We start from the raw sequence: 57,032 nt of genomic DNA, 5'->3' as shown, positions 1-57,032 counted from the left end.
GCCCGTTGACCTCGGCCTCGGTGACGGGGCTGCCGTTGAGCCGTACGGTCGCGAAGTCGGACGAGAAGGTGTGCGCGAGCACGCCCGGGGTGGCCGCCGCCGCATGGTAGCCGACGAACAGCGCGACGCCGTGGTTCGGGCCGAGCCCGTGCGCCATGCACTGCGCCTTGGGGCTGCCTTGGATCACCCGTGCGCGCCGGTCCAGGCTGCGCGCGAGCAGGTTGTCCATGGTGCCGTGGCTGTCGTTGATCAGGACGTTGTCCGCACCCGCCGCGAACGCGCCTTCGATGGCCGCGTTGGCCTCGCCGGTCATCATCTCCTGCGCGTTGGCGTAGCCGCCGCCTCCGGGCACGATCTGGTCGATGGTGGCGATGCCCGCCACACCTTCCAAGTCGATCGAGATGTATACGTCCATGGGTGTGCTCCCGTTCGTCGCCCTGTTCGGCCGCTCCCGCGCGGCGTGCGATGCCCTGCCGAGCATCACGCACGGTCCCCTCGCCGGTCGTTGGCGATTCGGACAGGGCCGGCGACGGTTCTTCGTCGACGACGACGAGTCAGGGGTCCGGGCCGCTGCCTACCGTGATCGACCACCGCGGTACACCCGCCGCTCTTCGAGGAGGTGCCCGTTCATGGCACGATCCATCCCGCCGCAGGCCGCCGCGACCCCGGCGTCCGGCCGGTCGGACGTACCGAGCCCGGCCGAGTCCATGCCGACCCCCGAATACCTCGAGGCCCGTCTCGCGGAACTCGCCGAGCAGGCGGGAATTCCGGGTGCGAGCATCGCCGTTCGGGTGGGCGATCGGACCGTCGCGGCGGCGGTGGGCGTGCTCGACACCGAGTTCGACCACCCCGCGACCACCGACTCGCTGTTCCAGGTCGGCTCGATCACCAAGGTGTGGACCACGACCCTGGTGATGCAGCTCGTCGACGAGGGCCTGATCGACCTGGACGCACCCGTCCGCACCTACCTCCCCGACCTGCGCCTGGTCGACGAGGACGCGAGTGCTCTGGTGACGATTCGTCATCTCCTGTGCCACACCGGCGGTTTCGAGGGCGAGCTGTACGACGACTTCGGTCCCGGACACGACGCGCTCGAGCTGATGACCGCCGGCCTGGCGACCCGGGGCGAACAGTTGTTCCCGCCGGGTTCGACCTTCTCCTACTGCAACAGCGGTTTCGACCTGCTCGGTCGGGTCGTCGAGGTGCTGACGGGCCGGACCTGGGAGACGGCGCTGCGCGAACGCATCGTGGCACCGCTGGGACTCACCCACGTGGCCAACGACGCGGCCGAATCGATCCTGCACCGTACCGCGATCGGCCACCTGGGTGGAGCAGACGGCCCGGTCAAGGCGCCGATCCACCACATGTCCCGCGCCGGCGGCCCCTCCGGGGGCATGCTCGCGATGAGCGCGAGCGACCTGTTGGAATTCGCCGCCGCGCACGTCCGCCGAGGACTGCTCCCGGACGGGACGCGCCTGCTCTCGGAGGCGTCCGCGCTGGCGATGCGCGAGCCGCAGGTCGAGATCATCGGCGACGGCCGGCTCGGCAGGTCGTGGGGGCTGGGCTGGAATCTGTACGACTGGCCGGGCGAGGCGGTCATCGGCCACGACGGCGGCACGATCGGCCACAGCGCGATGTTGCGGGTGGTGCCCTCGCGCGAGTTCTCCATCGCGCTGCTGACCAACGGCGGTGCCCTGTATCTCGCCTACGACCTGGTCCGCGAACTGCTCGGTTCGCTCGGCGGCGTCGAGGTGCCGGACCTGCCGGCGCCGCCCGCCGAACCGGTCTCGATCGACGCCGACTACGTCGTCGGCACCTACGCGTCGCCCGCGCTGATCGTCGACGTCGCCGAGACCGAGGACGGCCTGACCGTGACCTCGCGCGTGCACGGGCCCATCGCCGAGATCGTCGGCGAGGGTTCCGGTACCTCGCGAGTGGTGGCCGCGGACGCGCGCACCCTGATCACGGCCGAGCGCGAAGGCGGCCGGCACCCGATGTACGTCTTCCTCGGGGACGGTGCACAGGCCGAGTTCCTGCACGTGGGCCGGGCAATGCGCCGGGTCCGGGGCACCGACGCCGAGCGGGGGGCCGCCGCCTCCGCCTGATCGTGCTGCGGAAACGACGTGGATCTCGACCGTCGGCGGTGCGCCGACGGTCGAGACGCTTACGGGATGTCCTGCTCGGCCCAGACGATCTTGCCCTCCGGGGTCCGGCACGAACCCCAGCCTCGGCAGAGCATGTTGATCAGTTGCAGGCCGCGGCCGCCCTCGTCGCTGAGCGAGGAGTGCTGGATCTGCGGGAGGTCGGGCCCGGTGTCGGACACCTCCACCACCAGCCGGTCGTGGCGCAGCAGGCGTAGTTGGCCCGGGGCGATCCCGTAGCGCAGGGCGTTCCCGACCAGCTCGCTGACCACCAGCTCGGTGACGTCCGAGAGGTCCTCGAGTTGCCAGGCCGCGAGCCGCTCCCGGACCAGCTTGCGGGCCACACCCGCGGCCGAGCCGTTGCCGGGCAGGTCCCACGTGTACAAGTCCGTGCCCAGGAGCGGTGGTTGGGTCGCCGCGACGAGGACGACGGCCTCGTCGAAGCGGGCGCCGCCGCCGGTGACGAGGTCGCCGAGCGCGCCCGAGTCCAGTTCGGTAGGGCTCATCGAGGCGGCCCGGGTCCGCAGCCGGGCCAGTTGTACGTCGATGTCCTCGGTGCGCGACTTGACCAGCCCGTCGGTGTAGAGCACGAGCCGACTGCCCGGCGGGACGGTCAGCCGCAGCGGGTCGTACGGGATCACCCCGGAGCCGATCGGCGCGCCGATCGGCACGTCCACGAAGGACGCCTTGCCGTCCGGGGCGACCAGCAGGGGTGGCGGGTGGCCGGCGCTGACCAGGGTGTAGGTCGACTCGGCCGGATCGTAGACGGCACACAGGCAGGTGGCGACCTGGTCGTCCTCCAGGTCGCGGGCGGCCAGGTCCAGCCGGGCGAGCATGCGCTCCGGCGTCAGGTCCAGGGCCATCAGGGTGCGGGCGACGGCGCGCAGCACGCCGGTGGTGGCTGCGGCGGACAGGCCGTGGCTCATCACGTCGCCGACCACGAGGGCGGTGCGCCCGCCCGGCAGCGGGGCCACGTCGTACCAGTCGCCGCCGACGCCGAGCGGGTCGGCGGTCGGGATGTACCGGGAGGACGCCGCCAGACCGGGGGTGCGCGGGGTGACCCGGGGGAGCAGGTTGCGCTGGAGTCGGGCCACGTGCTCGCGCTCGCGGCTGTACAGCCGCGCGTTGTCCACGTCCACCGCGGCCTTGGAGGCGAGTTGCAGGGCCAGCGCGAGGTCGGCCTCGGAGAAGCCGGGCCGGCCGCCCGCGCGGATGAAGTCGGCGGAGCCCAGGAGCACGCCGCGGGCGATCAGCGGCACCATCATGTAGGTGTGCACGCCCGCCTGGCGCAGCTTGGCGGCGGCGCTGGGGGTGGGCGCCAATTCCTCGTAGTCGTCCGGCCCGAAGCTGGAGATCAGCAGCGGCCGGCCGTCGGCCAGGGCTCGGGTGAAGCGCGAGTCCCGGTCCGGGGAGGACGTGGACAACTCGCCCACCTCGTCGGGTTCCAGATCGGCGACTCGGTCTATCGCCGCCACGGCCATCGCCCGCCGGACCGGTCGGCCTCGGCCGCTGGGGCGGTGTCCCTCCTCACCCTGGATCACCGATTCCAGCAGATCCACCGCGGCACCATCGGCCAATCGGGGGACGGCGAAGTCGGCGAACTCCTGTGCGGTGGTCTTCAGATCCAGCGTGGTGCCGATCCGCAGTCCCGCCTCGTTGAGCCAGTTGAGCTGATCGCGGGTGGCGCGGGTGCGAGTGCCCGCGGCCGGCGCCGCGCTGCGTCGACGCACGTGTCTCCGGCCGCGTCCGCCATCCACTCTCCCGCTCACCCGCACCTCTTTCCGTCGGCACCGGATCGTCGCATGCGACTCTGCCGCCCGTCGTACCCCCGAACCCACCCCACAAGTGATTCGGTCGGCCGACGCGTGGGTTGCGACTGTACCCGCGCCGACTTGCGATTGCATGGAATCGATCGAGGTCGAGGGCGCGGTCGAGTCGTTCCGTGACCTGCGCGGCGATCACCGGCCGCTCCGGATCCGGCCCATCGGGCTGGGCGCGGGGGCCGTCGAGGTGTCGAGCCCGGCGCGTCGGGGCGTGGCGGATGCGACCGCTCGGGCCCTCGCGCGCGCCGCGAAGCCGGTGGTCGGCTCGCCGAAACGTGTCGGCCGATCGGGTAACACAACGGCAGTATGGGCGAGTTCGAGTCACCAAGAGGCTCTGCGGCGGTGGCCGGTCGGTGCGTTCCAGGGGCGATTTCGGGTCGGAATCGGTGTTCGGGTTGCCGGGCCCGGAGCGGGTTTCCCACACTGGCCGGATGGTCCGTTCGGGTCGGGCCCTCACGGAAGGGAATCGATGGCACGGCACGGGGTGGGGAACGGTTCGGGCGTGGCGGCCGGGCGGACGGGGGTGACGGGGTGGGTACGGGGCTGATCGTGGCGGCGCTCGTGTTGTCGGTGGTGGCGCTGGGCGTGGTGGCGGCCGCGGTGGTCAAGGCCGGACGCCGCGAGCGCGACGGCGAACGGGCGCGGGTGGCCGACGAGCAAAGGCTGGACCGGGAGAGGTCGTTGACGTCGGTGGACGCGATGAGCGGGACCGGGTTCGAGGACCACGTCGCGGCCCTGTGTCGGCGCGACGGTTGTACCGAGGTGGCCCGGGTGGGCGGCGGCGGGGATTTGGGCGCCGATGTGGTGGGCCGACTGCCGGACGGCCGCCGCCTGGTGATCCAGTGCAAGCGGTACGCGACGCATCGATCGGTCGGCAGCGGCGACGTGCAGCGCTTCAACGGCACCGCCCGCCTCGAACACGGCGCGGACGTGCCGGTGATCGTGACCGCGACCGTGTTCACCACGCCGGCCCGCGAGTTCGCCGCGAAGCACGCGCTGACCCTGATCGACCGCGACCTGCTGGGGTTCTGGCAGAACGGCACGCCGTTGAGTTCCTTCCTGGCCCTGGACATCAAACGTTCCGGCCGCGCACGACCGCGCCGCCCCTCGAAGCAATAACGCGGATCGCCCGACCACGCGGCGGACGGCGAGCGCGGGCCGGGCGGCGGACGGCAGTGCGAGTCGGGCCGAGGGATTCGACCGACTCGACGCGCCGGTCGACCCGCCGACGCCTCGGCGGGTGCTCACCCGGGGACCCGGGACGGGGCGAAGGCCAGGCCCTAGGATCGTGGACCATGTCGCTTTGGGGTCGTTTCACGTCTTCGCGCTTGCCCACGCCCGTGCTCGTGACCGATGCCGCGCTCGACGACGTCGAGATTCGCGAGATCGGGCAAAACCTCACCCTCGGCGGTGACTTCGCACCCGCGGCGGAATTGCTGAGTCGAATAGGACCGGACTGGGCTCGGCGCGCGGTCGCGGTGACCGCACTGGGCGAGGTCGCCGCCGCGCGGCCCGAGTGGCTGCGGACGTGGCGGGCCGAGCAACCCGAGTCGGCGGACCCGCTGGTGGTCACGGCCGCGGCGATGGTGCGCACGGCCTGGGACGCACGCGGCGCGGCGCGAGCCAGTCTCACCAGTGGCCAACGGTTCGCCGACTTCCGGGAATTGCTGGTCGAGGCGGACCACGCGTGCCTGCTCGCGACCGAGGCCGCCCGGGACGATCCCACCCCATGGGTGTCCTGGCTGCGCGTGTGCCGTGGACTCGGCGTTCCCCGGGACGTGTTCGAGGCCCGCTGGCAGGCGTTGTGCGAGCGCGACCCGCAACACCGCGCGGGGCACGACGCGGCATTGCAGTACCTGTGCGAGAAATGGCACGGATCGCACGACGACATGTACGCCTTCGCCCGCAAGGCCGCGGCCGAGGCGCCGGACGGCTCACCGCTGGTGGTGTTGGTCGTCGAGGCGCACATCGAGTACGCGCTGCGGATGAATTGGAACGGCGACACCGAGGACACCGCCTTCTGGCTGGCCGCCGCACAGCAGACGGACCTGGACACGGCGTTGGACCGCTACCCCGTCGACGCCGCGCCGCGCCATCCGAGCGCCCTGTCCGACCACAGCGCGCTCGCCTACGCCCTGGACAAGGCCCAACGCTGGGCCGAACTGGGCGTGCGCTTCGAGGCAACCGCCCATCAGGGCTCCCACCTGCCATGGTCCTACGGCGGAGGCCGCGTCTACTTCGAACAGGCCCACGCCCGCGCGATGCGCGCGCGCCCACGCGGTTGAGGCGGCGGGGATCTGGGGTTTGCCCGGTCCGGAGGTGATGCGTGCCCGACGGGGACGGTCGTCGACCGCCGCCCCGCGATCGCGGGACGGCGGTCGGTGCACTCGGCGGAGTGCGAGGGGTTGGTCAGGCGGTCGCCGGGCGGCGGCGACGGATCACGAAAGTGCCGACGCCGAGGACGAGTACGCCGGCGGCGCCTACCGGGAGGGCGAGGTCCGAGGCGGAGTAGCCGTCCTCGTGAGCGGCCGGAGCCGAGGCGGGGTTCGAGGTGAAGCCGCCGATCTTGCCGGACCGCTGGTAGTCCGACCCGGGGAGCTTGTCCGCGTACCGGTCGTGCACGAGTCGGCGGTAGGCGGCCACGGTGACGCCGCTCTCGCCGACCGAGTCCCGCGCGGCCGGGTTCAGGGGCAACACGCGGCCGTCGCGCACGTGGTACCACGCGGCGATCTGGGGTTCGGTGAACACCGTGTCTCCGCCCGCCCGGCGGGAGTAGCCGATCTCGTCGGTGCCGGAGAGCACGTTGCCCACCCGCCACTCGTGCGTGGCGCGATCGCGGACCGTCCACACCGTCGCCTCGACTCCGGCGGCCGAGCGGGCCTCGGTCGCCAGATAGGCGAAGTCGGCCACCGGGGCCGACGTCTTCCCCCGGACGAAGTCCGCGCTGAGCGAGTACACCGCGACCGGGTCGCCGACGAGGCGCGGGGCCTGCGCGGCGGCGGCCTCCGGGGCGACCCTCGACTGCACCACCCCGCCCGAGGGGGCCGCGGTGCGCTGGTCGAGGTGGACGAAGAACGCGGCCAGCCGGTTCGTGGTCGCCGGTGTGCCCAACGTCTGCTGGGCCAGCCCTCGGTCGGCGTCGGTCGGTGCGTCGGCGACGACCGGTGCGCCGCCGTCGGCGGCCGACGCACTGCCCACGATCGGGGTCAGGAATAGCACCGTGCCGATGCCGACGGCGGCGAGCGCGCCACCGCGACGGCGCGTGCGGGAGCGCACGGGAGAAGAGCCGAGAACGGAACTCGCGTCGTGCGCACGGCGGTTGTCTTCGGTCATCGCGCTCACGCCTCTCCGTACACGGACTCGGCCCACCGGAACTGGTAGTTGCTGACATATGAGTCGTAGTCCATCTCGCCGTAGCGCGGGCTGCTCGGCCACGGGTCCGCGTACATGACCGTCCCGTTGTCGGTGTCGTAGCCGTACAGGACGTTGGCGTGCCCGCCGCCCGAGGTCCAGTAGATGCCGACCACGATCGGCGAGTCGGCGTCGATCGAGGAGGCCACCGTGGCCAGGGGCAACGTCCCGGCGAGCCGACCGCGGCTCATCCCCAGGGCGACCCAGGCCCTTTGGATGTCGGTGAGTTCGGCGGGCCGGTTGGGACACGGGTAGCCGGCGGGCAACCCTCGGGCGTAGTCGCAGAAGTTGTTCTGACTGGTGCTCCGGCCGCGACCGAGGTAGCGCGCCACGGACAGGCCGGTGGCGGCCCAGCACCACTGGTTCTGTACCTGGGTCAGCTCGGTGAAGGGCAACTGTGCGGAGCCGTAGGCGGTGTTCGAGTCCGCCGGGGCGCTCAGGGGCGCGGCGACGGAGGGCTTCGCGGGGGTCGCCGACGCGGTACCGGCCGGCGCCGCGAGGCACACCGCGGCGGTCAGGGTCGCGCAGACGGCCCGCCAACGCCGAGGTGGGGAGGCGGGTACGGCCTCGGTGCTCCGGGACGTACCGCGATTCCGCGGAATCATCGGGTCTCCTTCTCGCCCGGCATGCGGGACACCGGGCGGAGATCGAGGGGGACGCGACCGGCGAGGGCACACCGCGAGTGGAACGGGACACGCGGTGTCGGACAACCGGGACGGCGGAGCGGGCGACATGGCGGGCGCACGCACCGACGTCCGGGATGTCGAGGAAGACCCTCACCGGTCGGCGGAGGAGGAACACCTGCAACGCTGATCCACCGCGGGTGCGGCCCGGAACCCCCGACCCGAAAGCAGGGGGTTCCCCCGTGTCCCCCTCGGCGGTCGCCCCCGCCGGGTTGACTCAGGGCGTGACGCGCAGTGCGGGCAGACGCTTCGGGGTGCCCCGGCCGGTCGAGTCCGGCTCCTCGGAGGGGTCGAGGGAGAGCCTGATCAGTTCCGCGCGGGAGCGGATGCCGAGTTTGCGGTACACCCGGGTCAGTGTCGACTCGACCGTCTTGGCGGACAGGAACAGGCGGCCGGCGATCTCGCGGTTGGTCGCACCGTCGCCGACCAACTCCGCGACGCGGTGCTCGGCGGCGGTCAGTGCCCGCGACGGTGTGCGGAGCGGGCCGTCTGCCGACTCCGGATCGTCCACGCTGGTGAGCCGGGCGAGTTCGACGCGGGTCTGCTCGAGCCAGGGGCGGGCCGCCGTCTTGTCGAAGGTGGACTCCGCGGCGCGCCAGGACGCCAGCGCGGCGGCCGGATGACGCCGCCGCAGTTCCACCGAGCCCAGCGCCAGCAGGTCGCGGCCATGTTCGATCGGCAGACCGAGCTCCAGATGTCGCGCGGCACTCTCGCGCAGGCTCGTGGCCGCGCCCGCCAGGTCCCCGGACTCGCCCCGGACCAGCGCGTGTGCCCGGGCCAACGACGCGAGCACACCGGACCGCCCCAACCGGCCCGCCGTGTCCCGGACTTCGGCCACGATCGCGCGCGCCTGGTCGTGATCGCCCACCGCGACGAGCGCCTCGGCCAGGTCGGCCGACCACGGGATCGCCGCCGGATCGACGATCCCGCGCCGGGCGGCGATCGCCCGGGCCCGACTCAGACAGCCCACCGCGCCCACCGGATCCCGCAGGCGCCCCTGGGCCTGTCCCAGGACGCACAACGCGAGCGGCAGGTACACCAGGTCCCGGTCGGCCCGTGCGGCGCGCACCCCCTCGCGCGCCAGCGCCGCCGCGCGTGCGAGATCCCCGCCCGCGGCCTCCGCGACCGCCGCCGAGTAGTAGGCCAGCCCGAGATGGGCGCCGATGTCGCGGCCCAGGCGCAATGCCTCGTGCGCGACCGTCATCGCCTCCGCGCATCGCCCCGCCCGGACGTCGACGTCCACCTTGCCGCACAGGCCGAACAGTCGCTCCTCCGCGTCGTCGGACTCCTCGGCCCGACGCAACATCCGGTCGAGCTCGGCACCGGCGTCGACGAGGCGGTCGGCGAAGAAGTCGAGCCGGGCCTTGACCCCCCGGGGTCCGGCGTGTCGACCGGTGGGCCCCGCGTCCTGCGGGCGGGCCAGCGCGCGGGCGAGCGGCACGCACGCGTCCGGGCGGCCCTGGAGGGTGCCCACGAACGCCTGGAGCGCCAGCGCCACCTGCTCGGTGCCGCGATCGTCGGCCTGCCGGGCGATCGCGGCGGCACGGGCCGCCTCCGCCCACGCGATCGCCGAGTCACCGTCGCTGATGTGCGCCTTGCAGGCGCGCAGGTAGTGCAGTCGAGCGCGACCGCCCGGGTCGTCGCCGACCTGGGCGAAAGCCTCGGCGAACACCTCGTCCAGGTCGTGCAGGGCCTGGTTGGCGGCGTTGATGATCACGATGCAGGCCCGTACGCGTTGCCCGGGGCTCGGCCCCGACGCGAAGACCTGGTGGGCCAGTTCGCGTGCGAGTTCGAAGTCGGCCGCCGCGTACGCGTGCCCGGCGCCGTCGAGGCAACGTTCGCAGCGACGGTCGGCGTGTTCGTCGGGGGTTCGGGCGACGGCCAGTCGGGCCAGGGCCGCGGCGTCCTCGGACATACCGCGTCGACGGGCCTGTTCGGCGGCGGACATCAAGGTCGCCGCGACCCGTTCGTTCGGCGCGGGCGCGGCCAGCGCCAGGTGCCGGGCCCGATCGATCGGCTCACCCGACAACGCGGCGAGTGCCGCGTGCGCGGCCCGACGCTGCTCCGGCGAGCCGTCCGCGTACAGCGCGGCGGCGAACAGCGGGTGGGTGAACCGGAGTCGACCGTCGTCCCGGTGGGGGTCGAGGATGCCGGCGGAGGTCGCGTCGGCGAGGGTACGCCGGACCAGGTCCTCGCCCGCCCGATCCGCGGCGGCGACCCGCGCGTCGCGGGAGTCGTAGGAGAGCCCGACTGCGGTGCGCAGCAGCCCGACCGTGGGGCGGGCGGCGGCGCCTGCCAGCAGGAGCAGCCGGCGGGCCTCGGGAGCCAGACCCTCCAGCCGGGCGATCAGCAGCCGGCGCAGCCGGTCGGGCACCGGCAACGGCTGGTCGCGGTCCGGCAATCGGGCCGACCTGCGTACTGATCCGGCGAGTTCGAGCGCGTACATCGGGTTGCCGGCGCTCGCCTCGTACACCTGCCTGCTCAGCCAGTGCGGCAGGGACCGGTCGGGGAGTCGATCCGGGTCGAGGTCGTGGTCGAGGTCGTGGTGGTCCAGGAGGTCGCGGGTCTCCGACAGGCCGAGCGGCGGGAGTTCGAGTTCGGAGGGTGTGCCGGGACAGAACCGCGTCCCGTGGATCGGGCCGGCGGGTGGGTCGGTGGTCTCGGCGACGATCACGCGTACCCGGGTCGGATCCAGGCGTCGGGCGGCGAACGCGAGCACTTCGGCGCCGGCCGCGTCCATCCACTGCGCACCGTCGATCGCGACGTGCACCGGAGTGGCGGCGGACAACGCGCGCAACACGGTGAGCACGCCCCGCCGCAGCGCGAGCGGGTCGGGGCCGTCGGGTCCGGGCGGTTCGCGGCACAACACGACGCGAATCGCGGATCGTTGCGGGCAGGGCAACGCCTCGATCACCTCGTCCGCGACCGGATCCAGCAGGTCGGCGAGCGAGGAGAAGGCCAACTCCGCTTCGGCGGAAGTCGGTTCGGTGTGGAGTATGGGGATGCCGCGGGCGGCGGTGGGGAGCAGCGAACGCAGCACGAACGTCTTGCCGATGCCGGCCGGCCCGTGCAGGACGACACCGCCCTGGGTGAGTCGGCGGCGGGCCAGCACCATCAGATCGTGCCGCGTGGGATCGGTGTGCGCCAAGAGCCGTCCTCCCCATGCCGAATCCGGATGCGGGTCCACCGAGTCTACGCGGGGCCGACGCACCGCTCACCGACGATGGCCGACGAGTGGAGCGCGAGGCGGGAGTTCGCGCGATCGGCTCGATGCGACACCCCAATCGGTTCGGCAACGGCGGTACGAACCGCGCCGGTTCGCGCGTGCCGGCTCGCGCGGGTTCGCGTGCCGGCTCCCGTGCATCCGCCGGCGCGTGCCGGTCGTCGCGTCGGCTGCCACGCACCCGCCGGCCCGTACCGGCCCCGGCTGCCCCGCCCCGCCGGCCGGCCCCGCCTCCCGCCGCCCCCGCGCCGGCGATCCCGCTTCCGTGATGCCGCTTCGGCATCGTTTTGCCGCGCGTGGCATGTGCAATCCATGGGTTGCGCCTCACGAGACGATGTGCAACCCTGGGGTTGCATTCCATGATGGTGATCAACGATGGAGGAGTACCTCATGAGCGAGGACCGGATCGAGCGCGAGACCCTGATCGAGGCTTCCCTGGAGCGGGTCTGGGCGTTGGTTGCCGAGCCCGGGTTCTGGGTGGCGGACAAGGCGAGTCTGCCCGGGACCGTGGCCAGGGAGGGCGAGTCGCTGGTGGCGAAGAACCCCGAGTACGGCGACTTCCCGGTACGGGTGGAGAAGGTCCGGCCGCCGACCTATCTGGCGTACCGGTGGGCCAGTGCCTTCCCCGGCGAGGAACTGCGCGAGGACAACAGCACCCTCGTGGAGTTCACGCTGAGCACGGAGGGCGACAAGACGCGGCTGCGCGTGGTCGAGAGCGGGTTCGCGTCGCTGGGTGGTTCCGAGGAACTGCGGGGCAAGGCGCTGCGGGACAACAGCGGCGGCTGGCCCCAGGAACTCGACGCCCTCAAGTCGCGCGCCGAACAGCCATCCGCGTGACCGAGGAACGCCACGGCGGCGACCGGGCGGTGGACGGCGTACTGGTCGCGCTGGCCGACCCGACGCGCCGCCTGTTGCTCGACCTGCTTGCGGCGCGGGGTGAGGCCACCGCGACCACGCTCGCCGAACGACTGCCCGTCTCGCGGCAGGCGGTGGTCAAGCACCTGGCCGTGCTGGACGCGGCCGGGCTGGTCTCCGGCGGCCGAGTGGGCCGCGAGGTGCGGTACACGGTGCGGCCCGAGGCGTTGGACGCGACGGCGCGCTGGATGGCCTCGCTCGCGGCCGACTGGGATCTGCGCCTGGCGACCATCAAGCGGATCGCCGAGGCGGCGGAACGGGACGAGGGATAGCCCGTCCACGCACGCGACGTCGGCGGCGGCCTTGTCCACCACGGGGGCGGACAAGGCCACCGCCGAGTTGTTCGGGGTGACGGTCACCCGTGCGGACACCTGCATCGCGCGTTGTGTGGCCGGCAGCGGCGTCACATTGGCGAGCACCTTCGCGAAGCTGCCCCGCCCGCTTCGGTAGGGCCGCAGCAGGTTGTGCATCTCCTGTTCGCCGTCGAGGCTGACGGTGAACCGCGAATCCGTGCCGCTCGAAGAATGTGCCGTCGTCGGACGTGCGCGCGTAACGACCACCTCCCGCGCGAGGGCCGTGCGGGCCACGGTGACGCGGGAGGTGGTCGTACGGTGTGGCCGCGGCGGTTCAGCCGCGGAGTTCGGACCGGACCTTGTCGATCTGGCCCTGGACGAGGTGGTCGGCGAACGCCGGCACGGTGGTGGTGTTGTCCTCGCCGGTCGCGCGCAGCTGCACCACGGTGGTGCCGACCCGGGCGACGGCCTGGGTCATCGGCGCGGCGTCCGGCCCGAGCCGCAACATCGAGGAGATCTCGATGCTGCCGGGGCCGTAGGCGTCCGGCCGCACACCGAGCACCGAGTACTCGGCCGTGCCGCCGTCGACCTGGAAGGTGAACCGCTTACAGGTCTTCGCGGCGGTGAGGTAGGTCGACCACTGGCGGTCGAGCTGCTCGTTCGGGTAGCTGCTCAGCACGATGTCGGTGTCGGGTTGCACGACTCCCCGTGGCCCGGTGCCACCGATGAGCTTGCGTTCGATCGTGGCGACGCTGGTCCTTCCCTGACCCAGCAGCGGTTGGCACTTGGGGTCCGAGACGGTCGGCACGTCGCGGTTCTGCGGCTCGGCCGTGCCCTTGACGCTCATTCCCGCCGGGAGTTCCTGGGCGTCGAGGAGCGCGGCCACCAGTTGGGCCTTGGTCGCCGGGGTGTTGCCCGCTGGTGGCCCGGTCCGCGGGGGCTTCGGGGCGACGGACTTGTCGTCGACCGGCTTGGGATCCGCTGAGCCGCCGGCACCCGGTGTGGCGTCGCCGGGCTTGCCCGGCTGGGTCGAAGCGGCTTTCGGCTCGGCCGTCTTGGCGTCGTCGGATCCGAACTCGCAGGCGCCGAGGCCCGCGACCAAGACGAGCGTGGACAGCGGCAGCGCCGCCCGGCGTACGTATCGACGGACCGCGTGCCTGGACATGACGGAGTTTCGCACCGTGTTCCCCCCGGATTCGGTGTTGTGGCGGAGACGAGCCGCGGACCCCGTCCCCCCGGAGCGGTCCACGTACGAAACGCCTGTGGCGGCCCGTCGTCACTGGAAGCTAGCCGTCGTCGGCGGTCATCCGCCTCGCTGTTACCGGTTCCGCACACGGCCGAGACGGCTTCGGAAACTGTCGTCGCGGCATTCACCCTGGTCCGCGTGCCGCAGCGCGGCAAAAGCAGCGGACGTCCACGACCGGCGGTGTCATGATGCTCGATCATGGACGACTTCACACCGAGTCACGAGACGCTCGCCGCCATTGCCGCTCGGCACGGAGTCAGCGTCGGGGCGGTGGGGTCGATCCTCCCCGGGGCGGCCAATCACGTCTACGCGCTCGGTGACGACCTGGTCCTGCGCGTGCCGCGTACAAGGCGGTTCCTCGTCGATCTGGTCAAGGAGGCCGCCGTCATCCCTGCCGCGCGACGTGCCGGCGTGCGCACGCCCGACGTCGTCGCCTTCGACGACACCTGTTCGTGGGTGGACGTGCCCTACATGGTGCTCGAACGCGCGGCCGGCGAGGACCTTGCCGGGCTGCAACCGTCCGCCGCGGACACGGAGCGTGTGCTGCGCGAGGTGGGCCGGGAACTGGCCAGGCTGCACCGGGTGTCGCCGGACTCGGCCGGCGCGCCGGCCGGGGTTCCGGTGGATGACGACGCCGGGGATCCCCGGGTGTTGGTGCGCCGCCTGCGCTCCGGTGGCTGGATTGATTCCGGGACGGCCGACTGGCTCACCGGCTGGTTCGAGCGGCTGTCGGTACACCTGCCGGCGGACCCACCCCGTGTCCTGGTCCACGGGGATATCGCCGCCCAGAACCTGCTCGTGCGTGCGCGAGCGGCGGCCCTGACCGGCATCGTGGACTGGGGCGACGCCCAATGGGCGGACCCGGCAACGGAGTTCGCCAAGATTCCGTTGACCGGAGTCGCGGCGATGCTGGACGGATATCGGCAGGAGACGGGTGAGCAGGCTCCGGCGGGCTCCGGCCCGCGGTCCTGGGAGGCCCGGGTACTCCGGGTGCACCTCACCTGGGCCCTGTACCGCGTGCCGGACCGCACACCACAACCGGGTCGACGGCACTGGAGCGCGCCTCCGGCCGGTCGACTGCTCGGCCTCCTGCGCTTCTTCGCCTCGGGACCGCCGAGCCCGTGGGCGGAACTCGCCTGACACACCCACGGCGTCGACCTCGGCATCGACGGCGAAGGTCGAGCGGTGAGCACCCCTCGACGACCTCGATCTCGCCGGACCTGTCCTCGGCCACTGCCGACGGGCGGTGGGTGGCTACCGTTCGTCCCTGGCACGCGGTGACATGCCGAACGCGGCCATGACGGTGTCGATGTAGGTGTGCGTGTCGTCGTCGGGAGCCGCGTCGACGCGCCGCAGTGCCGCCGTGCCGAGGTAGACGGCGTAGGCAGCGGCGGCGGCGTGCCGGGCCTGCTCGGGGGATCGACCGAGTTCGACGAGGCTCGGCAGCCCGGACGACGGGCTCTTTCCCCACGAATGGGGAAGCGTTCGGGCACCGGAGGGAATCCGCGGCGGCGCACCGTTCCATCACCGCGGCATGCTCTGCCGGATCGAGGCCGCCGAGCCCGGCCGCCGCCTGTGGATCGCCTTCCCACCCGACCACGGCGGTGAGCACGGCTTCACCCTCACCCGGGCGTCCGGCGGCGGCACCGTGGTCACCCACACCCTGCGCGTGCGCCAACGGGGCGCCGAATGGTTGTCCTGGCTCCTGGCCGTGCGCTCCATCCATAACGCGGTGATCGAGGCCACCCTCGACAACCTCGAACGCGCCGTCGGCGACGGCACCCTCGCCCATCCCGTCCGCCACCGGCACCGATACGCCCACCTGCTGCGCGCGGTGGCCGTGCGCGCCCGCCGTGATCGCACGCACACCGCCGCCGTGAACCCGGGCGCCGCACCGGACTCGGCCCTGGACCGTCTGTTTCCCGCCCACGACTTCCACAGCGCGTACCGCCGTCGCGTCGCCGCCCGCCCGGCCGAGGTCTGGGCCGCACTGGAGTCGCTCACTCCACGCGAACTCCCGATCACCGGCGTGCTGTTCCGGGTGCGCTCGGCCGGGCGTTCCCGACCGTCGGCCGACCTGCTCGCGGGGAACGGGCCGATTCCCGTTCTCGTCCTCGACGAGGGACACGAGGTGGTCCTCGGCAAGGTCACCCAACCCTGGCACGTGCGCCCGGTCACCGCGCCGATCCCCGCCGGCGACCCGGACGCGTTCACCGCGTTCGCCGATCCCGGCTGGGTCAAGGCGGCGATGGGCATCCGTCTCGACCCCGACGGCGACGCCACCGTGTTGTCCGCGGAGACCCGGGTCCGGGCCACCGACCCCGCCGCGCGCCGCAGGTTCGCGCCCTACTGGCAGGTCATCCGGGTCGGCGGCGCCGGATTCATCCGCGTGGAACTGCTCCGTGCCATCGCCCGGCGTGCGGAGCGCCTCGCCGCGAGCCGCTGAGGGCGGGGGGCCGGCCGACGGAGGGGCTACTTGCCGACGGGCACCAGCAGAATGGGCGCCTTGGCGTGGTGGAGCACGGCGTGCGTGACCCGGCCCAGGTTGGGGCCGAAGCGGCCGGTGTTGCGATGGGCGGCCAGTACCACCAGCTCGGCGTCGGAGCTCGCGTTGGTCAGGGCGTGCGCGGGGCTGTCGATCACGACCTCCTCGGTCACGACGACGTCGGGGTACTTCGCGCGCACGGGCTCCAGCGCGGCGGTCAGGGTGGTTTGCGCGACCTCGCGCCAGTCGTACATGGCCGGGGCGTAGCCCGCGCTGCCGGCCGCCATCGCCGGGTAGCGCCACGCGTGCAGGGCGTGCAGCGGGAGTGCCCGGGCCTGCGCCTGGTGGAAGGCGGCCTCCAGGGCGGGGGTGCAGTCGACGTCGGAGATGCCGACCAGCACGGGCTTCGGGGTATCGCCGCCGGCCGTGTCCTGGTCGGGGTGCACGACCAGGAGCGGGCAGCGGGTGGTGGCGGACACCGGGAGGCTGACCGAGCCCATCAGCAGGCCGGCGAAGCCGCCGAGGCCCCGGCTGCCGACGGCGAGCAGGGCGGCGCGGTCGCTCGCGAACTCCAACGCGTCGATGGCGTTGGCGAGTTCGACGGTGGCCAGGACCGACAGGCCGGGCCGGCGCAGGCGGGCGCGTTCCGCGCCCCGGTCGACGACGTCGCGGGCGTCCGCGCGCAACTGCTGCCCGAAGCGGTCGTCGGCGCCGCCGAGTTCGACCCATTCGAGCGCGTACAGCACTTCCAGGGTGGTGTTCCGGCGGACGGCCTCGTCGGCGGCCAGGTCGACGGCGCGTTCCGCACCGGGCGAGCCGTCGAAGCCGACGACGACATGCCCGTGCAAGGGAGTGGGTTCAAAGGTCGAACCGGTGGATGTCGGAGCCTGGTTCACGGCGGATCCCTTCGGTACGCGCGGGTGGGCCCGGGTGGGCCGACCTGGGGCCAGTCTCGGGTGTCGAGGGGACGGAACACAGGGCCGTAGGTCCCGTTTCGGGTGAGCCGGTGGGCCCTGCGGACGCCGTTCGGCGGCGGGGTGGTCATCCGCCGGGTGCGTCAAGTGCCACGATCCAGCGGGCGGCGCGCCGGCGCGAGCGGGACACGAGGTCACCGATGGGTCGCGGAGGCGTCGGTGCCGCCGAGCGGGTGATGCGCTTGCCGCCGGCGTACGCCCACCGGCCGCCCGCGGGCTGCTGCGCACATTCGCGATGGGGACGGGGTGTACGGGTCAGGCTTCGCGCCGCGGCGGCGGAGGCGATGGCGGGGCCGCGTCGGCCTCCGCGTGGGGACGCGGGCCCGGGGACTCCTGGATGAGGTGTCCGGTGACCAGTTCCGTGGTGATGCGGAACCACGCCTGCCCCTCGTCCTGCGCGCCGATGGTCGGCACCAGGTCGTCCAGGCGGGCGACGGCCGACGGGTCGCGGACCAGGGAGGCCTGACCGGTGACCGTCGCGGTCCAGCCGGTTCGGGCGGACGGGTCCACGCGGTCGGCCTGGAACGCCACCACGGAATCGCGCGCCGCCCTGGCCAGCCGCGAGTCGAGCGGGGCCCGGAATACGACGTACTCGCGGTCCAGCGCGAAGGGCACCAGGTAGACGGCGGGAAGCGCGCCCTCGCTGACGACGACGCGTCCCAGGGGCGCACTCGCCATCAGGTCCAGCGTCTCGCGGCGGCCGAGGGGACGTCGCGTCCCGGCGTGTTCGTTCATTGCTCAACCCTGGAGTCCGGGCACTAGCGGAAACAGGGCCGAACGGCCCTGATTCCGCCGATCGTGCCGAAACCGCCGGATCCGACGACGGGCACCGCGCCGAGCGTCCCCGGGACCGGTGCCGGATGTCCCGATCCGTTGGCCCGCTCCGACCTTCCGCGCGACCACCGGTTCACCCGCTACATGCACCATTGGTCACCGTGCAGGGACTCACCGTGCCGTACGGCCGGGGCCGGGCAAAGGCCGGGGCCCCGTGAGCGCAGGTGCGCTCGCGGGGCCCCGGGTGTCGGACGCGGAGGAGCGGCCGAGATCGGTGAGCGTGTGCGGTCAGCCGTGGTGGCCGCCACCACCGTGCTGCGGAGCCTCGTGGTGCCGGTCGCCGTGCTCGTCGTCGCCGTCGATGTTGGCGCAGAAGTTCCCGAACGTGGGGTTCACGAAGCCGACAAGGTTGAGGCTGTTCCCGCAGATGTTCACCGGGATGTGCACCGGCACCTGGACGTTGTTGCCCGACAGGACGCCGGGGGAGCCGACCGCGGCGCCGTCCGCCTCGGAGCCCGCGCTCGCCGCGCCGGCGCCGGCCATCACCAGCGCGGCGCTGCCCGCGACCATCACACCGGTCTTCTTGAACGTGTTCACTGCATTCTCCGTATCACCCACCCGCGCCACCCGATTGCGACGCACGACGAGTTCAACGACGTACCTCCACGATGGCAACCATCCAGTGGGTGAGTTCATCCGATCCGGTGAACCCGGCCTCGCGCCCCGACGGCCTCGGAACGCCGACCCCGGGGCTTGGATCGTATGGCCGCGGTGCGCGATCCTCGCCGGAACCGCCGTTGTTCCGGCTCTGCCGCACTCCGCACTCCGCACGCCGAAGGCCGAACGCCGGAGCACGAATGCAGTGGCGCGCACCCGGAGCGCGGGGGCCGGAGAGCGGACGGTCCGGCGCCCACGGACAGCCGGGAGCGGGTGCGAAACCCGCCCCCGCTGCCGGCTACGGACGGGCGTACGGCCGGGTCATGATCTCCATGTTGTGGCCGTTCGGGTCCTCGAAGTACGCGCCGCGCCCGCCGAACCAGTCGTTGGTCTCGTCGGCTCGGGAGTGGCTGGGGTCGGCGTAGTAGGTGACCCCGAGCGCCTCCAGTCGCGCGATCATGGCGTCGAACCGGTCGTCGGGGACCAGGAACGCGTAGTGCTGGGACTGGATCGGTTCGTCGTTCTTCTCGTAGTAGTCGAGCGTCACGCCGTTGCCGAGGTCGACGGGCAGGAACGGCCCGAGTGGGGGGCCGACTTCCAGGCCCAGGATCGAGGCGAGGAACTCGGCCGCCTGCTGCCGATCCTTGGCGTAGACGGCGGTGTGGTTCAACAGGACCGTGTTCACCGGAAGTCGATCCCGGTCCTGTTCGTGTTCCTGCCGCCGTTGTTCCCGCTGTTCTTGCTTCCGGTCGTGCGACATCCGTGGAGCCTCTCCAGGTCTCGATTTTCCGCTGGGATTCGGCGCGCGCGGGCGCCGGAGGGGAAGAAAAGGAGAGGAGAAGGCGGGGCTCTGGCCCGCCTCGGACTCACGCCGAGGCCGGGTGCCCTACTCGTGTATGGCCCATGGCCGACCCGGCAGTCACCCGACCGACGTTAGTGCCCGAGCCGGACCGAGGCAACCATCGGGACCGCGGGCGCACGCTGTGTGGTCCGGCGGCGAGGTGCTTCCGGGCGAAGGCGACGGCCCTTGTGTGGGTGTGAACCGACGCGCCACGCCGACTGATTCATCCTGATATGTCGCAGCCTCGACTACATTGACCTCGAGGAGGCGGATCTTGACGTCGGACACGCCATGAAGCACATGTTGTCGGCCGGCACGGACCCGGCCGGTCGGCGGATGGTGTTGTGGGGGCTGCTCCGCGGCGCGCTGATGTCGGCCCTGATGCTGGTGGTGTACTACCTCATCCCACTGGATCGTCGGCTCGACATCCAGGCCGCCATCGGACTCGTCGTCGGACTCGTCGCGTTCGTCGCGCTGGTGGTCCGGCAGGTCGACGCGATCGAGCGCTCGGAGCGGCCGCGCCTGCGTGCCTACGAGGCGGTGGCCGTCTCGCTGCCCTTCCTGCTGGTGCTCTTCGCCGCGACCTACTTCCTGATCGACTCCGACCAGGCGGACTCCTTCACCGAACGGATGTCCCGCACCGACGCGCTGTACTTCACCGTCACCGTCTTCGCCACCGTCGGCTTCGGCGACATCGCGCCGCAGACCGAGACCGCGCGTGTGGTCACGACGATCCAGATGCTGGTGGACCTGGTCGCGCTGGGCGTGATCGCACGAGTCATCCTGGGCGCGGTCCGGGTGGGCCTGCGCAGGCAGTCGGGTGGATCGGACGGCGACGCCGTTTCCGACCTCGACCCGGACCGGGACGACCTCCCGGAGATGCCTCCCGACCCGCCCCCACCCGGCGCGTAGGGCACCTCGGACGACCGGGCTCGAGGAAGCCGCCCGATCAGGGTTTACGACCATAAACTCATCTGTAAAAACGCCTTGCGATCATCACATCCACCCGGCCTGCTTCCGTGTGTCGACCATTCCCGAAAGGGCTCGACCGGCACAGGATGGTGCCCGTCGTTTCCGGCTGGTCGGAACGGTGGAAAAGCCCGCAAGGAGAGGAAACGACGATGAGCGACGCCCCGGTCGTCACGTACGGAAGCTATCTGCGCCTGGACACGCTGCTGTCCTGCCAGGAGCCGCGGACCGAAGCGCACGACGAGATGTTGTTCGTGGTCATCCACCAGGTCTACGAACTGTGGTTCAAGCAGATCCTGCACGAGGTCGCGTTGCTCCAGCGCCAGTTGGAGGGCGGCAACGGCGCCGGCGCCCTGCACACGGCACGTCGGGTCGCCAAGATCCTGAAGACGGTCGTCGGCCAACTCGACGTCCTCGAGACCATGACGCCCCGGCAGTTCGCGTCCTTCCGCGACGCGCTCGGCACCTCGAGCGGGTTCCAGTCGGCGCAGTTCCGCGAGTTGGAAGCCGTGCTCGGACGCCGGGAGTTCGGGTCCTTCGAAACCGGTCACGAAGAGCGGCTCAAGGCCGCCGCGCACCGCCCGTCGGTGTTCGACTCGCTGCTGCGCCACCTCGCCGGCCTGGGCTACGCGGTCCCCCAACGGGTCCTGGAACGGGACACGAGCCTCGCGTGGCGACCGGACCCGGAGGTCCAGGAGGTCCTCACGGCCGTGTACCGCGACGAGACCGCGCACGCGGCACAGGTCTGCGAGGCCCTCGTCGACATCGACGAGGGCCTCCAGGAATGGCGCTACCGGCACATGAAGATGGTCGAGCGCACCATCGGCGCCAAGATCGGCACGGGCGGCTCCGCCGGCGCCGAGTACCTGCGTGCGACGTTGTTCTCGCCGGTCTTCCCCGACCTGTGGGAGGTCAGGTCCCAGGCCTGAGCCGCACCCCGCGGTGCAGCCCGGGGCCGGCCCCGGGCCCGGCCCCGGCCCGACTCTGCCCGCCCCATCCGCGGATCGGCGGCGCGCCCTACTCCGTCCGCAGCGCCGTCGCCGTGCGCGCCTTGGCCGCCCAACTCGCGGGCAGGGCCGCGCCCAGGACCGCGATCAGCACGCCCGCGAGACCGAGCAGGACCAGTTGCCACGCGTCGTACACCTCGAGGATGCTCGGCGGCAGGTTGGTGCCCGCCGCGTGCCCCATCACCGGCACCACATAGGCGTGCAGCGCGAACCCGGCCGGCACACCGACCAGGCCGCCGAGCAGGCCGATGCCCGCGACCGAGGCGAGGACCAGGCTCAGCGTCTGCCTCGGCGTCATGCCCAGGGCCTTGCACACACCGATGTCGTGCACGCGCTCCCTGGTGTCCAACACGACCGAGTTGAGCACGCCGAGCGCCGCCACGGCGACCAGCATGAGGGTGAGCAGGACGGCCATCGTGTTCAGGATCAGGATCATGCCCTCCGACTCGGTGGGGGAGTTGACCAGCACATCGCCGCCCAACGGCCGTACCACCGCCTCGAGTTGCCGGGCGTACTCGGCGGGTGACAGGCCCGAGCCGACCTCGACCAGGAAGATGTCGGGACGGGCGGCGGCGAAGGCGGCGAGGTCCGCGTGCAGGCGCATGCCGTCGTCCGAGGTGTCGAAGGCCTCGCCGACAATCCGCAGGGTCTGCGTGTCGCCCCGGTAGGTCACCCGGACCGGGTCGCCGATCCTGGTTCCGGTGCGCTCCAGGAAACGGGTGGGCACCACGACCTCGCCGGGGCCGGCGATCCAGTGCCCGGAGATCATCTCGTAGCTGCCGGGCCGGGAATCGCCCTGGTACAGCGTCGCCCGAACCGAGCCGGCCACCCCGGTCACGGTGACGTCCGCCTGGGCCAGGCCGTAGTACGACGCGGTGCCCCGCTGCGCCTCGATCGCGGCGCGCACCCGTGCCGTGTCGACGGCGGCCTCGGCGGTGTCGCCCTTCCCGGGCTGCGGTCCGCCCGGCCCGCCCGGTCCGCCCGGCCCCTCGGACAGCCCGCCGCCGATGACCGTGATCGCGGCGCGGTTCTCCGGGTCCTGCGCCTCGCCGACCGCGTTCAGAGACGAGGTCAGCCCCACCGCGAAGGTCGCCGCGACCGTACCGAAGGCCACCGCGAGCAACATCGCGAGCATCCGCACCGGGTGCGCGAACGGACTCGCGAGGCCGTACGTCAGCGCACGCGGCAGCGGCAGCCGGCCCGCCGCGCGGTGCGCCCACTGGCCCCGTCCGGTACGCGGCGCGCGGCCGATCGCGATGGCCTCGACCGTACGCAGCCGCCCGGCCCGCAGCGCGGGCACCAGCGCCGCGAGCACGACCACCAGCAGGGCCGCCGCCGGCACCAGGACGTCCACCCACCAGGCCACCGCCAGCGACGTGTCGCCGTAGACCTCCTCGGTGTCCGACAGCAGCGGCAGCGCCATCAGGTTGCCCAGTACGACACCCGCCCCGATGCCGACGGCGGCCGGGATCAAGGCTTGGGCCACATAGGCCCGGACCACCTCGCGCGGGGTGAAGCCGATGGCCTTGAGGATGCCGATCCGGCGCAGCCCGGTGCCGACCGCGCCACTGACGACGCTGCCGACGATGATCACCGACATCGCGATGCCCAGCGCGCCGAACGCCATCAGGAACGGGATGGTCGGCGCGGCGTTCTGATCGGCGGCGCGTTTGGTGTCCAGGTACGACTGGCTGCCCAACAGCGCGTCGGGCGGTACGGCCGCGGCGAGTCGGGCCCGGGCGGTGGTGATGTCGTCGTTGCCGCCCGCCGCGGCGAAGCGGTAGAGCATCTGGGTGGTGAGCGGCCCGGTCGACGCCGCGATCGCGGTGACCTGCCCGGGCGTGGCCCACACGTCGGCGGTCTTGCTCGCCGACATGGCGATGCCCACGATGGTCAGGGTCGGGGCGTCCGCGGCATCGGACGCGCGCAGGATGGAGCCGAGCCGGATGTCGGGGCCGCCGAAGGAGGCGGACACGACGATCTCGCCCGGGCCGGCCGCCCATCGGCCGGACCTCAGGTCCAAGTCGTCCACGTCGGCATCGGGACCGGGCCGCCCGACCAGGGTCAGCGGTGGCAGGTGCCCGCCGCCGCCGGTCACCGGGCGCAACGTCGTGGACGGGAACGGCCCCGCGGTCGCGGTGACGCCGGACTGCCTTCGGGTGGCGTCCAGTTGTGCCGCGCTCGCCGCGGCCGGGTCGTACTGCACGCTCAGGTGTGCGCCGTGCTGCTGTGCGAAGGCGTGGTCGAACGGCGCGTTCGCGGCGACCATGAGCGACCCGGCGACCACGGCCGAGGCCACCGCCATCATCGTGGCCAGCGCGATCACCAGGGTCTGCACCCGCCGTCGACCCACACCGGAACGCACCACCCGGCCCAGTGCGGAGCCGCCGAGGCCGATCATCGGACGGCCTCCGCGCGCGTGTCGAGCGCGAGGTGCCCGTCGACCAGATGGATCGTGCGGCTCGCGCACGCCTGGGCCAGCGCCAGGTCGTGGGTGACCAGCACGATGGTCTGCCCGTCCCGGTGCAGGTCCACCAGCAGCTCCCGTACGTCGTGCCCAGACGCGGTGTCCAACGCGCCGGTCGGCTCGTCCGCGAGCAGCAGGGCGGGCCGATTGACCAGCGCCCGGGCCACCGCGACGCGCTGGCGTTCGCCGCCGGAGAGCCGGCCCGGGTAGGCGTGGGCGTGCCGTTGGATGCCCAGCACCTCCATCAACTCGGCGGCGCGGGCCGCCGAGTTGCGTCGGGAGGAACCGGTGAGTTGGGCCGGAAGCCGGATGTTGTCGGCGACGGTGAGGTCGTCGAGCAGGTTGAAGAACTGGAAGACCATGCCGATGTGTTCGCGGCGAAAGCGGGCCAGCGCGTGCTCGCTCAGCCCGTCGATCCGCCGGCCGGCCACGGTCACCGCGCCCTCGGTCGGCTTGTCCAGCCCGGCGATCAGGTTCAGCAGCGTGGACTTGCCGCTGCCCGAGGGACCGGTCACCGCGAGCGCCTCGCCCTGGGCGACGCCGAGGTCGAGCGGTCCGAGCGCGGGTGCGCCGGCGCTGTCGTAGCGCTTGGCCACGCCCGCCAGTTCGATCACGTGAGTCATGGGGATCGTCCGTCCTTGACGTCGAGAGGGAGGTGTCGTTGCCGGCTCAGCGAACGTAGGGGCGGGTGCCGATCCGGCGCGTCGGCCGCCCAACCGACATTCGGCCCTCCGCGCGGAGGACCCGGGCGCGGGGTCATCCCTGCGAAGTACGTCGCACGGAGCGCGGCTTGGTCGCGCGGGCGGATGCGGCCCCGCGTGGGCGGACCGCACAATGAGCCGGTGGATACCGAAGACGAGCCGGGGGTCCGGCGTGGATGGCGGGCGCAACTGGCGTTCACGCTGCGCTCGGAGGCGGGTACGGCCCCGCTCTCGCGGCGGGCGATATTCGTCGATGTGGTGTTGGCCGTCGTGCTGACCGTGCTCGCGCTGGTGGTGGCGGCTCGGTATCCCGACAGCGGTCCGGTCCAGGACGCGCGGCAGGTCCCGTACGAGTCCGCCGAGCATCCGGCCCCACGGATACCGCCGGTTCAGCCGGTCCCGCCGGTTCAGCCGGTCCAGCCGGTCCAGCCGGTTCAGCCGGTGCCGCCGGGGGTCCGGCCACCCGAGGAACGGAGGCCGTCCTCCGTCAGCGGTCCGGTCCAGGACGCGTGGCAGGTCCCGTACGAGTCCGCCGAGCATCCCTCCCCACCGCGACCGCCGATACCGCCGGAGGGCTGGCCGCCCGAGGAACGGGGACCGTCCGCCGTGCCCTGGCCGTTCCTGGTGCTCTCCGCGCTGCCGCTGGCCGTGCGACGCCGGTACCCGCTGGCCGCGTTCGCCGCGGTGCTGAGTGCGGGGGTGGCCATCGGCGAGGACGACGCGTCCTGGATCAACGTGCTGACCTGCGTGATCGGCGCCTACAGCGCCGTCGTCTACAGCCGCTACCGGGTGCGTGCGGTGTCCGTGCTGGTGGGTGCCGCGGTGTTGGCCGGCGCGGCGTTCCGGGACTCGGCGCCGATCCTGCCGGGCTGGTCGAGCCCGGGAGTGGTGCTGCTGGTCGCGGGCGGGATGGCCGGCCTGGTGCTCTTCTGGCGACGGCAGTTGGCGGCGAGCCGGGATCGGTACACCCGGCTCCAGCAGGACCAACAGGAGGCCACCCGCCGGGCGGTCGAGGAGGAGCGGTCCCGGATCGCCGCCGAACTGCACGATGTGGTGACGCACAATGTCAGCGTGATGGTGATCCAGGCGGGGGCCGCGCGCAAGGTGATGGACGCGGCGCCGGAACGCTCGAAGGAGGCACTGCTCGCGGTCGAGGCCGGCGGGCGGGCCGCGATGGCCGAACTGCGCCATGTGATGGGACTGCTCGCCGCCGCGGACCACGAGCGCCCCGACGACCTCGAACCCCAACCCGGACTCGACCGACTGGACGAGCTGATCGAGCGGGTGCGCGCGTCCGGTACGCCGGTGCGCGTGGCGATGTCGCTGCCGCCGGACCCGCTGCCGCCCGGGGTGGATCTCGCGTCGTATCGGGTGGTCCAGGAGGCGCTGACCAATACGATCAAGCACGCGCCCGGCGCGGCGGCCAGTGTCGTCATCGGCTATACGGGGGACTGCTTGGAGATCGAGGTCATCGACACCGGAGGCACGCACGGCGGCCGGTCGATGGACGGCAACGGCCGGGGGCTGATCGGGCTGCGCGAGCGGTTGGCGGTCTACGGCGGCGAGTTGACCGCCGGGCCGACCCTGGTCGGCGGGTACCGGATCCGGGCCGCGGTCCCGTGGCGGACGGCGTGAATCGACCGGCGCTGCGGGTGGTCATCGCCGACGACCAGGCACTGGTGCGTACCGGCTTCGGGATGATCCTGGCCTCGGACGGCATCGAGGTGGCGGCCGAGGCGGCCAACGGGGTCGAGGCGATCGCCGCGGTGCGGCGCACCCGACCCGACGTGGTGCTCATGGACATCCGCATGCCGCAGATGGACGGCATCGAGGCCACCCGCCGGATCCTCGCCGACGGCGGCTCGGCCGGCACCCGGGTGATCATCCTGACCACGTACGACCTGGACCATTATGTCTACGCCGCGCTCACCGCCGGGGCCAGCGGTTTCCTGCTCAAGGACGTCACCCCCGAGCAACTGGTCGCCGCCGTGTGCCTGGTCCAGGCCGGCGACGCGCTGCTCGCGCCGACCATCACCCGCCGGCTGATCGAGCGTTTCGCGCATCGCGACGAACCGCGTGGCACGCCGCATCGCGATCTGTCCGAGCTGACCCCGCGCGAGTTGGAGGTGCTCCGGCTGCTGGCGACGGGTCTGAGCAACGCCGAACTCGCCGAGCGGTTGTCGCTGAGCCCGACCACGGTCAAGACCCACATCGGCCGCATCCTGTCGAAGCTGAACCTCCGGGACCGGGTGCAGGCGGTGGTGCTGGCGTACGAGACCGGGCTGATCGCACCGGGCGGCGCGGCCTAGCGGCGGCATCCGGTATCGCTCGGCGTCGCCTGCCCGGTCGGGCGAAGGCCGACGCCCGCATCCCGCTCCTGCGCCGGCGGCACGCGTCCGCGACCCGTGCGCCTGGCCGCAGCGCGGCCGGCCACCGAGTCCGGTATCCCGCGCTCGCGCCGGATGCGGCGCTCGCGGGCGGGTGCCGTGCGCGGGCTGCCCCTATGCTGCCGATCATGGGGAGTCTTTCGCGCATATCGGTGTGGGTGCCGCGCGGTCCGGCCATGGGGATGGTGTGCACGGCGGCCGTCGGCGTGCTCGTGGTGGCGTTCACGATCGTGGACATGGTGCCGATGGACGGTACGGACACGCTGGGCCTGGTACCGGTCTTCGCCGCGTGTGCCGCGTTGTTCGCCCGCCGGGATCACCCCATCACAGTGCTGCTGCTGACCCTGCTGGCGTCGGCGGTGTACTACCCGTTCGTGGTGGCGGACGGACCGCTGTTCCTGACCTTCGCCGTGGCCCTGTACAGCGCGGCGGCGCACGGGCACCTGGTGATCACCATGGTCGTCGGCGCCGGATTCGCGACCGCCGTCGGCGTCTCCGAACACCGCGCCGGCGCGAACCATCTCGCGGACGCCGCGCTGTTCCTGATGTTCGGCTGGATCGTCGCGGTGATCGCGATCGGCGGGATGCTGCACAACCGCAACGCGTACCTGGCCGAGGCGCATCGCCGCGCGGAGGAGGCGGAGCACGCCCTGGAGGCGGAGGCCCGGCGCCGTGCGGTGGAGGAACGGCTGCGAATCGCACGGGAGTTGCATGACGTGCTGGGCCACCACCTGTCACTGATCAACGTGCAGTCCGGGGCCGCGTTGCACGGTTTCGCGCGTGCCCCGGACCGGGCCGAGCAGGCGCTCGACGCGATCAAGCGGACCAGCCGCGACGCGCTGCGCGAACTGCGCGAGACGCTCGGCGTGTTGCGGCAGGTGGACGAGGAGGCGCCGACGGCGCCCGCGCCCGGCTTGGCCGCGCTCGACGAGCTGATCGCGCACATGGGTCGGGCCGGTATCGAGGTGCGCCTGGAACTACCCGGCGACTCACGGCCCTTGCCGCCGGCAGTGGATCTGGCCGCGTATCGGATCGTGCAGGAGGCGCTGACGAACGTGACCCGGCACTCGGGGGCGGCGTCGGCCGTGGTGCGGATCGAGTTCGAGGAGAGGCGGGTACGAGTGCGGATCGACGACGACGGGCGGGCCGGCGCGGGGGGTTCCCCGGACGGCCGCGACGCGGTGCGTCCGGAGGATGCCCACGGTGCGGCGGGTGGACCGGGCGGCGGGAGCGGGGTCGCGGGCATGGGTGAACGGGCCCGGGCGTTGGGCGGCGAGTTCGAGGCCGGCGCGCGGCCGGGTGGCGGGTACCGGGTCAGCGCGTCGTTGCCGCTGCGCCGGGAGGGCGCCGCGTGATCCGGGTGTTGCTCGCGGACGACCAGGCCCTGGTCCGGGCCGGCCTGCGCTGGATCCTGGACAACGAGGACGACATCACGGTGGTCGGCGAGGCCGTCGACGGCACGGAGGCGGTCGCGCTCGCGGGCGAACTGCGGCCGGACATCGTGTTGATGGACATCCGGATGCCGCGACTGGACGGCCTGGAGGCGGCCCGACGAATCATCGCCGACGAACTCCTCGCCGAGGTGCGGGTGGTCATCCTGACCACCTTCGACCTGGACGAATACGTGTACGGTGCGCTGCGCGCGGGCGCGAGCGGCTTCCTGGTCAAGGACACCGAACCGGTCGAACTGATCCACGGCGTACGGGTGGTCGCGCGCGGTGACGCGCTGATCTCGCCGACGATCACCCGCCGGCTGATCGCCGAGTTCGCCGGCCGGGTCGCGCCGCCGGAACCGGACCCGCGGGTCCGGGCGTTGACCGATCGAGAACGCGAGGTGATGGCCCTGGTCGCGGCCGGGTTGTCCAACGACGAGATCGCGGCCCGGCTGGTGCTGAGCCCCGCTACGGCCAAGACGCACGTGAGTCGGATCATGACCAAGGCCGCGGTCCGCGACCGGGCCCAACTCGTGGTGCTGGCCTACGAATCGGGGATGGTGACGCCCGGCTGGCTGGGCTGACCGGATTTGGGCCGGTGCGGGAATGGCCGGGGCCGGTCGGGGGCGGCTCCGGGACCACCCGCAACCGGGGGTGTACACCGGACGCAACCGTGGGGGTATCCGCCGGCGCGGCGGGCCCACCGGGGGCGTCCGGCCGTACCGTGCCTGCGCAGGACGCCCGGCGGCCGTCCTGCCGAGAGGCTTGTGGACAAGTGACACCACGTCCCCAAGCCCCTCCTGCGGATCGAGGAAGCAATGTCCGAGACCCCGGTTTCCTACCCCCCGCCCGGCGTCGACCCCGGCCCGCCGGCCCGGCGACGCACCGACCGCCCGAGCGTGTTCGAGCGCATCGCGGGCTGGGCGCACCGGCGCCGCAAGGCGGCCCTGCTGGCATGGGTCGCGGTGCTGATCGCGGTCAGCGGCATCGCGATGGCGATCGGCAGCGATTACCACAACGACTTCTCGCTCCCGGGCACCGAGTCGCAGCAGGCCGCCGACACGCTGAAGCAACACGGCGCAACCCAAGCCGGCGACAGCGTACAGATCGTCCTGCACGACAAGGCGCCGGTGTCGGTACCCGCGACCCGGGAACGGGTCGAGCGCATGCTCGGCGCGGTACGCGACCTCCCACACGTGGCCGAGGTGCGCAGTCCGTACGACGACGCGAACGCCGTCTCGCGGGACGGACTGACCGCGTACGCCACGGTCACCCTGGACGGCGTCGGCACGGACGTGCCCAAGGACGCGGTGACCAGGATCATCGATACCGCGCAGGCCGCCGAGACGCGCGAGGCGACGCTGCGGGTCGAACTCGGCGGTGACCAGATCCGCGGCGCCCAGGAGGGCGGCGGCGGTGCGGCCGAGGGCGCGGGCATGCTCGGCGCGCTGGTCGTCCTGGTGTTCCTGTTCGGTTCGCTCGTGGCCGCCGCCGTACCGCTGCTGACCGCCATCTTCGCGGTGGGCAGCACCCTCGGCCTGGTCGTGCTCGCCTCGCACCTGGCCAACATCGCCGACTTCACGCCGCCGGTGATGATGCTGGTGGGCCTGGGCGTCGGGGTGGACTACGCACTGCTCATCTTCTCCCGCTACCGCGCCGAACTGCTGCGTGGCGCGGACGCCGAACAGGCCACCCGACGCGCCCTGGACACCGCGGGTCGCACCGTGTTCTTCGCCGCCTGCACGGTGATCATCGCGCTGCTGGGCCTGGTCACGCTGGGCTTGGGCTCGCTGCGCGGCGTGGCGCTCGCCGTCGCGCTGACCGTACTGATGACCATGCTCGCGTCGCTGACCCTGCTGCCCGCGTTGCTCGGCCTGTTCGGCAAGCGCATCCGGCGCAACGTCGAGCGCCGCGCGGCCAAGAGCAAGGTTGTCGAGGGCACCCGCTGGCGCTCCTGGGCCGCCCTGGTACAGCGCCGTCCGTGGCTCGCGCTGATCGTCCCGGTCGTCGCGCTGGTCGGCCTGGCCGCACCCGCGGTCGACATGCGCCTCGGCTTCGCCGACGCCGGCAACGACGCGGCGACCAAGACCAGTCGGCAGGCGTACGACCTGCTCGCGGACGGGTTCGGGCCCGGCTTCAACGGGCCGCTGTTCGTGGTCGTCGAGGGTGACGCCGGCGCGGCGGAGCAGACCAGGAGCACGCTCGAAGGCACTCCCGGGATCGCCGCGGTGAGCCCGATCCTGCCGTCCGGTGACCCGCGGGTGTCCACGGTGATCGCCTACCCGAAGTCCGCACCCCAGGACGAGGCGACCACCAGGCTGGTCGAGCACCTGCGCGAGGACGTCATGCCGGGCGTGGAACGCGGCACCGGCGCCACCGTCCTGGTCGGCGGCGGTACGGCCGCCGTCGAGGACTTCGCGGCCAAGGTCGCCGACCGACTGCCGCTGTTCGTGGCGATCGTGGTGGGTCTGTCGTTCGTGCTGCTCCTGCTGGTGTTCCGGTCGATCCTGGTGCCGCTGAAGGCCGCGCTGCTCAACCTGCTCAGCATCGGTGCCGCGATGGGCGTGATCACGCTGGTGTTCCAACACGGCATGTTCGGTGTGCAGGAGGGCCCGATCGAGGCGTTCATCCCGGTGATGATCTTCGCGATCGTGTTCGGGCTCTCGATGGACTACGAGGTCTTCCTGCTCGCCCGTGTCCACGAGGAGTGGCAGCGCACTCGGGACGCCGGGCACGCGGTCCGCGAGGGTCTGGCGACCACCGGCAAGGTGATCACCGCGGCGGCGGCCATCATGATCGTGGTCTTCGGCGCCTTCGTACTGAGCGAGGACCGCATGTTGCAGCAGTTCGGCCTCGGCCTGGCGGTCGCGATCCTGCTCGACGCGCTGGTGATCCGCTGCCTGATCGTGCCCGCGGTGATGCGTCTGTTCGGTGCCCGGGCCTGGTGGCTCCCGCGCCCGCTGGAGCGCGCACTGCCGCGGATCGCTCTCGAGCACGACTGACCCGCGAGGCGTCGAGCACACCGGTCGGCCGGCGGTGGCGGCGAAGGACTCACGTCCTTCATCGCCACCGCCCTCGCGCGTTCGACGTGCGGTACGCGGTCGGCCGCGAGTGAGCAGCCTCGGGCACGCCTTCAGGTGGGTGTGCGCGGGGCCGTCGACGCGAGCAGTAGGAGCAGCTCGATCACGAGGGCGACCAGGCAGGCCAGGAGGCCGAGGGCCAACACCGCGCCCTGGACCACCGGATAGTCGCGGTCGAGGATCGCCTCGACCAGGCACGAGCCGAGCCCGGGCCACGCGAATACGCTCTCCGCGATCACCGCACCGCCCGACAACGCGATGGTGGCGGTGAAGGCGCGGTCCAGGCCGCGTCGGTGCCCACCCCGGCGGCTGACCGCCACCGCGATCCCGAGCGGGACGGCGACGAAGGGCAGTACCGACACCACGGACAGCGCCGACTCGACGGCACGCGGCAGCCGTTGCGCGAGCACGTCGGTCACCGGCTCGCCGCTGCGGAACGAGGTGCCCAGATCGCCGGACGGCAGCCCGGACACGTAGTCGCCGAACTGTGCGACCCGCGACCTGTCCAACCCCAGTTCGTGCCGCACCTGTTGGGTTCGCGCGGAATCCGCGTTCCGGCCGGCGACGACAGCGGCCGGGTCCCCCGGTATCAACCGCACGATCGTGAACGTGCCCACGACCAGGACGCCCAACACGAGGACGACCCCCACGAGGCGACCCAACAGACGGCGCACGCCATGCGTGGGCGGGTCCTCATCCGGCGCGCACGGATCGACCGGTGGCACGTCGACGCCGATGCTGGTGCCGACACCGTCGGCTCGGTGGACGCGAGTGCCCGGGATGGTCATGAACGCTCCTTGGCCGGGGGAGAGGAACGGACGGGCGGAGCAGCACGGTTGGGACGGATCCGGGGGCGAATGGGTTCCGTGGGAAATGGGATGCCGCAAGCGGGCCGTGGCGCGGACGCGGTGCGCCTGTCACCCGCGGCGGCGGGTCACCGGTGACGGGTCGAGGGCTGCGATATGCGCGCTCCGGCGGCCCGGTTCGGTCTCTCGCTCGGGATCGCCGGCCTCCTCTCGCAGGCCCCGGGCGTCGCCGACGGGCATCACGCGTGCGGCTCGGAGCGCGGGGGCGTCCACGTGAGGAGTCCGGTTGCCGGTCGTGCCCGCGCCGAGGCGGCCGGCTTCCCACCGGTGGACGGCTTTCGGCCCTTCGTCCCGGTGGTGGACGCGGCAAGCGGCGCGCCGGCGGTGTTTCGTGCGCCTCGGTCTCGTGGGCGGTGGTGTTTCCGCGGTGTTGTCCGAGGGGTCGGCCGGGCGTTTCTCGGGTCAGGTCGGGTTGCTTCGGTGGATGTGATCGAGGACCAGGCGGCCGCGTGGGGAGAGCCGGTAGCCGACGTCCAGGCTTTCGGTGAGGCCGCGTTCCTTGAGTTTGCGGACATCCACCTTGAAGGGGAGCTTCTCCCGGTCGACGCCGGCGGCCAGGTCGGCGGCGCGCACCGCGGGATTCGCGTCGATCAGTTCCAACATCGCGGTGGTCCACGGCCCGTGACCGCTTCGTGCGTCCAGGCGGCGCAGTCCCGCGACGATCTCGTCGAGCTCCTTCGCCGACAGGTCGGTGTCCGAGCGCAGGCTCACCCGTGGGTCGGCGCCGACGAAGCGCAGGCCGATCCGGTACAACTGCCGGTCTTCGCCGGGGCGCTGATGGGCAAGCACTTCCGCTCTGGTGGCGTAGCCGGCCCGTTGTGCGTCCCGGTCGGTCACACTCGCCTCCGATACGGCCGCGACCTCGTCCACCTCCAGCACGCCGACCTCCGTGCGCAGTGTGCTGCCGAGGCGGACGGCGGGCGTGCGCCAGCGGCGGAAGGCGAGGTCGACGTCGCCGGACGCGATCTTGACCAGTACGTCGTGTGTGAACAACAACGGCAACTCCGTGTCCTGGATCCCGGCCGGCGCATGGCCCCGCCGACGCCGGTGTGCTGCCGGTGTGGTGCCCACGCGGCACGGACGACACACCGGGTCGATCCCCGAATACCGACGATACGGGCCCGGATGCGGGGCGGACGACTCAGGCCCGGGGTTCCCGGAGGGTGGGGGCGAGGAGCGTGGCGACGATTTTGTGGACGGCTTCGGGTGTCGGTGGGGTGCCGTTCCGGTCGGCGAAGAGCATGTGGCCGGTGCCGATCAGGGTGGGGGCGAGCGTGTCGATGTCGGCGTCGGCGGCGATGCGGCCGAGGTCGCGTTCGGCGGTGAGGTAGGAGGCGAGCATGGCGGTGGCCTCCGTCAGGACCGGGATGCCGGTCGGCGTGCTGCGGCGGAGGCGGGTGCGCAGGTCGTCGCGGGAGGTGACGAGGCCGACGATCGCGACGGCCTCCGATTCGAACAGGCCGGTCAGCGCGCCGGTGACGTTGTCGGCGACGGTCCCGGTGCCGGCCTCCTCGCGCAGGACGTCGGCTCGGCGGTCGATGCGGGCGATGCGGTCCAGCACGAGGTCGGCCAGGAAGGCGTCGAAGTCGGTGAAGTGCCGGTGCAGTACGCCCTTGGCGCAGCCCGCCTCGGTGGTGACCGCCCGGCTGGTCAGCGCGCTGGGGCCGGCGCGGAGCAGGACGCGCTCGGCTGCGTCGAACAACTGCTCGCGCGCGTCGCGGATGGCCGTTCCGGTGGGCACCGTGCATCGCCTCTTTCTGTCGCCGTCTCTTCGTGCCGTCGCGGTCCGATCGCGCGATCCCCTCGCGCGGGCTTTCGCGCCGTCCCATCGTGCCGTCTCTTCACGTCGTCTCGTCGTGCCGTGTCGATTCCGTCGATTCTCGCGCGTGCGGGTGGCCCTCGTTGACGAGTGGGCATCTGCCCATTCATAGTGGGCGCATGCCCACTATGCCGCCGGGGCCCGAGCGCGTACCCGGTTCCGAAGCCCCGCCCCACCTGCACCGCCGAATGGCCGAGTCGTTCGGCATGGATCCCGAACGCTACGACCGGGCCCGGCCCCGCTACCCGGACGCCCTCGTGGCGCGGATCGTGGCCGCCGCGCCCGGGCCCGCCGTTCTCGATGTCGGCATCGGTACCGGCATCGCGGCCCGGCAGTTCCGGGCGGCCGGCTGCGATGTGCTCGGTGTCGAGGTCGACGCGCGTATGGCCGCGTGGGCGCGCGGGCGTGGACTCGACGTCGAGGTGGCCGCGTTCGAGGAGTGGGACCCGGCCGGCCGAGCGTTCGACGCGGTCGTCGCCGCGCAGACCTGGCACTGGGTGGACCCGGTCGCGGGGGCGGTGAAGGCGGCCGAGGCGTTGCGGCCCGGCGGGCGGCTCGCCCTGTTCTGGAACGTGGAGCTACCGCCCTCCGAGATCGCGGAAGCCTTCGCCGAGGTCTACCGGCGGATGTTGCCCGACTCGCTCGCGGCACGGCGATGGGCGAGCGGCTCGGTCGGACACGCGGCGCTGTGCGCCGGGGCCGAGGACGGGATACGCGCCGCGGGCGGGTTCGACGAGCCGGAGCGGTGGCACTTCGACTGGGAACGGCACTACACCCGGGACGAGTGGCTGGACCAACTGCCCACCACCGGCGACCACACCCGACTCCCGGCGGCCGAGACGGCAGCGTTGTCGGCGGCTGTCGGAGCCGTCGTCGACGCGTCGGGAGGCGGCTTCACGATGCGCTACACCGCGGTGGCGGTGAGCGCGTCGCGCACCGAGGTCCGCTGACCGGGCGACCCGGTCGCGGGCGCCGGGCCGGGTGCTCGCCTTCGTCGCGCCGGGGCTCGCCGTCGCCGCGCCGGGCGAAATCGCGTGTCGGGCGGCACGTACGGATGCCGCCGCCTCGCTATCTTGGGCCGTCTCGGGGGAGCGCACTGGGCGATCCTCCCCGGACCGAGGAGCCGCCTGTGTCCAGGGAACCCGCTTTCGAGGAAGCCGAGGTGATCGTGTTCCGTGATGTCGCGGAGTTCGAGACCTGGTTGGACACGCACGTCGAACTGGCGGTCGGGGTGTGGCTGAAGATGGCGAAGAAGGGTTCCGGCATCGCGTCGCTGACCAGTGACGAGGCGGTCGACGTCGGCCTTTGCTACGGCTGGATCTCGGGACAGCGCAAGTCGTACGACGACGACTACTACCTGCAGAAGTATGTACCGCGCCGCCCGCGCAGCCGGTGGTCGCAGGTCAATGTGGCCAAGGTCGAGGAACTGAGCGCGGCCGGGCGGATGCGGCCCGCCGGGCTGGCCGAGGTCGAGGCGGCGAAGGCCGACGGGCGGTGGGAGGCGGCGTACGAGTCGCAGCGCGACGCCTCGGTCCCGCCCGATCTGGCCGCCGCCCTGGCGGAGAACCCGCGGGCCGCTCGGGCGTTCGAGGAACTCGGCCGGACGCAGCGGTACGCGGTGATCCTTAAGCTGATCACCGCGCGCACCGCCGCGACCCGCGAGAGTCGGCTGCACAAGGCGATCACCGAACTCGCGACGACCGACGCCGCCGGCTGACGGACGCCCGCGCCCCGCATTCCGCACGTGCTCGGGCGCGCCATATCGCCGAGGTGACCGGCTACGTGCTCGCCGCGCGCAGTTCGTCGCGCAGCCGCAGGAGCCGTCGGCCTCGCGCTCGGGCCGGCCGCAGCGCCGACGTGACGACCGGGGTGGCGCCCGTCAGCGCTGTCGTGGTGGTCGCGGTCGTGGTGCCGCGCGCGGCGGCGACCGCGGTGCCGAGGGCGGTGGTCGCGGCGAGGGCGATTCGTCCGCGACCGGCGCCGATTCGAGCGTGCCTCGCGGATATCGGCACCGCGGGCGTGCCATGTATCCACCAGTTCGGTGAATGCCTCTCGCTCCCCGAGTCGGCATCGCACCACCGGCGGTTCGCTGTGCTTGTCCCCGGCCACCACACCTCCTTGCCGAGTGTGTGTGCCGGGTAAGTCGGTGGTGCGGGCGAAAGGGTTCACGACCCGAGGAGTCGACGGGAGCCGTCACACGTCCGTGACTCCCCGGATCCGGCTGATCCCGGCGGTGCTCGTGACCACGACGAACGGGTTGGCGATGGCCGCGCGTTGGGCGTCGAGGTACAGCAGGCCGCGCTCGCCGACGGTGAGCTGCGGACCCTCGGCGATGGTCGCGGTCCACCCGCGCGGGAGCACGTCGTCGGTGAGCGGTGGGTCGTACAGGTCGAGGGTGACCTCGATCTCGCCTCGGCCCGGCAGCGACACCGAACCACGCGTCCGCAGGATGTCCATGTGTCGAGTGTCGGTCGGGCGACTCCCGTGCGCCGGCCCGGAAGCGAACGCGCCACCCGGGGTGTGGGGGCGCGGGGGCGCGGTCAGCCCTCGCTCCGGGTGAGGATGACGGCGTAGCGGCACTCGGTGGTGCCGGTGTTGGCGAAGACGCACGGGGTGGGCTCACCCAGTTCGAGCGTGTCGCCCGCGTCGAGTTCGTGGACCGTATCGCCCTCATGGAAGGTCAGTCGGCCGTCGAGCACCCAGACGACTTGGCGGATGAAGGCGAAGGCCGCGGCCGGATAGGGCACCCGGGCGCCGGCGGGGAGGCGGATCTCGGCGATCTCCGCGGGGAAGTGTGGCCGGGTGATCTGTCGGCGGCGATACCCGGTGGCGGGATCGCGCCACTGCGTGGCGTCGGCCAGGCGCCGCACGCGACCGGCATCCTCCCGGTCTTCGTCGTTCCCGGGCACGCCGCTGTCTCCTCCCTGCTCGCCCTCCCCGGCGGTGCCTTCGGCGAGGGCGAGCAGGGAGGAGACGCTGAGTCGGAAGGCGGCGGACAGCCTGCCGAGGATGACGGCGGTCGGGTTGCTCTCGCCGCGTTCGATCCGGTTGATCATGGCGCGAGAGACGCCGGAGGCGTCGGCGAGTTGCGCGAGCGTCCAGTGGCGCCTTTCCCGTTCGGTGCGGACGCGGGCTGCGATCTGCCCCACCAGAGGATCTACTATGTTGGACATGAATCCAATATACGAGAAATCCGAATCGGCGAGGACCCACCCCGAGATCCCGGGACCACCGATGGCGAGCCGGGAGAACCGCGTCGCGGCACCGACGGCGGGTAGAGAGGGCGTCGGATCGCTCATCCGCCCGGCTCACTCCGGCGACGTGGACGCCGTGCTCGCCATTCGCAACCACGCGATCGAGCATTCGACGGCGCTGTGGACCGAGACGCAGCAGTCCCGCGCCGAGGGGGTCGCGTGGCTGGACGCGCACCTGGATCGCGGCTCGGCGTTCGTGGCCGAGGACGAGGGGGAGGTCGCGGGCTTCGCGGTCTACGGTCCGTGGCGAGGACTGGACGGGTATCGCCATACGGTGGAGAACTCGGTTTACGTCCGCGAAGGTCGGCACGGGCGCGGCATCGGTTCCGCGCTGATGACCACCCTCGTCCGCTCGGCAGGTTGCGCCGGCCATCACGTGATGATCGCGGACATCGAGGCCGGCAACGCCGCGTCGATCCGGCTGCACGAACGGTTCGGCTTTTACCACGTGGGCACGGTGCGCGAGGTCGGCACCAAGTTCGGCCGGTGGCTCGACCTGACGATCATGCGCCTGCCACTGACCTGAGCCGCCGAGGTGGTGCCGCCCCGGTCGATCAGGCTCCGCGGGAAAGGCGGGAAGGGACTTTTTCCCAGGCGAGCGAGCGGGGGCGGCACCATGCACGGCGAGGACAGGGTCGGGCGGGCGGCCGTCACCACCGGGCCGGTACGCAGCCCCAGTGGTCGGCCGGGAAGCCGCCGAGGAGCGAGCGCCCGCGTCGAACCCACCGCCTGCGAAGCCGGCTACGGACCCATCCTCGACGCGTCGGGCGACGGCGTGCCGCTGATGCGTGTGCAACAGCGAAGACGACGTCCGGGAAGCCTTCAGGGGCACTCGTGGAACGAGCGGGCCTCAGGGGTGAGAGGTGCGCAGAAGTCGTCGATTTGGTCGTTGACTTGGCCTGCGACGTAGCTGAGACCGGCTAGCAGGATCGCGTAGGTCACGATCGCGACGACGACTCGACCGTAGGAGGCGGCGGACGCGGCTTGGGCACGGTGCGGCCTGCGGGGAGGGTGGATCAGCGGAACCGGCGAGCCGTGGCGGTGCCGGCCCTCGACCGTACAGCGGTGCGGAACGCCGTTGTGGTCGGTGTAGGCGACGGTGGTCACGTACACGTAGTGGACGTCGTGGCCGGTGCGGTCGGGGTCGGAGCTTGCCCGGGTGCGGCGCTCGAGCCGGGTGGATACGGCGGTGCCGGTCGTACGGATGCCCGACCTGCGCAGGTAGCGGACCCGCAGGGCGATCAGGATGATGACGAACGGGCCGACGAACAGGACGAGTTGCCTCGCCGCGAGGAAGTAGTGCGGGTGCTCGCGCATGACGGGTGTCCTTCGGTGTCTACCGATGTACACCAGTACACACCGATCTGTGTCGGTGCGGGCCGGTGTGCGACCACCGGGTGTGGCCGCTCACCGGGGATGTGGTCGGGGGCGGCGAGATCTCTCCATTTTTCGAGCGCCGATTGCGTGTGCTGCGCTGTGATGCGCGATTTCCCGGACCAACGCTCTTCCGTTGCCGGATAATCGGTCGCGCGAAAGTGGAGAGATCCGCGCCCCTCGGGCCACGTTCCGGGTGACAGAGCCGCGTTGCCATAGCGGAGGGTGCCATGACACAGACCCGACCGGACCTGCCCGGAGACCTGCCGTCGGATCGGCGGCCGTCGGAGCTTCCCCAGGTCCCCGACGAACCGGCCGTGCCGCCGGCCGAGCACACCGAGTCGCCGGGCACTGAGCCTGGTTCGGCCGGGAGTTCGGTCTCGGGCTCGGGTCCGAAACCGGATCCGAGCCCGGGGTCGGACGTGGATTCGGGCGGGGATTCGGAGTTGGACCCGGGTTCCGATGGGGACCCAGGCGCGGATGCGGATGCGGACACGGAAGTGGGTTCGGATCCAGGTGCGGACGACACGTGGCAGCGGTTGCGGGACGGTGACGAGGCCGCCCGGATCGCGTTGTACGAGCGTCACCACGACGTGTTGGTCCGCTGGTTCCGGGCGAATCTGCCCTCGGCGGCCGAGGCCGACGACTTCGTCAGCGAGGTGTTCGTCCGCGCGCTCGACGGCATCGCCCGCGACCTGAAGCCGCAGCGGGGCGTCGACCGGTGGTTGTGGGGCATCGCCAGAAACCTGTGGAAGGCGGAGTTGACGGCGCGGCGGCGTGCCGCCGGCCGGCCCGTCGAGGAGGATGCCGCGCCGGACGTGCAGAACGCGGTCGCCTCGGGGACGGTCACGGTCGGCACCGATCTCGGCCACGCGTACGGCAAGACCCAGGCGTTCGCCGCGCTCTACACCGCCACCGACGCGTTGTCGAAGACCCAACGCGCGGTGGTGAGCGCACACTTGGACCACACGCTCGCCGAGATGCGGTTGGTCAGGGGCGCCGAGCTCGCCGCCCATCTGGGGTGGCCACGCGTCAAAGTCGACCGCGAACTCAGCCGCGGCCTGAAGAAGGTGCGCGAGCGGGTGGGGCTGTTGGCGGCGGCGCGCTCGGTGCGCTCCTGCTCCGAGGCCGCCCAAGTGCCGGGGCTCGCACGGTTGTTCGTTGCCGAGGAGGCCGGATCCGCGCTGGTTCCGACCCGCGCGGAGTATCGCGCGCTCGGGACGCACGCGAAGACGTGTGGGCGCTGCTCCGCCGTGGCCAGGGACGCCGTCCTGCAACGCACCTGGGTGCTCGGCCCGGGCCTGGCGTTGGCGGCGGCCCGACAGGGCACGGACGAGGACGAGCGGCGCCGTGCGGCGGTGGCCTGGTGGACGGGTCGTCCCGCCGCGGCCGAAGCCGCGCCCGCGACCACTGCCGAGACGGCCACTGCCGAGGCCGCATCGATGGCACCCGGCGTGACCCCCGAGGTGGTCGCTTCCGCCGCCGCCGCGGCGCCCGCACCGGCCGATCCGGGCCGGTTCGGTGAGATCGGGCGGATCGTACGCCCGGCCCTGGAGGCCGTCGCCCGGCCGCTGGTCACCGGCACGCGCGCCGTACGCGACGCGGTCCTGCAGCAGTTGTTGCGTGTTCCCGGCGTCGCCCCGGCGGTGAGCACCGCCTCCCGGCTCGCCACCGACAACCCCATGGCGGTCCGCGTCGGCGGCACGGTCGTCGCCCTGGTCGCGGCGGCCGCCCTGACGTTGTTGGCCGTCGCGCCCGACGCCGCGCACACGCCGTCCGCCCGGCCGTCCCCCGGCTCTTCGGCGACCCCCGGCGGAGCGGGTCCGGATCCGGCGGCGAGCCCGGCGGCGGACGGCATTCCACCAGCGAGTCCCGCCCCGACGGATGCCTCCGCGCCACCGCTTCCCGGCGACACCTCAGCGCCCGGCGGCGCGACGCCCCCCGGCGATGCGGACACCGGCGCCGGTCGGCCGGGCGCGGTTCCCGGCGAAACCGGTTCCGGCCCCGGCCCCGACCAAGGCCGTGCGGGCAACACGCCGGGGACGGGCGGCCGAGCCGGCACCGGCGGCAGCACACCGGGCGGCGGTGGCGACGGCGCGAGCAGCGGTCCGGTTCCGGCGGCCTGGGGCTTTTGGCAGGTTCGCTACGCCGACGATCCGATCGGCAGCACGCGCGAACTGTCGCCGTCCCCGCAACGCCCGGACAGCCACGAGCCGAACTGGACCTACGGCGCGTGGCGGCTTGGCAACCCGCCCGTCGTCAAGACGGTACGGGTCACGCACACCGCCGTCGGCCGGCATGTGGTGATCCTCCCGGACAGCGGCGCGCCCGGCGGCATCGCCCAGGTCGGGGTGTCCGACTACGCCGCGAACGGCGTGTCCTGCCAGCCCGTCCGATGGTGGCCGGACGGTACCGACGAGAGGATCGAGGTCGCCTGCTTCAACCGCGCCGGCAATCCCGCCGACGTCCCGTTCACCGGCCTGTTCCTCGCCGGCGACCGCAACGGCCCGTACGGCCAGACGGGTTCGCGCGGCTACGTGCACGCCGGCGACCCGACCGCCGCGCGCCAACTCCCCGCCGCGGCGTCCCGGCAGAACACCGGCCCGGTGGCCCGTACCGGCACCGGGCGCTACGCGGTGGCGGTCGCGGCGGACACGGAGTCCGTGCAGGTCTCGCCGATCGGGACGGCGCCCCGGCACTGCGCGGTCGCCGGCCTGTCCGCCGGCACCGCGTCGGTGGCCTGCACCACGCACACCGGCGCGCCGGCCGACACCGCCTTCGTCCTGAGCCACACCGGCCGACAGAGCATGCTCGACGACGGTCGGGTCCCGCACGCGGTGCAACTGACCGTCGCCGACGCACCCGGCGCCGGCGCGCCGACGATCACCCGGTCGTGGATGTCCCGGCCGGGTTCGGCGACCGTGACGCGCACCGCGACCGGCCGCTACACGCTGCGCCTGTCGGTCGGCTACCTGACCAGCTACGCCCACCTGACGGCCACCGGCGGCGGGTACTGCACCACGGTGCTGCGCAACGACTACGGCGCCAAGGACGACGTCCTCATGTACCTGGCCTGCTACACCCCGACCGGCGCACCGGCCGACAACGGATTCCAGCTCGCCTACACGACCGCGTCGCCGCACTACCCGTAGCGTGGCGATCCCGTTCGCCCGGACGGGATCGCCACGCCCGACCGCGCGGAGCCGCTACGCGTCGGGCACGACGCGCAGGGTGCAGCTCAGCAGTGTGGGTGCCGCCGGATCGCTCACCAGGGGCCGGGAGACGCGGGCGGTCTCCACGCAGACGAACTCCCGATGGCCGTTGTCGGGTACGTCGGCCATGGAGCGCGCGAGGTCGGCGCCGGGGTTCCACACGACCACGTCGCTGTGTCCGTCGTGGCGCACCTCGACGACGCGCTTGCCCGCCGGGTCCTGGACCAGGCTCACGTCGCCGGGTCGGGTGTAGACGCGGTCGACGCGTTCGTGGAAGGCGATCCCGTCCGGTTCCGGAGCCGGGTTCGAGTCCACCGGCGGCTCGGGGACCTTGTCGACGTACGGGCCGTCCACGCCGGTGACCCGCGCCTCGTCGAGCTCGCCGACCCGCAGGTAGGTGTGCAGTGCGGCGGTGCTCTCGAAGTCGCCCCGGGCCTCCAGTTCGATCCGGCACTCGCGACCCAGCGTGAACCGGGCGAACACCTCGAACTCGTGCGGCCAGTACGCCCGCGACTGCTCGCTCGCGCGCAGCACCAGGCTCAGCCGCACCGTGTCGTCGTCCTCGCGCGCGTCGAGCAGCGTCCACGGCAGCACCCGGGCGAAGCCGTGGTTCGGCCGACCGGCCGGGCCGAACCACGGCCAGCAGATCGGCACCCCGCCGCGCACGGCACGCCCCTCCGCGAACTCGGTGGCCCCGCTCAGCCACAACACCGGTTCCTCGCCCGTCGGCTGCCAGGACAGGAGTTGGGCGCCCTGGAGGGTGACCGCGGCGCGTACCCGCGGGTGGGTCACCACGACCACCGGTAGCGCACCGACCCGACGCAGCGTGATGTGGGCGTCCAGCCGCCGGACGACGGGAAGGGCGAATACGTCTTCGGGCACGTCAAGGCCTCTCGCGTTCGTCGGGGCGCCGTCGCGCACTGAACCCGCCACGATGCCACAACCGCGTACGCGCGACGGAATCACCCACGACATCCGCGGGTTCACCGCGCCGCCGGCCGCGCGAGCCGGGACGGGGCACGATTTTCGTGGCAGCCGACCACAGGCCGCCGCACGCCCGCGCTTCATCTCGCGCGGCACGCTTCTCGTGGCAGCCCGCCACAGGCCGCCCCACGTCCACGCTCCATCTCCCGCCGGGCTGCGCGAGCAGCGACCGTGTGCTGGACTCCTCGGCATGGAGGACCGCTACCGGTCGCCGGTGGACGCGGCAACGAGTGACGTGACGAACGGGGTTCGTGGTTCGCGACATGTGCGAGTCGGCGTTCTGCGGGCAGATGACCATCGGACGAGGGAAGAAGGGGGACGGCGGAGCGTGTGGACGAAACGTCGAGGGGCGGGGAGCACCACCGTCGAGGGGCGCGGCTTTCGTGGTGCGGCGGTCGCGGTCGGGGTCGTCGCGGTGGCGGTGGTCGCGTGCCTCCTGTCGGCCGCGTGCTCGACGCGGGAGCGCATCTGTAGGTCGGGCGAGTATCCGGTGAAGGCGGTCGGCAACAGCACCGGCCGAACCTGCGTGCCCAACGGTCGGGAGCCGGAGCCGGGCTGGGTCCGTTACCCCGAGGGCAAGGTGCCCCGATATCTCGACGACAAGTGGGACAAGCACTGGTCCACGACCGTCTTCGACGCCGACGGCAATATCGTCGCGGGCTGACCCGCGTCGGCGCCGTTCCGGCGTGGGCGCGTCGTTGCGGGGTCGAGGTCGCGCGGAGCGGTGACCGGTCGAGCGGCTTGTGCCCCCGGTGTTTTCCCGGCGGTTGCCCCGCGCGGACGCGGTGAGCGCTTGTCCCGAAGGCGACCGACCCTGCGGGACCTCATGGCCCTCGCCGGCCTGCTCGCCTCGGACGCACCGTTCGACAGGCGACGAAGGCGCGACCGGCGGGGAGCGGGCCAACGGGACCGGGCCGGGCCGAACCGCTCACCCGACCTCGGCGGACTCTCGAACGGTCGTGCCTTCGAGCCTCGCGAACACCCCCGCGAGAGCGACGTCGAGGCGACGGAGCCAATCCCGCGCACTGCCGCGCACGCGGGGGTGCTCCGCGCGAAACGCCGCCCAGTCGGTCTCCGCGACCTTGACCGCGCGCGACCCGAACGCACTGCTCGCGGTCGCGGTACGCAACGTGTGGGTGCGCAGCACCTGTCGCAGGAGCGGTACGGAGAGCGCGGTGCGGGTGTCCTCGGCCAGGAGCACGGCATCGTGGAGGTCCTTGCCGCGAGAACCGGCGCCGTCGGCGCCGTCGGCGTACAGCCACAACAGCTTCCAGGCCAGGGACAACTCCCGACTCGCCGTGCGCATCAGAGTGGGCGCGGCACCGTCGGCGCGCGGCACCAGGGTCCACACCGGAGGTCGGTGGAGCGTTTCGTCGAAGGCGAAGTCCAACTGTGCCGCACCGGAGCCCAGTCCCGCCGCGCGCCACGGGACCAGGACGCGGATCCCGCCGGACTCGGATCCGTCATAGGCGTACGACCAGGTGCTGTCGCGGTGCACGCCGCTCGCGTCCAGGGCGATTCCCGGTGCCGCCATCGGGCGGCTCCGCACCCGGTCGACCAGGTCGTGGTAGTCGGGGACGAGTTCCGGCGGGTCCGGGTCCGGGTCCCAGCGCAGCCCGTCGGGGGGAACCCTCGGCCGCAGTCCGCGCATCTCGAACTCTTCCTCACCGTCCGTCCAGATCTCGTACCGGGCCGCGCCGTTCGCCGCCTCGGGCCACTGCTGGACGACCTCGGTGCGCGCCACGAAGGGGTACGGATCCAACGCGTCCACTCGGGCGGGCGGCGCCGTCATCACGACGAAATCCAAGTCGGCCGGCTCACGCGCCCGGTCGCCCACCCACGCGGGCATCACCATGCTGCCGCGCAGGACCAGGCTCTCGCTCCACGGGGCGTCCGCGATCAGACTCAGCAGGTGGTCCAGGACGGCACGCCGGGCCACGCTCTTCCGGTTTGCCCGCACGGCTCCTCCGTTCACCGTCGTCCCGACCTCGACAGACCGCCGAGACGTGCACGGCCGAGGCCGGGAGGCCCTGCCTACCACGCTCCTCGGACACCCGCGCGCGGCCCCCGGCAGGCCGTCGGACCGGACGAGGAACCGCCCGCGTCGCCGACGCGGGGCCACCGGGCCGGCGACGTGCCTGTCGGAGATCGTTAGTACCTTCATCTCCGTCCCGCCGACCTCTCGGCGCGGAATCCCCCTCGGTGTAAAGGAGATGGTGTGTCCTCAGCCACGGAAGTGTGGGAGGGCGCGAGCGCGGCCCGGGTGATACCACCCGCCCGGCCGCGCAGGCTCGCCAAGGTCCCGTTCGTCGAACTGGCCGACGGACGCCTGCAAGGCGTGGTGTCCAGCGGCTCGGACATCGGACGCGTCTACGTCTCGTCGGTCGCGGCCGGCACGTACGCCTTCGCGTGCAGTACCAACAACAACCGGGCGTGCGGAGGCGCCCGGGGCTCGTTCTGCAAGCACATCGAGGCACTGGTCGTCGAGTCGGTGGTGCAGTACGGCGCCGAGCGTGTGGCCCGCTACCTGCGGGTCGAGCCGGCGAACGGCAAGCCGAACGCGCAGAGCATCCTGGCCGACATGCGCGTCACCCGCCCGGCGCAGGCCGCCGCCACGGCCGCCGCACCCGTCTTCAGCCGGTTCCTGCGCCACCTGACCTACCTCGAACTCGCGGCGACCACCACGCCGTTGCCCGAGATGCAGTGGTTCCCGCCGACCAGGGCGGTGGCCTGATGCGGGTCGACCTGCTCGCCGAACCCATCGCCGGGCTCGACGAGGCGCTCGCGGTCGTCGAGGCCTTCGACCGCACCCTCGTCGGCGGCCTGCTGCGACCGCAGCCCGCCCACGCCGGCGCGCTGACCGAACTGGCCGCCGCCGTCGCCGGGACACCCCTGGCCTCCCGGGTCGCCGAAGCGGCCGAGAAGGCGCTCGCCGGCGCCGCGAGCGAGGACCACCTCGTCGTCCTCGCCGCCGCCCGCGCCGCGTTGCTCGGAGCCATCCACGACGCGCTCACCACCCGCGTCGACGAGGCGACCGGCCGCACCCGTACCCGGGACACCGACGCGGTGCCGGACCAGCCGGCCGCGGTCAACCTGCTTGCCGCCGCCCGCTCCTGGCTCGCCGATCTCGCCCGCGCCGGATGGCAGGGCATCGACCACGACCTGGTCTCCGGGTCGGCACAGGTCGTCTTCGCGATGCTCCCCGACCCGTCACTGCGGCGCCTGGCCACGCTCCTGGACGGCTTCGCCGCCGAACTGGCCGCCTCCTGCCCGGGCGCGGCCCTGGACCGCTTCCCGGTGCGTCGCTGGGCCGATCTGTGGGCCCGCGCGATGTTGCTGACCGTGCCCGGCGCCGCCGCCGCGCCCGCGACCGACACCGTCACCGGCCGACTGCTGCCGCTGGGCGTCGACCTGCACGAGCACGCGACCGCCGCGCAGGCCCAGGTACACGCGGTGTTCGAGCCCGCCGACGGTGGCCCCGCACGCCTGGTGCGGGCGAGCGTCTCGGTTCCCAAGCCGGACACGGTCGTGGGAGTCGGTGTGTGGCAACTGCTGCGCCCGCACCTGTCCCTGCTGGCGGTCGCCGGCGAAGGCCGCTCGATGCACCTGGAGAACATGCCGATCACCGTCGACGGCGACCTGATCTGGGCCGACGAGCACGCCCGCGCCGGTGAACCCGCCGACGCCTTCGCCACCGCCCGGGTCGCCCTGCCCACCGCCGAAGCCGCAGCCGGCGCGCCGCCGGCCAGGCATCCGGCGGGCATCGCGATCCCGGTGTTCCTGGAGAACTACACCGTCGATCGGGACGCGGAGGCATTGGCGTTGGCCCTCGCGGGGCACCGCCTCGCCGTCGACGTCGACCGCATCCCGACCGCCGGCCCGCTCACCCCCGAGGCGGTCGCCACGTCCGGTGCGTGCATCGGGCTGCTGCGCTGGGACGCCGGCGGCTTCCGCGTGCAACCGCTCGCCGTGGAGACCACGGTCAAGAAGAAGACCTCGGTCGTGCACGCCGGGGCCTGGGCCGGCGGCACCGACGACAAGTCGGCGGCCAAGGCCGAGAAGGCGGCCACCGAGGCCGTGGCGGTGCTGCGTGAGCGCGCCGGAAAGCTGCTGCGCACATGAGCGAGCCGCAGACCGAACCCACCCCCGCACCGGATCCGGACGAGAACCGCCGCCAAGTCCTGTATTGGCGACTGCTGGCGCGTCTGTTCGACCACGAGGAGCAGGCTTCGCTGGAATCGGCGAGCCTGGCCGTCGTCGAGGACATCGGCCTGCCGAGCGCGCTGCTGGATCCACAGGCGTCCGTGGACGCCATCGTGCAGCGCCACCCGGACCTGGCCGCCGAGTTCGAGGGCCTGATGGTGCCCGAGCCCGACGAGGACGGGCGTGATCGCGCCGCCGAGGTGCGGCGCGCGGCGCTGGTGTCCAAGGTGCTGCTCAACGTGCTGGGCACCGGATCCGGCACGGTCAGCGCCGAGCGACTCTCCCGCTGGCAGTCCGACGCGGGTTGGCTGGAGCGCACGTTGGGCTGCAAGCCCGGCGAGTTGCGCGGCGGTCGACCCGGCCCGGGCGCGGGTGCCGGTCGCGGTGTGTCCCCGACCGGGACCGGCGGCCGGAGCGGCACCCCCGACCTCGGCAACCTGATCCCCACGATCGGCCCCGAACTCGCGGACATCGAAGCGGACCTGGTCAAGCGCATGCACCTGCGCGAGGTGCTCGCCGACCCCGCGCTCGCGGCCCGACTGACCCCCAGCATGTCGCTGATCGAGCAGTTGCTCCGGGACAAGGACAACCTGTCCGGTGTCGCTCTGGCCAGTGCCAAGGACCTGATCCGCCGCTTCGTCGCCGAGGTCGCCGAGGTGCTGCGCACGCAGGTGGCCAAGGCGAGCGTCGGGACGCTGGACCGCTCGATCCCGCCCAAGCGGGTGTTCCGCAACCTCGACATCGACCGCACCATCTGGAAGAACCTCACCAACTGGAGCCCGGAGGAGGAACGGCTCTACGTCGACCGGCTCTTCTACCGGCACACCGTCCGCAAGACCACGCCCACCCGCCTGATCGTGGTCGTGGACCAATCCGGCTCGATGGTCGACTCGATGGTCAACTGCACCATCCTGGCCTCCATCTTCGCCGGACTGCCCAAGGTGGACGTGCACCTGATCGCGTACGACACGCGCGCGGTCGACCTGACGCCGTGGGTGCACGACCCCTTCGAGACGCTGCTGCGCACCCAACTCGGCGGCGGCACCGACGGCACGGTGGCCATGGCACTGGCCCAGCCCAAGATCGCCGAACCGCGCAACACCGTGGTCGTGTGGATCTCCGACTTCTACGAATGGCACACCGATCGGCTGTTCGAGAGCATGGCCGCCGTGCACCGCTCCGGGGCCAAGTTCATCCCGGTCGGCTCGGTGACCAGTTCCGGCCGCGGCAGCGTGAACCCCTGGTTCCGCGAGCGCTTCAAGGACCTCGGTACACCGGTGATCTCCGGCCACATCCGCAAGCTCGTCCACGAACTCAAAACCTTCCTCGCCTAGAAAGGCCACGAAATGTCCGACCTGCTGCGCGCCCCCGCCGAAATCAAGTACGCCGAGGAACTGGACTGGCTCGAGTCGATCGACGACGGCCCCAAGCCCTTCAGTTGGCGGCTGTCCCCCAAGATGGTCCGCCTGTTCGTGCTGGGCTCCGAGCGCTCCGACGGCCTGGATCGCGAGATCGCACAGAAGTGGTTCGGGGACCGCTCCATCGTGGAGCGAGCCATCGTCACCCTGGCCTCCGACCGAGGTCTGCTGCTGATCGGCGACCCCGGCACCGGCAAGAGCTGGCTGGCCGAACTGCTGGCCGCCGCCATCTGCCGCAACTCCACCCTGGTCGTCCAGGGCACGGCCGGCACCACCGAGGACCACATCAAGTACTCGTGGAACGTGTCCATGGTGATCGCCAAGGGCCAGTCCCGGGAATCGATGATCCCCTCGCCGATCATGACCGCGATGGAAAGCGGTGCGATCGGCCGCTTCGAGGAACTGACCCGCTCCACCAGCGACGTGCAGGACGCGCTCATCTCCATCCTGTCGGAGAAGTACGTCTCCGTTCCCGAACTCGACAGCGACAGCATCGTCTTCGCCAAGCCCGGGTTCTCCATCATCGCCACCGCCAACAGCCGTGACCGGGGCGTCAACGACCTCTCCTCCGCGCTCAAGCGCCGGTTCAACTTCGTGCGCATCCCGGTGGTGACCAACAAGAAGAGCGAGGCGGAGATCGTCCGCTTCCGCACCGAGGAACTGCTGCGCCGGCACCGGATCGAACTGGACGTGCCGCCCACGCTGCTGGACGTGCTGCTCCAGAGCTTCGCCGACCTGCGCGCCGCGGCGGCCGCGGCCGGCAGCGACGACGAGAAGCTGGAGTCGTCGTTGTCCACCGCCGAACAGATCGGCGTCCTGGAGGACGCCATCCTGCACAGCAACTTCTTCGGCGAGCGCGCGCTGACCGCGCACACCCTCGCCTCCTCGCTCGTCGGCTCGCTGGCCCGGCGCGAGCCGGAGGACCTGGCCATCATGAACAAGTACCTGCACGGCGTCGTCGAGCCGCGCGGGAAGGAAGAGGGCGGGCTCTGGCCGGAGTTCCTGGAGGGCGGTCGCCACGCGATCGCCGGCCTGTCATGAGCGGCCCGAACGAGGGCGCGTTCGACGCCCTGCGCGGCCAACTCGAGCAAGCCGCAGCGACGTTCGCCGACGGGCCGGACGCGCTCAAGGAGATCCTGCTGGGCATCGTCGACGACGTGGACCGCGCGGTGCGCGAACCACTGGAGATCTTCCCGGTCTGCCACCACTCGCCCGCCTCGGCGATCGCCATGGCGCGCAGGCTGCGCGAGAAGCGGCCGAAGGTGGTGTACCTGGAACTGTGCGAGGACATGGCGCCGCTGCTGACCGAGCTGCGCAACTGCACCCTCCCGGTCGCGGTGCAGTCCTTCGCCGCCGAGATCGAGGGCTTCCCGGCCGAGTGGGCACCACTGTCGGTGGTCGCGCCGATCACCGAGGCGTCCGCCGAATACCAGGCGATCGCCTACACGTTGGACACCCCCGGCACCGAACTGGTCCTGGTCGACCGCTCCTCGGACCACGTCTTCCAGTGGGAACCGCGCGGCACCAAGTCCGCCGAACCGGCCGACCCGGACGCGGCGCCGGCCGACGAGGAGAGCGCGCTGCACGGCGACGCCGTCGGCCTGGAGATCGGTGACCTGCGCCCGCGCTTCGCCGAACTGGAGGAGCACCTGCTGCGCCACGGCCGGGTGCGGCACTGGTCGGAATGGTGGCACCAGTACGTCGAACTGCCGCTCGGCGACTGCGACCACGACACCTACCGGCAGGTCATGCTGCTGATCGGCAGCCTGTTCCGGCGGCTGGCCCCCGGCGATCCGCAACGGGTGCGGGTGGACGAGGACCGCGAACGCTACATGTGGACCCGGACCCGCGAACACCTCGCCGCGACCGGCACCGATCCGGCGGACTGCCTCTACGTCTGCGGCGCGTTCCACGCGGCCTCGCGGGTCGCCGAGTTCGGCGTGCACGGCGCCGATACGTTCGAGATCACCCCGCGCACCGCGACCACGTGGCAACACGGCCTGATCCCGTCCAGCCACGCCGCGATCGAGGCGCAGTTCGGCCTCGCGGCAGGGTCCGTGTCGATCGCCGCGACGGTGTGGGCGAAGAACCTCTCGCGCACCGGCGTGGCACCGTTCCGGCTCACCGGACAGGCGGGCGCGAAGAAGACCGCGAAGCCCAAGAAGAGCGCCGCACGGGCGACCGCGTCGACGGCGGTCGTCCCGGCGGCCTCCGGGCCGAGCGATCCGCTTCCGGCGGCCGATCGGCTGACCGGCTTCCTCGGCCGGCCGCCCGTGCTGGACCGCCTGGACGAGGCCGAACTGCTCGGCTGGTCGGTGGACGTGGTCCGCGCCGCACGGCGCAACGGCTACCTCGCCTCGACCGCCGACGCCATCTCGGTGTTCGAGACCTCGATCCTGCTCGCCGGGATGCGTGACCGGGCCAAGCCCACGCCGTACGACTTCCAGGACGCGGCGGTCACCTGCATCGAGAAGGACAGCGTGCCGGGCCGCCGCGACGTGCGCCGCATCGTCGAGATCATGATGGGCGGCGACCGGATCGGCAAGGTCGGCTACGACGCGTTGCCGCCGCTGGCCCGCGACGTGCACGACCGGCTCGCCCCGCTGCAACTGAACCTGGAACAGCGGGGCGTACGCAGGGCGTTGCTGGACATCGCGGCCCGGCCGGAACTGGAGCGGTGCGCCGATGTGTTGTGGATGCTCCGCTACCTGATGCCACCCGGCGCGGCCCGCCCGATCATGGGCGAACGCCGACTCGGCGAACGACCGATCCAGGAATCGTGGGACCTGTCGCTGGGCACCCACCAGCGCGCCCTGATCGAACTCGGCTACGAGGGCGTCAGCATCGAACAGGTGCTGGAGCAGCGGCTGCGCCGGACGGCGTACGGCCCGCACGCGACCGCGGCGACCGTCCTGGAGGCGGTCGAGGACGCCACGCTGTACCTGCGTGGCCGCCGCCTGGCCGACGAGTTGGGTACCCGCGCGCTGGAAGTCCTGGCGACCGAACGCAGCGTCGACGGGGCACCGGAAGTATTGCGCCGGGTAAGGCGGTTGCTCGCCTACTACCGGACGAGTGAACCGGTGCTCCCGGCGTGGATCGAGTCGTTCGTCAAGACCGGGTACGCGCACTACTGCACCCTGTTGCCGACGGCGTTCACCGACGAGGACGCCGGCGTGCGTCAGGTCGCGGCGATGCTGGGCTTCCTGTTCAGCATGGAGACCCTGGCGCTGTCGCTGGGCTGCGACCGCACCCAACTGGAGTTGGCGGTCGGGCAGTCGCACCCCGAGGAGCCCGCGAAGGTGGCGTTGTTGTGGGCGGCGCAGGTGCAGTTGGGCGTGCTCTCGCGCGCGGACCTGCGTGCGCGGTGCGACGACATGCTCGACAACCCGATGGTGCTGCCCGCCTATCCGCACTACCTCAGTGGCTTCGTGCACGCGCTGGAGCCGGTGCCCGGGCTGACCGACTTCGTGGTGGAGGCGGTGTCGAACGCCTTCGCCCGACTGCCCGACCCGTTGCTGCTTCCGTGGTTGCCGACGCTGATCGGTACGTTGCGATCCGGCGGCGCCGAGTTGGCGCCGCTGCTGATCCGCGAGGCGGGACGGATCTTCCCGGGTCGGCTGCGGGCACTGGACGAGTGGGTGCCGCCGTGGCTTGCGCCATCGGTGCCGCCGGCCCGGTTCTCGGCGCGGCGTGGAGGCGGCGCCGGCGGCCTCGCGCTGCTCACCGCGCACCCCGCCACATGCGATGCGGTGGCACGGTTGCTGGGCTGCGACGATCCGTGGGAGGCAGCGGAACAGGGTGCGCCGGGCGCGGTGTTGGTCGACCGCCACCCGGACGCGGCGACGGCCCTGGCCGTGCTGCTCGACGGCTCGTGAACCCGACCCGGGCGGCGGCGCGCGTCGCGAAGTCGCCGCCCGGGTCTGCCGTCGGAGAGCGGGCTCAGCGGGCGCAGAACTTGCGTTCGGCGGCCTTGGGGTCGGGCGGGATGGTCAGGGTAGCGCGGTCGAAGGATCCGGTGAGGTTGCGCAGGAAGCGGCCGGGCGACATGGGCTCGGTACTCGATCGCAGGAGTTCCTTCAGGTCACCGCAGTCCAGCGCCGCCCGGGCCGCGCGGATGTCCTCGATCGGGACCACATGCGCGGGAATCCGGGCCCACGCGGCGGAATCGACGTACAGGGCGATGTTCCAGGCGAGCGGGAGGAGTTTCTCGTGCCCGGCGGCCACGTGCTCGGTCTGTTCGATGTGCGCGCCCACCGTGTTGCCCAGACCCCACACGTCGACCACGATCCCGCGCAGCGGGGTGACCACGCCACCGACACCGAGCCGCCCCATGACTACCCCCTCCCTCGCCGGCAGGTCGGCGCGCAAGGGAAGCGGCGGCAACGCGGCGGCGTCGGCGAGGTAGTTGCCGTCCGGCACGAGCATGCGCCTGCCGTCGGCATCCATCCGGAACAGTTCCGCGCGCAGTCCCGGCAGCGTCGCGCTGTGCGCGTGCGACGTGGTGGGGTTCGGGGTGCGGGTCCAGTTCACGTACACCATACGTTCGTTCCAGGTCTGGTACACACCGGCCCGGGGACCGTCCGTGGTCACCAGACCGGAGCGCAGAGCGAAGCCGCACCACGTGGCCCAGACCGGGACCAGGACGACCAGGACCCCCACGCGCCGGTCGACGGGAACCAGCAGGATCGGCAGCAGGGCAAGCATCAGCACCGGCAACCACATCCGCCCGTGCATGAAGTCCCCGCCGACCCGGAGCACGTACAGGCCCTGCACCGCCGCGGCGACGACCGGCGCCGCGCCGAGGATCCAGGTACGTCGCTCGCGCGGGCCGCGCCGGACCAGGAGCGCGGCGACGAGCAACAGCACCAGCACGGCCGGAATCCACAACCGGTAGGGATCGGCGAAGTCGACGAGGTAGTCGAAACCGCGCCCCCACAACTGCCGGGTCGCACTCTTGGTGACGGCGGGCATCGGGTAGGGCAGGCCGTAGTAGCCCATCCGGAAGACCTGATACAGACCGGGCAACAGGCCGGCGCACACGCATACCGCGAGCGTGGCCCGCCGGGGCAACCGTGTCGCCATCGCCATGGCGACCAGGAACACGAGCGAGGTCGCCGCCAGTTCGGGGCGGATCAGCGGACCGAGTCCGAACACCACCGCGATCCCCAGGACCCGCCCGGTCGTCGCGGCGTTCGGGCCGCATGTGACGAGCAACCGCCAGGAGAGCCCGATCCAGGCCGTCGCCAGTCCGGTTTCCAGTCCCGACGTGGCGAAGTCCCAGACCGGGGGCAGCGCGACGAACACCAGCGCACCGGCCGGGACCAGGTACCGTCCGGTCTCGGCGCGCAGGAAACGGCGGGTGCCCGCGAGGGCGAGCCACACCCCGGCGATCGACAACACGAGCCCGGCGTACACGGCGGTCCGGGCCGGGTCGCCCGGCGTGAGCAGGGCCGGCAGCGCCAGCAGCCACTGCCACAGGGTGCCCGTCGAGGTCTCCACCCGCTCGCCGGGGCTGTACACGGGACCGTTGCCGGCCGCGATCTCCCGGGCCGCGCGCACGTAGATCAGACCGTCGTCGGTGATCCACCGACGGTGCCACCCCATCACCGCCACCACCAGCAGGGGCAGGGCGATGGCGAGTCGGTCCGCGATCCGGAACCGGCGCCCGGTATGCGGGTCCTCGCGGGCGGGCTCGGTCGGCACGGCGGAGGCCCGGGCGGTGTCGGACATATGGATGGGCATGGTGGCGCGGTTCATGTCGTCCTTGCGTTCCGGTGCGGTGGGCGGGGCGGCCGGCGGGGCGGTGTCGCGCCCGCCGAGGGTGCGGGCCATGCCGCTTACGGTCGCCGGTGGGAAGTGGTCGAGGGTGAGCGCGATCCGGTGACCTCGGCTACCGGGTCGCCGGGTATGATGTCGACTATGTCGCGCTTCAGCACGGTCGTTTCCCACATCACCGTCCCGTTCGGGTGATTTTCGCCGGGCGTCGCGAGCACGCCCCGCGTGCCCAGGAAGACCCGGCTGCCCCTTTCGAAGACCAGTTCCCCGCGTATGTTGGTGACCGGATCGGTACGGTTCAGCCCGATCCCACGCCGGCCCCGTCCGTCCACCGCGTCGGCGACGGCCACCACGCCCGGCGTACGGGCCGCCACCTCGTACAGCGCCTCGGCGATTCCCGGCGGCAGCACACCTTGGTCGAGGATGTTCCGGATCTCGTCGAAGACGGCCTGATCCGGATCGACCTTGCCGCCCCCGGGCCACGCGTCGCGCCCGCGAAGCGCCGCCGACACCGCCTCCGGGGTCGCGGGCAGCGCGGCCAACTCCGCGTAGTTCCACCGCATCGGCCGATCGTTGAGGACCAACCCGGAGACGGGGGAGCCGGGTTCGTCCAGGAACCACCGACGACCGTCCTGGGCGAACCACTCCTTGCGGGCATGCGGCGGGATCTCCACCGGAACCCCGTCGACAGCGGACCACGAGGACGTTTCGAGTTCGACGTACAGGACCTGCCCGGGCCGTGGCACCGCGGACGCGTCGGGCGCGGCGGCGGTCTGCGCGGGCCGCCGGGTCGTGGGGTCCGGCGCCGCGACCAGGAACACGGCGGCGGCCACGGCGCCGACCGCGACCATCGCGCCGATCGGCGCCAACAGCCGCCGGGCACGTCGGCGGGGCGCGGCCGTGCGCGCGGCGTCGGCGGTGATCGCGCGCATCAGGTGTTCCTCGAGCAGCCGTTGCCGAGCGGGGGTCGGCCGGGCATCCCCGACCAGGGCGCGCTCGGTCGGGTCGCCGGCCGGTCGGGCGCGGTCGGTCGAGACGGACTCGGTGGACTCGCCGGACATGGTGGGCTCTTCGGGTGCGGGCACGTCGTACTTCATCGGGTCGGCTCCCGGAGGATCGTCGGAACGGGCGCGGGACGTGCGGCGGTGGCGACGCGGGAGAGGAAGGGGGCCCGGACGGACCGAAGTTCCTCGTCGGCCAAGGCGCGCAACCTGACCCGGGCCCGGGACAGGCGGGAGCGTACGGTCCCCACCGGCAGGCCCAACGCGTGCGCGGCCTCGGCGTAGGTCAGTTCCGAACACACGCACAACAGGAAGACCTCGCGGTCGGTGCGCCGGAGCCGGCCCAGCGCGGCACGCGCGGCGGCCAATCGTTCGCCGTCGTCGATGCGGGTGACGACCGCGTCGGCGATGTCGGGAACGACCGTGTGCGCGGGCGACCTTGCCATCGCGTGTCGATGTCTTCGCGCGGCCCGATTACGGTTGCGCAGCACGTTGATCGCGATGCCCATCAACCAGGGACGCGGGGTTTCGCCCTCGTCCCGCAATCGCTCACGCAGCCGCCACGCCTCCAGGAACGTGAGCGAGACGACGTCCTCGGACGCCGCCCAGTCCCCGGTGACGCGGTAGGCGTGCGCGTACACCACCCGGTGGTGGTCCTGGTACAACTCGCGAAAGGCGACCGGATCGCCGGCGCGGATCGCCGCGTGCGTCGAATGGTTCACATGCCGAGTTGTCCGCGCGAAGGGTCGGGTTCCCGTGATCCGGATCACGGTACAGCCACGGTGGGGGCCGGCGTCGGTCGGCGCCGGCGCACGGTCGCGGGCTCCGGGACGTGCGGGAGATCGGAGTCGGTGGCCCGCGCCGCGCCGCAGGCGGGTTCACTCCGCGTGTCGAGGTCCGGGGGCCGAGGAGTGGGCGGGCCGGTCGGCGTGCTCCAGGGCATCGTCGATCGCGTCGGCCAGGACGTGCAGTTGGGCCGCCCAGTCGGCGCGGGACATCGCCTCGGGGGCGATCCGGGCGCAGCCGGCCGCGGTGATGACGGCGACGGTCTCGGCGGCGGTCAGCGGGACGGCGCCGAGGACGGGGCCGGCCGGGCTCGCGTAGGGGTCCAGGTACAGGAGCAGGTCGGCGTCGACGCCGGGGTGTGGCGGCCGGTCCGGCCCGGGGCCGGTGGGCTCGCCGACGTGCAGGCTGCGCAGGACGTGCTCGATCGCGCCGGCGAGCGCCCACGCGGGGCCGCCCGGGCGACCGTGCGCGCACAGCCACGCGCCGGCCCGCTCGCCGGCGGCGGTGACCCGCTCCAGGGCGGCGTGCTGCTCGGGCGAGATACGGGCGTCGGCGGAGGTGGGGGAGTCGCCGGGCGGTGGCGCGTGGTTGCTCATGCCCGGTGAACGAGCGACCACGCGACAGGTCGCTGTGCCGCCGGCGGGCGGGTGGAATCCGGCGGCGGACGGCGCCCGGTCGCGGCACGCCGAGGTGTCGCGCGGTCGGTGTCAGGGTTTCGGCGTCCGGCCGGCGGACGGCAGGTGGGTGCGTTCCCCGTTGTGGTCGAGGATGATCAGCAGTTCGACGGGACCGTCGTGCGCGCCGACGGAATGCGGCGTCATGGTGGAGAA

The 57,032-nt window shown here is 72.4% G+C and carries 51 protein-coding genes (2 of these 51 cut by a window edge); 25 read left to right on the top strand and 26 right to left on the bottom strand.

Going from position 1 to position 57,032, the window contains the following annotated elements; genetic code table 11:
- On the bottom strand, positions 1–415 hold the beginning of the coding sequence (locus ACIBSV_RS21385; RefSeq protein WP_395865234.1) for a M55 family metallopeptidase. It extends 431 nt beyond the left edge of the window; the window shows 415 of its 846 coding nt (coding positions 1–415); the start codon lies at positions 413–415; its stop codon lies beyond the left edge, outside the window.
- A 214-nt stretch (positions 416–629) separates the two neighbouring features.
- Between ACIBSV_RS21385 and ACIBSV_RS21380 the strand changes: the two genes are divergently transcribed.
- The gene (locus ACIBSV_RS21380; protein WP_395865232.1) at positions 630–2,105 is read left to right on the top strand and encodes a serine hydrolase domain-containing protein; all 1,476 of its coding nucleotides are present in this window, start codon (positions 630–632) and stop codon (positions 2,103–2,105) included.
- A 59-nt stretch (positions 2,106–2,164) separates the two neighbouring features.
- Here ACIBSV_RS21380 and ACIBSV_RS21375 read toward each other — a convergent pair whose 3' ends face one another.
- Positions 2,165–3,871: a SpoIIE family protein phosphatase gene (locus ACIBSV_RS21375; RefSeq protein WP_395865230.1), complete on the bottom strand. Its 1,707-nt coding sequence runs from the start codon at positions 3,869–3,871 to the stop codon at positions 2,165–2,167.
- A 624-nt stretch (positions 3,872–4,495) separates the two neighbouring features.
- Here ACIBSV_RS21375 and ACIBSV_RS21370 point away from each other — a divergent pair.
- Positions 4,496–5,083: a restriction endonuclease gene (locus ACIBSV_RS21370; RefSeq protein WP_331771694.1), complete on the top strand. Its 588-nt coding sequence runs from the start codon at positions 4,496–4,498 to the stop codon at positions 5,081–5,083.
- 209 nt (positions 5,084–5,292) lie between these two features.
- Complete coding sequence (locus tag ACIBSV_RS21365; RefSeq protein WP_395865227.1) at positions 5,293–6,249, top strand: hypothetical protein; 957 nt, start codon at positions 5,293–5,295, stop codon at positions 6,247–6,249.
- Between the two features lie 124 nt (positions 6,250–6,373).
- Here the strand turns inward: ACIBSV_RS21365 and ACIBSV_RS21360 are convergent, their stop codons facing one another.
- The 3 genes from ACIBSV_RS21360 to ACIBSV_RS21350 all read right to left on the bottom strand — a co-directional run bounded on the left by ACIBSV_RS21360 (position 6,374) and on the right by ACIBSV_RS21350 (position 11,206).
- The gene (locus tag ACIBSV_RS21360) at positions 6,374–7,297 is read right to left on the bottom strand and encodes a hypothetical protein (RefSeq protein ID WP_395865225.1); all 924 of its coding nucleotides are present in this window, start codon (positions 7,295–7,297) and stop codon (positions 6,374–6,376) included.
- 5 nt (positions 7,298–7,302) lie between these two features.
- Positions 7,303–7,980 carry a papain-like cysteine protease family protein gene (locus tag ACIBSV_RS21355; RefSeq protein WP_395865223.1) on the bottom strand — a complete coding sequence of 226 codons (678 nt, stop codon included), beginning with the start codon at positions 7,978–7,980 and terminating at the stop codon, positions 7,303–7,305.
- A gap of 295 nt (positions 7,981–8,275) precedes the next feature.
- Positions 8,276–11,206, bottom strand: coding sequence for an AAA family ATPase (locus ACIBSV_RS21350; protein WP_395865221.1), 2,931 nt, complete (start codon positions 11,204–11,206; stop codon positions 8,276–8,278).
- Positions 11,207–11,671: 465 nt separating this feature from the next.
- Between ACIBSV_RS21350 and ACIBSV_RS21345 the strand changes: the two genes are divergently transcribed.
- The 3 genes from ACIBSV_RS21345 to ACIBSV_RS21335 are packed head-to-tail and all read left to right on the top strand — an operon-like array spanning position 11,672 to position 12,646.
- Entirely contained in the window at positions 11,672–12,118 is a 447-nt protein-coding gene (locus ACIBSV_RS21345) for an SRPBCC domain-containing protein (protein WP_395865219.1), read from the top strand.
- The gene (locus tag ACIBSV_RS21340) at positions 12,115–12,468 is read left to right on the top strand and encodes an ArsR/SmtB family transcription factor (protein ID WP_395865217.1); all 354 of its coding nucleotides are present in this window, start codon (positions 12,115–12,117) and stop codon (positions 12,466–12,468) included. Before ACIBSV_RS21345 ends, ACIBSV_RS21340 begins: the two co-directional genes overlap by 4 nt.
- Before the next feature lie 31 nt (positions 12,469–12,499).
- The gene (locus ACIBSV_RS21335) at positions 12,500–12,646 is read left to right on the top strand and encodes a hypothetical protein (RefSeq protein WP_395865215.1); all 147 of its coding nucleotides are present in this window, start codon (positions 12,500–12,502) and stop codon (positions 12,644–12,646) included.
- A gap of 177 nt (positions 12,647–12,823) precedes the next feature.
- Here ACIBSV_RS21335 and ACIBSV_RS21330 read toward each other — a convergent pair whose 3' ends face one another.
- Complete coding sequence (locus tag ACIBSV_RS21330) at positions 12,824–13,654, bottom strand: hypothetical protein (protein ID WP_395865213.1); 831 nt, start codon at positions 13,652–13,654, stop codon at positions 12,824–12,826.
- Between the two features lie 279 nt (positions 13,655–13,933).
- On the opposite strand from ACIBSV_RS21330, the gene ACIBSV_RS21325 reads away from it, so the two are divergent.
- A complete protein-coding gene (locus ACIBSV_RS21325; RefSeq protein WP_395865211.1) occupies positions 13,934–14,875 on the top strand; it encodes a phosphotransferase family protein in 942 nt (313 codons plus the stop codon).
- 394 nt (positions 14,876–15,269) lie between these two features.
- Positions 15,270–16,181 carry a hypothetical protein gene (locus tag ACIBSV_RS21320; RefSeq protein ID WP_395865208.1) on the top strand — a complete coding sequence of 304 codons (912 nt, stop codon included), beginning with the start codon at positions 15,270–15,272 and terminating at the stop codon, positions 16,179–16,181.
- Between the two features lie 26 nt (positions 16,182–16,207).
- Here the strand turns inward: ACIBSV_RS21320 and ACIBSV_RS21315 are convergent, their stop codons facing one another.
- The 4 genes from ACIBSV_RS21315 to ACIBSV_RS21300 form a co-directional block, all read right to left on the bottom strand.
- Positions 16,208–17,068 carry a universal stress protein gene (locus ACIBSV_RS21315; protein ID WP_395865207.1) on the bottom strand — a complete coding sequence of 287 codons (861 nt, stop codon included), beginning with the start codon at positions 17,066–17,068 and terminating at the stop codon, positions 16,208–16,210.
- A gap of 381 nt (positions 17,069–17,449) precedes the next feature.
- Complete coding sequence (locus tag ACIBSV_RS21310) at positions 17,450–17,929, bottom strand: pyridoxamine 5'-phosphate oxidase family protein (protein ID WP_395865205.1); 480 nt, start codon at positions 17,927–17,929, stop codon at positions 17,450–17,452.
- A 327-nt stretch (positions 17,930–18,256) separates the two neighbouring features.
- Positions 18,257–18,565 (bottom strand): chaplin, encoded by a 309-nt coding sequence (locus ACIBSV_RS21305; RefSeq protein WP_395865203.1) that lies wholly within the window; start codon positions 18,563–18,565, stop codon positions 18,257–18,259.
- Between the two features lie 358 nt (positions 18,566–18,923).
- Positions 18,924–19,385 carry a VOC family protein gene (locus ACIBSV_RS21300; RefSeq protein ID WP_395865201.1) on the bottom strand — a complete coding sequence of 154 codons (462 nt, stop codon included), beginning with the start codon at positions 19,383–19,385 and terminating at the stop codon, positions 18,924–18,926.
- Positions 19,386–19,757: 372 nt separating this feature from the next.
- Here ACIBSV_RS21300 and ACIBSV_RS21295 point away from each other — a divergent pair, with 372 nt between their 5' ends.
- Positions 19,758–20,378: a potassium channel family protein gene (locus ACIBSV_RS21295; protein ID WP_395865199.1), complete on the top strand. Its 621-nt coding sequence runs from the start codon at positions 19,758–19,760 to the stop codon at positions 20,376–20,378.
- Between the two features lie 209 nt (positions 20,379–20,587).
- Positions 20,588–21,364 (top strand): tryptophan 2,3-dioxygenase, encoded by a 777-nt coding sequence (locus ACIBSV_RS21290; RefSeq protein WP_395865197.1) that lies wholly within the window; start codon positions 20,588–20,590, stop codon positions 21,362–21,364.
- Positions 21,365–21,452: 88 nt separating this feature from the next.
- Here the strand turns inward: ACIBSV_RS21290 and ACIBSV_RS21285 are convergent, their stop codons facing one another.
- Positions 21,453–23,843, bottom strand: a complete 2,391-nt coding sequence (locus ACIBSV_RS21285; protein WP_395865195.1) for an ABC transporter permease — start codon at positions 23,841–23,843, stop codon at positions 21,453–21,455.
- Positions 23,840–24,532, bottom strand: coding sequence for an ABC transporter ATP-binding protein (locus ACIBSV_RS21280; RefSeq protein WP_395865193.1), 693 nt, complete (start codon positions 24,530–24,532; stop codon positions 23,840–23,842). The genes ACIBSV_RS21285 and ACIBSV_RS21280 overlap by 4 nt, the downstream gene beginning before the upstream one ends.
- Before the next feature lie 183 nt (positions 24,533–24,715).
- On the opposite strand from ACIBSV_RS21280, the gene ACIBSV_RS21275 reads away from it, so the two are divergent.
- The 5 genes from ACIBSV_RS21275 (at position 24,716) to ACIBSV_RS21255 (ending at position 31,432) form a co-directional block, all read left to right on the top strand.
- Complete coding sequence (locus tag ACIBSV_RS21275; RefSeq protein WP_395865192.1) at positions 24,716–26,245, top strand: sensor histidine kinase; 1,530 nt, start codon at positions 24,716–24,718, stop codon at positions 26,243–26,245.
- Complete coding sequence (locus ACIBSV_RS21270) at positions 26,230–26,919, top strand: response regulator (RefSeq protein WP_395865190.1); 690 nt, start codon at positions 26,230–26,232, stop codon at positions 26,917–26,919. Before ACIBSV_RS21275 ends, ACIBSV_RS21270 begins: the two co-directional genes overlap by 16 nt.
- Positions 26,920–27,125: 206 nt before the next feature.
- The gene (locus ACIBSV_RS21265) at positions 27,126–28,352 is read left to right on the top strand and encodes a sensor histidine kinase (RefSeq protein WP_395865188.1); all 1,227 of its coding nucleotides are present in this window, start codon (positions 27,126–27,128) and stop codon (positions 28,350–28,352) included.
- On the top strand, positions 28,349–29,014 hold the full coding sequence (locus ACIBSV_RS21260; protein ID WP_395865186.1) for a response regulator: 666 nt from the start codon (positions 28,349–28,351) through the stop codon (positions 29,012–29,014). Before ACIBSV_RS21265 ends, ACIBSV_RS21260 begins: the two co-directional genes overlap by 4 nt.
- A 234-nt stretch (positions 29,015–29,248) precedes the next feature.
- Entirely contained in the window at positions 29,249–31,432 is a 2,184-nt protein-coding gene (locus ACIBSV_RS21255; RefSeq protein ID WP_395865184.1) for an MMPL family transporter, read from the top strand.
- Between the two features lie 131 nt (positions 31,433–31,563).
- Here ACIBSV_RS21255 and ACIBSV_RS21250 read toward each other — a convergent pair whose 3' ends face one another.
- The 3 genes from ACIBSV_RS21250 to ACIBSV_RS21240 form a co-directional block, all read right to left on the bottom strand.
- On the bottom strand, positions 31,564–32,298 hold the full coding sequence (locus ACIBSV_RS21250) for an ABC transporter permease subunit (RefSeq protein WP_395865182.1): 735 nt from the start codon (positions 32,296–32,298) through the stop codon (positions 31,564–31,566).
- A 480-nt stretch (positions 32,299–32,778) separates the two neighbouring features.
- On the bottom strand, positions 32,779–33,372 hold the full coding sequence (locus ACIBSV_RS21245) for a hypothetical protein (protein WP_395865180.1): 594 nt from the start codon (positions 33,370–33,372) through the stop codon (positions 32,779–32,781).
- A gap of 145 nt (positions 33,373–33,517) precedes the next feature.
- Positions 33,518–34,117, bottom strand: coding sequence for a TetR/AcrR family transcriptional regulator (locus ACIBSV_RS21240; RefSeq protein ID WP_395865177.1), 600 nt, complete (start codon positions 34,115–34,117; stop codon positions 33,518–33,520).
- Between the two features lie 197 nt (positions 34,118–34,314).
- On the opposite strand from ACIBSV_RS21240, the gene ACIBSV_RS21235 reads away from it, so the two are divergent.
- Entirely contained in the window at positions 34,315–35,145 is an 831-nt protein-coding gene (locus tag ACIBSV_RS21235; protein ID WP_395865175.1) for a class I SAM-dependent methyltransferase, read from the top strand.
- A 179-nt stretch (positions 35,146–35,324) separates the two neighbouring features.
- Positions 35,325–35,912, top strand: a complete 588-nt coding sequence (locus ACIBSV_RS21230) for a YdeI family protein (RefSeq protein WP_395865173.1) — start codon at positions 35,325–35,327, stop codon at positions 35,910–35,912.
- 61 nt (positions 35,913–35,973) lie between these two features.
- Here the strand turns inward: ACIBSV_RS21230 and ACIBSV_RS21225 are convergent, their stop codons facing one another.
- The 3 genes from ACIBSV_RS21225 to ACIBSV_RS21215 all read right to left on the bottom strand — a co-directional run bounded on the left by ACIBSV_RS21225 (position 35,974) and on the right by ACIBSV_RS21215 (position 37,368).
- Positions 35,974–36,207, bottom strand: coding sequence for a hypothetical protein (locus ACIBSV_RS21225; protein WP_395865171.1), 234 nt, complete (start codon positions 36,205–36,207; stop codon positions 35,974–35,976).
- 181 nt (positions 36,208–36,388) lie between these two features.
- Positions 36,389–36,652, bottom strand: a complete 264-nt coding sequence (locus ACIBSV_RS21220) for a hypothetical protein (protein WP_395865169.1) — start codon at positions 36,650–36,652, stop codon at positions 36,389–36,391.
- 83 nt (positions 36,653–36,735) lie between these two features.
- Positions 36,736–37,368 carry a helix-turn-helix domain-containing protein gene (locus ACIBSV_RS21215; RefSeq protein ID WP_395865168.1) on the bottom strand — a complete coding sequence of 211 codons (633 nt, stop codon included), beginning with the start codon at positions 37,366–37,368 and terminating at the stop codon, positions 36,736–36,738.
- Between ACIBSV_RS21215 and ACIBSV_RS21210 the strand changes: the two genes are divergently transcribed.
- A complete protein-coding gene (locus tag ACIBSV_RS21210; protein WP_395865166.1) occupies positions 37,367–37,975 on the top strand; it encodes a GNAT family N-acetyltransferase in 609 nt (202 codons plus the stop codon). The genes ACIBSV_RS21215 and ACIBSV_RS21210 overlap by 2 nt on opposite strands.
- A 296-nt stretch (positions 37,976–38,271) precedes the next feature.
- Here ACIBSV_RS21210 and ACIBSV_RS21205 read toward each other — a convergent pair whose 3' ends face one another.
- Positions 38,272–38,766: a DUF3592 domain-containing protein gene (locus ACIBSV_RS21205; RefSeq protein ID WP_395865164.1), complete on the bottom strand. Its 495-nt coding sequence runs from the start codon at positions 38,764–38,766 to the stop codon at positions 38,272–38,274.
- Between the two features lie 557 nt (positions 38,767–39,323).
- Between ACIBSV_RS21205 and ACIBSV_RS21200 the strand changes: the two genes are divergently transcribed.
- A complete protein-coding gene (locus ACIBSV_RS21200) occupies positions 39,324–41,975 on the top strand; it encodes a sigma factor (RefSeq protein ID WP_395865162.1) in 2,652 nt (883 codons plus the stop codon).
- Between the two features lie 54 nt (positions 41,976–42,029).
- Here ACIBSV_RS21200 and ACIBSV_RS21195 read toward each other — a convergent pair whose 3' ends face one another.
- A complete protein-coding gene (locus ACIBSV_RS21195) occupies positions 42,030–42,917 on the bottom strand; it encodes a D-hexose-6-phosphate mutarotase (RefSeq protein WP_395865160.1) in 888 nt (295 codons plus the stop codon).
- 430 nt (positions 42,918–43,347) lie between these two features.
- On the opposite strand from ACIBSV_RS21195, the gene ACIBSV_RS21190 reads away from it, so the two are divergent.
- Positions 43,348–43,683 (top strand): SCO0607 family lipoprotein, encoded by a 336-nt coding sequence (locus tag ACIBSV_RS21190; protein WP_395865158.1) that lies wholly within the window; start codon positions 43,348–43,350, stop codon positions 43,681–43,683.
- 264 nt (positions 43,684–43,947) lie between these two features.
- On the opposite strand, the gene ACIBSV_RS21185 is transcribed toward ACIBSV_RS21190, so the two are convergent.
- Positions 43,948–44,979, bottom strand: coding sequence for a nucleotidyl transferase AbiEii/AbiGii toxin family protein (locus ACIBSV_RS21185; protein ID WP_395865157.1), 1,032 nt, complete (start codon positions 44,977–44,979; stop codon positions 43,948–43,950).
- Positions 44,980–45,237: 258 nt separating this feature from the next.
- Between ACIBSV_RS21185 and ACIBSV_RS21180 the strand changes: the two genes are divergently transcribed.
- From ACIBSV_RS21180 to ACIBSV_RS21160, 5 genes are read left to right on the top strand one after another with little or no spacing between them, the layout of a single operon-like run.
- Positions 45,238–45,753, top strand: a complete 516-nt coding sequence (locus ACIBSV_RS21180) for a hypothetical protein (protein WP_395865155.1) — start codon at positions 45,238–45,240, stop codon at positions 45,751–45,753.
- Positions 45,723–47,141, top strand: coding sequence for a hypothetical protein (locus tag ACIBSV_RS21175; protein WP_395865153.1), 1,419 nt, complete (start codon positions 45,723–45,725; stop codon positions 47,139–47,141). The genes ACIBSV_RS21180 and ACIBSV_RS21175 overlap by 31 nt, the downstream gene beginning before the upstream one ends.
- Positions 47,138–48,556: a VWA domain-containing protein gene (locus tag ACIBSV_RS21170; RefSeq protein ID WP_395865152.1), complete on the top strand. Its 1,419-nt coding sequence runs from the start codon at positions 47,138–47,140 to the stop codon at positions 48,554–48,556. Before ACIBSV_RS21175 ends, ACIBSV_RS21170 begins: the two co-directional genes overlap by 4 nt.
- 12 nt (positions 48,557–48,568) lie before the next feature.
- Positions 48,569–49,681: an AAA family ATPase gene (locus tag ACIBSV_RS21165; RefSeq protein WP_395865150.1), complete on the top strand. Its 1,113-nt coding sequence runs from the start codon at positions 48,569–48,571 to the stop codon at positions 49,679–49,681.
- On the top strand, positions 49,678–52,515 hold the full coding sequence (locus tag ACIBSV_RS21160; protein WP_395865148.1) for a hypothetical protein: 2,838 nt from the start codon (positions 49,678–49,680) through the stop codon (positions 52,513–52,515). The genes ACIBSV_RS21165 and ACIBSV_RS21160 overlap by 4 nt, the downstream gene beginning before the upstream one ends.
- 64 nt (positions 52,516–52,579) lie before the next feature.
- Here the strand turns inward: ACIBSV_RS21160 and ACIBSV_RS21155 are convergent, their stop codons facing one another.
- The 5 genes from ACIBSV_RS21155 to ACIBSV_RS21135 all read right to left on the bottom strand — a co-directional run.
- The gene (locus tag ACIBSV_RS21155) at positions 52,580–54,472 is read right to left on the bottom strand and encodes a hypothetical protein (RefSeq protein ID WP_395865146.1); all 1,893 of its coding nucleotides are present in this window, start codon (positions 54,470–54,472) and stop codon (positions 52,580–52,582) included.
- A gap of 5 nt (positions 54,473–54,477) precedes the next feature.
- Positions 54,478–55,512: a CU044_5270 family protein gene (locus ACIBSV_RS21150; protein WP_395865144.1), complete on the bottom strand. Its 1,035-nt coding sequence runs from the start codon at positions 55,510–55,512 to the stop codon at positions 54,478–54,480.
- The gene (locus ACIBSV_RS21145) at positions 55,509–56,138 is read right to left on the bottom strand and encodes an RNA polymerase sigma factor (RefSeq protein ID WP_395865142.1); all 630 of its coding nucleotides are present in this window, start codon (positions 56,136–56,138) and stop codon (positions 55,509–55,511) included. The genes ACIBSV_RS21150 and ACIBSV_RS21145 overlap by 4 nt, the downstream gene beginning before the upstream one ends.
- A 156-nt stretch (positions 56,139–56,294) precedes the next feature.
- Positions 56,295–56,798, bottom strand: a complete 504-nt coding sequence (locus ACIBSV_RS21140) for a hypothetical protein (RefSeq protein ID WP_395865140.1) — start codon at positions 56,796–56,798, stop codon at positions 56,295–56,297.
- A gap of 111 nt (positions 56,799–56,909) precedes the next feature.
- On the bottom strand, positions 56,910–57,032 hold the 3' end of the coding sequence (locus ACIBSV_RS21135; RefSeq protein ID WP_395865138.1) for a helix-turn-helix domain-containing protein. 471 nt of this gene lie beyond the right edge of the window; 123 of the gene's 594 nt are visible here — the last part of the coding sequence; its start codon lies off the right edge, out of view; its stop codon occupies positions 56,910–56,912.

This window comes from Embleya sp. NPDC050154, assembly GCF_044460165.1.
In the GTDB taxonomy this organism is placed as follows: Bacteria; Actinomycetota; Actinomycetes; order Streptomycetales; family Streptomycetaceae; genus Embleya.
The sequence above is the reverse complement of the archived record's forward strand: the minus strand, read 5'-3'. Positions and strand labels throughout refer to the sequence as shown.

Coding starts and splice junctions, on each gene's coding strand:
- ACIBSV_RS21165 (WP_395865150.1), top strand. CDS start 48,569: ATGTCCGACCTGCTGCGCGCCCCCGCCGAAATCAAGTACGCCGAGGAA.
- ACIBSV_RS21325 (WP_395865211.1), top strand. CDS start 13,934: ATGGACGACTTCACACCGAGTCACGAGACGCTCGCCGCCATTGCCGCT.
- ACIBSV_RS21310 (WP_395865205.1), bottom strand. CDS start 17,929: ATGAACGAACACGCCGGGACGCGACGTCCCCTCGGCCGCCGCGAGACG.
- ACIBSV_RS21255 (WP_395865184.1), top strand. CDS start 29,249: ATGTCCGAGACCCCGGTTTCCTACCCCCCGCCCGGCGTCGACCCCGGC.
- ACIBSV_RS21380 (WP_395865232.1), top strand. CDS start 630: ATGGCACGATCCATCCCGCCGCAGGCCGCCGCGACCCCGGCGTCCGGC.
- ACIBSV_RS21300 (WP_395865201.1), bottom strand. CDS start 19,385: ATGTCGCACGACCGGAAGCAAGAACAGCGGGAACAACGGCGGCAGGAA.
- ACIBSV_RS21320 (WP_395865208.1), top strand. CDS start 15,270: ATGCTCTGCCGGATCGAGGCCGCCGAGCCCGGCCGCCGCCTGTGGATC.
- ACIBSV_RS21215 (WP_395865168.1), bottom strand. CDS start 37,368: ATGTCCAACATAGTAGATCCTCTGGTGGGGCAGATCGCAGCCCGCGTC.
- ACIBSV_RS21250 (WP_395865182.1), bottom strand. CDS start 32,298: ATGACCATCCCGGGCACTCGCGTCCACCGAGCCGACGGTGTCGGCACC.
- ACIBSV_RS21275 (WP_395865192.1), top strand. CDS start 24,716: ATGCGGCCCCGCGTGGGCGGACCGCACAATGAGCCGGTGGATACCGAA.
- ACIBSV_RS21210 (WP_395865166.1), top strand. CDS start 37,367: ATGAATCCAATATACGAGAAATCCGAATCGGCGAGGACCCACCCCGAG.
- ACIBSV_RS21330 (WP_395865213.1), bottom strand. CDS start 13,654: ATGTCCAGGCACGCGGTCCGTCGATACGTACGCCGGGCGGCGCTGCCG.
- ACIBSV_RS21150 (WP_395865144.1), bottom strand. CDS start 55,512: ATGAAGTACGACGTGCCCGCACCCGAAGAGCCCACCATGTCCGGCGAG.
- ACIBSV_RS21280 (WP_395865193.1), bottom strand. CDS start 24,532: ATGACTCACGTGATCGAACTGGCGGGCGTGGCCAAGCGCTACGACAGC.
- ACIBSV_RS21290 (WP_395865197.1), top strand. CDS start 20,588: ATGAGCGACGCCCCGGTCGTCACGTACGGAAGCTATCTGCGCCTGGAC.
- ACIBSV_RS21345 (WP_395865219.1), top strand. CDS start 11,672: ATGAGCGAGGACCGGATCGAGCGCGAGACCCTGATCGAGGCTTCCCTG.
- ACIBSV_RS21355 (WP_395865223.1), bottom strand. CDS start 7,980: ATGATTCCGCGGAATCGCGGTACGTCCCGGAGCACCGAGGCCGTACCC.
- ACIBSV_RS21140 (WP_395865140.1), bottom strand. CDS start 56,798: ATGAGCAACCACGCGCCACCGCCCGGCGACTCCCCCACCTCCGCCGAC.
- ACIBSV_RS21205 (WP_395865164.1), bottom strand. CDS start 38,766: ATGCGCGAGCACCCGCACTACTTCCTCGCGGCGAGGCAACTCGTCCTG.
- ACIBSV_RS21295 (WP_395865199.1), top strand. CDS start 19,758: ATGAAGCACATGTTGTCGGCCGGCACGGACCCGGCCGGTCGGCGGATG.
- ACIBSV_RS21220 (WP_395865169.1), bottom strand. CDS start 36,652: ATGGACATCCTGCGGACGCGTGGTTCGGTGTCGCTGCCGGGCCGAGGC.
- ACIBSV_RS21160 (WP_395865148.1), top strand. CDS start 49,678: ATGAGCGGCCCGAACGAGGGCGCGTTCGACGCCCTGCGCGGCCAACTC.
- ACIBSV_RS21360 (WP_395865225.1), bottom strand. CDS start 7,297: ATGACCGAAGACAACCGCCGTGCGCACGACGCGAGTTCCGTTCTCGGC.
- ACIBSV_RS21285 (WP_395865195.1), bottom strand. CDS start 23,843: ATGATCGGCCTCGGCGGCTCCGCACTGGGCCGGGTGGTGCGTTCCGGT.
- ACIBSV_RS21170 (WP_395865152.1), top strand. CDS start 47,138: ATGAGCGAGCCGCAGACCGAACCCACCCCCGCACCGGATCCGGACGAG.
- ACIBSV_RS21155 (WP_395865146.1), bottom strand. CDS start 54,472: ATGGCCCGCACCCTCGGCGGGCGCGACACCGCCCCGCCGGCCGCCCCG.
- ACIBSV_RS21265 (WP_395865188.1), top strand. CDS start 27,126: ATGGGGAGTCTTTCGCGCATATCGGTGTGGGTGCCGCGCGGTCCGGCC.
- ACIBSV_RS21235 (WP_395865175.1), top strand. CDS start 34,315: ATGCCCACTATGCCGCCGGGGCCCGAGCGCGTACCCGGTTCCGAAGCC.